Source organism: Ruegeria sp. BH8 (genome assembly GCF_056538065.1).
Genome location: NZ_JBQFSP010000012.1, coordinates 1 through 56,113, shown reverse-complemented (window position 1 = coordinate 56,113; position 56,113 = coordinate 1). Strand labels below are relative to the sequence as shown.

Genomic DNA, 56,113 nt, shown 5'->3' with positions numbered 1-56,113 from the left:
ATTTCGAAGGTAACAAACTGGCGCAGGTGGCATATCCAGATGCTCCGTTTGCGCAGGCCCGGATCGGTCAGATAACCCTTCGGACCGGTGATATTGCGGGTGAGGGCGCGTTTTGGCGCGCGCAAGGCATGTCCTTGCTGTCAATGCAGGAGGTGGCCCCACATGGCTTTGATCTGCATTTTTACGCCTTTACCGACGAAACCCCTCCAAACCCCGATTTGTGGGCCATCGAGAATCGCGAATGGTTGTGGAAGCGGCCGTATACGACATTGGAATTCCAGCATCTTGCGGGTGCGCAGTTTGCGCCCGTACCGGATTACCGGGGAATAGAAGTCGAGGGGTTGGCCGCACCTTTGAAAGACGCCTTTGGCGATCCGGTCCTGCCGGGCTGATCACCTGTTGCGTCGCTTGCCCGGAACTTTCGACCGAAATCCGGGTGGGCGTTTACGCACCCAGATCAGGAATTTCTCAAGCCTGGGATGCGCGCGCAAGGCTGCGACCGTGTTGTAACTGCGCGCCAGTTCGGCCTCGGTCAGGGTGGCATGGACCTCTTTGTGGCAAATCTGGTGCAGAAGAACGGTGGGTCCGCCCTTGCCTCCTTTGAGTTTTGGGATCAGATGATGCAGGCTGCCACCCCTGCTGGGGATTGGGCGGTCGCAGAGCGGGCAGATCGGATCGTTGTTCGTCATAATGGTTTGAAACTTGCGCCGATGGATGGCGAAGGCAAGAGGGTGCGAATGGTGCAGGCAGTGGTGATCGGAGCAGGCCCCGCAGGGTTGATGGCGGCCGAGCAACTGGCTGAGGCCGGGCATTCGGTATTGGTTGCCGAAGCCAAGCCTTCGGTTGCGCGCAAACTTCTGATGGCAGGTAAATCGGGGCTGAACCTGACAAAGGACGAACCGCCTGAGACACTGATGCGGTCGTATGCCAATGCGGCGGACTGGTTGCGCCCGATGATCACCGCCTTTGATGCGCAAGCCGTGCAGCACTGGGCGCGTGGATTGGGCCAGACATTATTCACGGGCTCCACCGGGCGGGTTTTTCCCGAGACCATGAAGGCGTCGCCCTTGTTGCGCGCATGGCTTGCGCGACTGGACGCAGCCGGGGTTGAGATCAAAACCCGTTGGCGATGGAAAGGTTGGGAAGCTGATGCGCTGGTATTTGAGACCCCGGACGGGCCGCAAAACCTGATTGCTTCTGTAACCGTTCTGGCACTGGGCGGGGCAAGCTGGGCCCGCCTTGGGTCGGATGGTCAGTGGGCGCAAATCTTGTCCAGCAGGGGCGTGGAACTGGCACGGTTCGAACCTGCGAATTCAGCCCTGTCGGTGGACTGGAGCCCTCATATGCAGCCACATTTCGGGGCGGCGCTGAAATCGGTTCGGTGGATGGCCGGTGACCAGGATAGCCGCGGCGAGGCCGCAATCTCGGCAACCGGGCTGGAGGGAGGCGGGCTTTACACCCTCACCCCTGCTTTGCGCAATGGGCAGCCACTTTATGTCGATCTGGCACCTGATCTGGACCTGCAATCCTTGCGGGCGAGATGGTCGTCCAGAAAGTCGAAAACCACGTTTTCGCAATGGATGAGAAAATCGTTGAACCTGTCACCGCAGAAGATTGCCGTGTTTCACGAGATGGCAAAACGCAGTCAGTTGCCGCTGCCCGGCGAAGTGGAGGTTCTCAAGAAACTGCCAATCCTGCACGCGGGGCTGCGACCGATGGATGAGGCCGTTTCGACGGCAGGCGGCGTGAAACGATCCGCGTTGGATGACGGGTTGATGCTGAAAACCATTCCGGGTGTATTCTGCGCAGGTGAGATGCTGGATTGGGAAGCGCCAACCGGGGGCTATCTTTTGACGGCCTGTCTTGCCACGGGTCGCTGGGCCGGTCGGGCCGCTGCCGATAGGCTGGATCAGGTCAGATAACTCAGCGCGACCGCGCAAGCATCGCCAGACGAATCATAGCACGCTCAACCAGAGCCATTGAGGGGGCTGTCTGTCCGGCGGATCGCAGGGAGAGGTCGGTATCCGTCAGAACGGTCAGCGCAGTTTGCAGCTTGGGCGCCCCCCAGCCCTGTGCCTGACGCAGAATACGGTCACGGCGTTTGCCGTAAACCGGCGGACGCAACTTACCGATACCCTGCGCAGCACCACCCGGATCCGAGGCGCAGGCATAAAGTGTGCGGAAATGCCGGGTTGCCCCAATACACAGGGTTACCCCGTTGGTGCCTTGTGCCTGCAACCGCCGGATCAGCGGCCCGATCTCACCGGCGCGGCCTTCGGCAACCACGTTCAGCACGTCGTCAAGCGCCGCCTCGGTCGAACGCGGGGCGCAGACTTCGAGGTCTTCCATGGTCAGCTCAGAGTTGTCACCGCGCTTGTAAAGCGACAGTTTCTCAACGGTTTGGGTGAAGTCACCGGGGCTGAGACTGTTGGCCAGTTCGCTAATAGCAGACATGACATCGTGGGGGATGTTTTTCAGATGCGCTTCGGTCAGAACCCGCTCGACCTCTGCGCGCGATGGCGGGTCGTCATAAATGCCTATCGCATAGGCCGCAGAATGCCCTTCGAACGCTTTGCGGATTTTCGAGTTTGGTTTCAGCTGACCAGCCGTCACGATGATCTGAGCGTCGCCGGGGACCCAATCTTCAAGCGCGGCCAGAATCGCAGGCGCGGCTGTTTCCGTGGCGTCTTCCACAAACACCGCGCGCGGGCCAGGGAAAAACCCAACCGCCTTGACCGCGTCCAGCAGCGACGCCGGATCGCCGCGCAAATCACCGCCCGGCAGGCGGGTCAGGCGCATTTCCTCTTCCGCACCGGGACCAAGCAGTGCGGCCAGAACCTGTTGCCGCTTAAGCGCCACCCGCATTGCATCCGCACCATAGATCAGCAGCCCGGTCTTGTCCGCATCCGGCTTGGCGAAATACCCGTCAGCCTCGCGCGGGCTCAACTTCATTTGGACAAGCCCGGCGTAGAATACAGGCGGTTCACGATATGCCCGGACAGGATTACCATCAGGCGTTCTTTCGCATCGCGTTCGTCAGCCAGCGTCGACACGGTAGAGCCCGAAGCAGAATAGCCCACAAAATCGGTTACGGTGCCGGACGCCGCGACTTGCCCGGTTTCGTTGGATTTCAACGCGTATTGCGCCCGTCCATCAATCGTGTACCGCGTTGTCTCGTTCGTCGTGGTTATGGCCGCGCCGCGGGTTTCGGTCGAGACCTGAACATCCAGAGTGTAATCGCTGACAGATCCCGCGCTGCGGCCCAGTTGGTGTTCAAGGTTTTGAACCAGAAGATAGCTTTCGACGGTATTTGGCGCAGATACCGCCACCCGACCGAACAAGGCTGAGCCTGACCCGCCCGGAGCATAAACCGGTTGGAAGCCGCAGGCAGCCAGTACCAGCGGCATCACAAGCAATGTTCTGCGATCAAACAACGACATTCACAATCCGGCCCGGAACAACGATCACTTTTTTCGGCGCGTTGCCATCCAGCGCCTTTTGGACAGCTTCGGTGCTGAGCGCGATATTTTCAACCTCGGCTTTGTCCATATCTTTCGGAACGCTGATTTCCGCGCGACGCTTGCCGTTGATCTGGATCGGCAGGGTGACGGTGTCATCAACCAGCATCGCCTCATCCGCGACGGGCCACGGGGCGACGGCCACAAGGCCCTCACCACCCTGATGCGCCCAGATATCTTCCGCCAGATGTGGTGTCATCGGTGACATCAACTGGGCCAGTGTTTTGATCGCTTGTTTCTGAGCCGCCGCACCGGCCTTGGATTTTGCCAGCGTATTAGTGAAAGCATAAAGCTTGGCTATGGCGGCGTTGAAACCAAAGCTTTCGACACCCAATGTCACGTCGCGGATGGTTTTGTGCATCTCGCGCAACAGGTCCTCATCGCCTTCGCCCGCTGCATTGGCCTCCATGGTACCGATCCTGTCACACAGATTCCAAACGCGATTCAGATGCTTATAGGCGGCTTCGGCTCCTGCCGCCGTCCATTCCACGTCTCTCTCGGGTGGCGAATCGGACAACACGAACCAGCGGGCCGTGTCGGCGCCAAAGGCCGAAATGATGCTGACTGGATCGACCACGTTTTTCTTGGATTTCGACATCTTGGCCGAAGGGATGATTTCGACCTCAGTACCATCGGCCAGTTTGCCGTCGGTCACATCCTCGGGCAGGTGATAGACCGGGCGGCCGTTGGCGTCGCGCGTCTGGTAGATCTCATGCGTCACCATGCCTTGTGTGAACAGCGCGTCGAACGGCTCGATGGCCTTTTGGGGCAAGTGACCGGTGAGGTTCATCGCCCGCGCGAAGAAGCGTGAATACAGCAGGTGCAGAATCGCGTGTTCAATGCCGCCGATATACTGGTCGACATTCATCCAGTATTCGGCCTCGTCCAGATCGGTGGGTGTTTCCGCACGCGGAGCGGTGAAACGGGCGAAATACCACGACGAATCGACGAAGGTATCCATCGTGTCGGTCTCGCGCTTGGCCGGTGCGCCACAAGACGGGCAGGCGCAATCGCGCCAGGTCGGGTGTCGATCCAGCGGGTTGCCGGGCTTGTCGAATGTCACATCGTCGGGCAGGCGGACCGGCAGGTTTTCTTTCTTCTCGGGCACCACACCGCAGCTTTCGCAATGCACGACGGGAATCGGACACCCCCAATAGCGCTGACGGCTGAGGCCCCAGTCGCGCAGACGGTATTTGGTGACACCCTCGCCCCAACCCGCTTTTTCAGCAAAATCGACGGTGGCGTTGATCGCCTCGTCACCTGTCGCCTCGATCAAACCTGCAAAATGGTTCACCCAGCGAACTTTCTCGGTTTTCGGCGGGACGAATGCAATTTTGTCGACCGGCGTGTCGTCATCCAGCGCAAAGAAGGTATCGACCACGGGCAGGCCGTACTTACGGCAGAAGTCGAGGTCGCGCTGGTCATGTGCAGGGCAGGCAAAGATTGCGCCAGTGCCGTAATCCATCAGGATGAAATTGGCGATCCAGACCGGCAGTTCCCAGCTCGGGTCCAGCGGGTGCTTGACCTTGATGCCTGTATCAAAGCCCAGCTTTTCGCCAGTTTCGATGGCTTCTTCCGTGGTGCCACCTTTGCGACATTCGGCCACAAATTCAGCCACTTCGGGGTTTTCGGCCTCAAGCTGTTTTGCGATCGGGTGATCGGGCGAGATGCCAACGAAAGATGCGCCCAGCAGCGTGTCGGGGCGGGTTGTATAAACGGTGATCGGCTCTCCGCCATCAGTGCGTTCAAAGCCGAATTGCAGACCGCGCGACTTGCCGATCCAGTTCTCCTGCATCAGGCGCACCTTGGCGGGCCAGTTGTCCAAAGTGTCCAGCGCGTCCAGCAATTCTTCGGAATAGTCCGAGATCTTGAAGAACCACTGGGTCAGTTCGCGCCGCTCTACCAATGCGCCCGAACGCCAGCCACGACCATTTTCAACCTGCTCGTTGGCCAGAACGGTCATATCGACCGGGTCCCAGTTCACCACAGCGTTTTTGCGATAGACCAGCCCGGCATCAAGCATATCGAGGAACAGCGCCTGTTGTTGGCCGTAATACTCGGGGTCGCAGGTCGCGAACTCACGTGACCAGTCGATGGACAGGCCAAGTGGTTTCATCTGATCGCGCATGTCTGCGATGTTGCTGTAGGTCCAGTCCTTCGGATGACCCCCGATAGCCATCGCGGCATTTTCCGCAGGCATCCCGAATGCATCCCAGCCCATCGGGTGCAGCACGTTGTGACCCGTCGCCAATTTGTGCCGCGCGATGACGTCACCCATCGTGTAGTTGCGCACATGCCCCATATGGATTCGGCCAGACGGGTAGGGAAACATCTCAAGCACATAGTATTTCGGCTTGTCCGCCTTGTGGTTGGCGGTGAAGATCCCGGCCTTGTCCCAGGCCTCTTGCCATTTTGCTTCGATTTCGGTGGCCGAGTAGCGCGACATTTTGCGGTCCTTCGTGAATGAAAACGCCGGGTAGGAACCCGGCGTGGTAATATTGTGATTTTCGGCGGGTTGCTAGAACTTGTTGTCCGCTATGCGTAGCTGTCGGGCGCGCGACAGAATCGCATCCTCGACTGCGCGGGATGTTGCCGCACTCACCGGGGCCCCTCCGCTCGATTGAAGCGCTACCGACAACGAGCGCGCGGCAAGCGCCGGATCGCTGATATGAACAGTAGCCCGGTAGGATCGGCCGCCGCCCGGAGGTGTGCCGTAACCCGTTACGATTACACCGGTAAACGGATCAACCTCCTGCACGGGCAGGAAGCTCAGTACATCCAGTGAAGCCGCCCACAGATACCGGTTTACGTTTGTGGTCTGCTCGGCGGTGCTGCGGTCAAAGATATCCCAGATAGTTGCCCGATCGGGGTCATTCAGCTCTTGTTCGTCCGAATTGCCGCCAGCGATGTTCGGGGAGTATGTTGTCGAAGCGTTTCGATTCTGCCCACATGCCGAAAGAGCAGCGGTCAGCAGGATCATTCCCAAAATCGTCGGCAGGCGCATTGCAAACAGGTCCTGTTTCACTTGTTCTACAGTATTCAGGGGATACTCCTAGCCAAGGACCCCCGCTGCAACAAGCCCATTCTTCTGAAATGTAAGTGTATCAGCTGCATCGGGGCGAAAACTGACTGTGGCATCCTTGCACCAATTTGACCTCAATGACGCCGACGTCTTTATGCCAAGCTTGCGCAAAGGGGGCAAAAAGAGCGAAACGGTGTCCGTGCTGAGACATGTGCCGAGGCATATGTCGAGTAGATAACTCTTTTGAAACCGAGGGAAACAAGATGAAAAAAGTTCTCTTCGCATCGACGGCGCTGATTGCGACCGCAGGCGTTGCAGCAGCTGAAGTTAACTTCAGCGGTTATGGCCGCTTTGGTATTGGTTACGTTGAAGATCGTAGCGGTACCGTTGTAAACGTCCAGACAACCGGTACCGCGCCAGGCGTTGGTACGGCTGTTGTTCAAACTGACGACGCGATCCTGGTTTCGCGCTTCCGTCTGAACATCGACGGTTCTGCAGAAACCGACGGTGGCGTTCGTTTCGAAGGCCGCGTTCGTCTGCAAGCTGACGAAAACAGCGGCAACGGCGAAGCAAACCGCGCTGGTCTGAACGGTGCACGCTTCTCGGTCATCTACGGTGGCCTGCGTGTTGACGCCGGTAACGTTGCAGGTGCCTTCGACAACCTGGCAAACTACTACGGCAACGAAGTTGGTCTTGAGCTGTTCGCTGGTCAGTACTCGGGTGTTAACTACAACTTCCTGGGCTACACTTCGACCGGTTCGGGTTCGAACGCCGTGTTCTTCCAGTACTCGGTTGGTGACTTCTCGTTTGGTGCATCGTACGACCAAGCGACTGTAGCTCTGAACGGCGTGCCTATGGACGCAGACCGTTGGGACATCAGCGCAACCTACACCTTCAACAACATCACAGCTGCTTTGGCCTACGGCCAGACCGACGCTGGTGTTGCTGGTGTAAGCGATCCGAGCCTGACCGTTCTGACCCTGGGTGGTGAATGGGGTGACTTCGGCGGTACTCTGTTTGTTGCAGACGACGCAACTCAGGTTGCAGCAACTGACGGCACCGCATGGGGTCTGTCGGCAACCTACAACGTTGGCGCTGCAACAACCCTGATCTTCGCTTACGGCGACGGTAACGCATCTGCTGATACTCAGCAGGTTGCTCTTGGCGCGATCTACGACCTGGGCGGCGGTGCATCGCTGCGCGGTGGTATCGGTGTCAACGACTGTGACAGCTGCACAGACTCGACCTTCGTTGCTGACTTCGGTGCTCAGTTCAACTTCTAAGCTGATCTGAACCGCAAGGTTTAAGGGCGGGTCTTCGGACTCGCCCTTTTCTTTTGTGCCGACTTGGTGTTTTTCTGCGCAAAACAGGATGAGGGTCCCATGTCGTTGCAAGACGTCACCGCACGTATCGCCAAAGCCGAAGCCAAGTCGAACCGACCGGCAGGTTCCGTCAAACTGATTGCTGTGTCCAAAGTGCAGCCGAATGACAGGGTGCAGGCAGTTCTAGAGCAAGGGCACAGATGTTTTGGCGAGAATCGCGTGCAGGAGGCGGCAAGCAAGTGGCCCGCTTTCAAAGAACAGTTCGAGGGTATTGATCTGCACCTCATTGGCCCGTTGCAGACCAACAAGGCCCGTCACGCAATGGAACTGTGCGACGCGATCCATTCGGTAGATCGACCCAAACTGGCCAAGACACTGGCGCGTTTGGCACAGGAAATGGGAAACTGCCCGAACCTGTTCATTCAGGTCAACACCGGCGAGGAAGACCAAAAGGCCGGTATCCTTCCTGTGGACGCGGACAGTTTCATTGCCGAGTGCAGGTCGTTGGATCTGCCCGTGCGTGGATTGATGTGCATTCCTCCGGTCGATGAGGAGCCTACTTTGCACTTTGCGCTATTGGCCAAAATCGCTGCACGTAACGGGCTTGATGGATTGTCTATGGGGATGAGTCACGATTTCGAACAGGCCATCGCTTTGGGCGCAACCCACGTCCGTGTTGGCTCGGCCATCTTTGGCGAACGGGTTAAACCTCAGGAATGATCAGCCATGATCCGGGGGCAATGCGCTGTGATATCCAGTGCAGATGGTCCCGGCGAAAGGCAACGCAGCCTTCGGTTGGATAGCCGGGTCTGCGCCATTGGTGCAGAAAAATTGCCGATCCCCTGCCCGGAACGGCGTTTGGCCAGTTCCAGTCGGTTAACAGAATCAGGTCGTATAAGGGGTCGGCGCGGCGCAACTTTTCATGGCTGAATGCATAGGGTGCGCTGACCATGTGGTTGTATCTGCTTTCAGACACGTCGTCAGACCACAAGTCCCGCGGGCCAATGGCGCGGGCCCATTTGCTGGGGGCGGCCATTCGGTCGGCCCGGTATAGCATGCCGACGATTCGATGATGTCCAGTTGGGGTCGCGCCATCGCCTTCGCGTTTTGCGTTGCTCAACCCGCCTTTGCCCACGGAACAGGGGAACACCCTGCCAAGAAACCGGATGCCTCGTGGAGTTAGAACAAGATCGTTTGGGGTCAAAGCAGATGCCCTGACTTCTTGGCCTTGGTCGCCAGGTATCCCCGGTTGTGAGAGGTTTCGCCAACCTTCAGAGGGACACGCTCGGTTACTGCGATACCTGTCCGTTCCATCATGGCGATTTTGGCCGGGTTGTTGGTCAGCAAGCGGACAGAGTTGAAACCCAGCGATTTCAATATGTCCGACCCAAGCCGAAAATCACGCTCATCATCCTCAAAACCCAGCCTGTGGTTCGCCTCAACGGTGTCAAAACCCTGATCCTGAAGGAAATAAGCGCGCATCTTGTTCGCCAGACCGATACCGCGCCCTTCCTGATTCAGATACAGAAGAACGCCTGCACCTTCTGCCCCCATCTGTGCCAGGGCACCGCGGAGTTGCGGGCCGCAGTCACATTTCAGGCTTCCCATCAGATCGCCGGTGAAACAGGCAGAATGCAATCGGGCCAGCACAGGCTTGTCGCGGTCCGGGCGACCGATCTCGACGGCATAGTGCTCTTCACCACCGTCTTCAGGTCGGAAGACGTGTAACCGACCGGCTTCGGACACCTCCATCGGAAGGCGGGCCGCGACGACTTCGTGCAAAGTACTGCGATCCGCCAGATGAGGCGTGGCGCGCGTGTGATCAATGCAGGTCAAACCGTGCAAAGCGGCAAATGCCCTGCCGTCCTCGACAGGTACCACGACCACAGCGGGAAGGATGCGCGCGGATTTGGCCAATGCTATTGCGATACGGTGCAGATTGGCATTGCCGTGCCGCTCGGTCATCAACGGGCCCTTCATGGGCGCGTTCAGATCGTCGGAAGGATCAGCAACCGCCTGTACCCACGCGATATCTGCATCCGCCGGGATCGAAACCCGCGCCAGATCCCCGTCGTACGCCCGCGCTTTCAGGGTTTCAGCGCGTCGCCCAGTTATGGCCACCACCGGATTCCCTAGTTTTTTCAGGTCGGCCAGACGCTGCGGGCTGAGCGTTTCGGCAGAAACCGCAAGCACGCTGAAGCCAATGTCATCGGTCAGCGCAACGGGAACGCCCATGCGCAGATCGGCCCGGGCCCGGGCGAGAAGTTCCGTGATATCGGGGATGAGACTCATCAATGTTACCCTATAACGCTCAATCTTTCTCCTAGCCCTTTCGAAAGGAAATGTGAAACATTTCCGCGAACTCTGACACGAAGGCGTGAAACGGTTGCAGCAAATCTTGTTGATTGCATATTCCACGCGCAAGTGATGGAAAAGCGTTTGGAGGACCGGGAAATGGCTCAACTCAAGAAAATCCTGCTGGTGGACGATGACGAGGACCTGCGCGAGGCGCTCAGCGAGCAACTTGTCATGACCGAAGACTTTGACGTGTTTGAGGCGTCAGACGGTCACTCTGCCATGGAGCGCGCGCGCGAAGCGATCTATGACCTGGTCATTCTTGATGTGGGTCTGCCGGATACCGACGGGCGCGAACTGTGCCGCCTCATGCGCAAACAGGGTGTCAAAAGCCCGATCCTGATGCTGACCGGTCATGACAGCGATGCCGATACGATCCTGGGCTTGGATGCCGGCGCGAATGACTATGTTTCGAAACCATTCAAGTTCCCGGTGCTTCTGGCACGTATCCGTGCGCAGCTTCGCCAGCATGAACAATCCGAGGACGCAGTATTTGTACTTGGCCCCTATACGTTCAAACCGGCGATGAAGATGCTGATCACGGAAGAGGACAGAAAAATCCGCCTGACCGAGAAGGAAACCAACATCCTCAAATTCCTGTACCGCTCGACCGACGGCGTGGTGGCGCGGGATGTGCTGCTTCACGAAGTTTGGGGATATAATGCTGGTGTTACAACGCACACGCTGGAAACCCACATCTACCGCCTGCGTCAGAAGATTGAGCCCGATCCGTCAAATGCGCGCCTTTTGGTCACAGAATCCGGTGGATATAGGCTGGTGTCTTAACTGGGTGTGGATTGACTTGGATCAAAGTGATACCCTGTACTCATAATTAGGTTACTCCCAACCCGCGCATGTCCGGGTTATGACATGCACCTCCCTGTTGGACTGCCGGGCCGAATGGCCCGGCTTTTTTCTTTTCCGAAGGACGAAATCATGTGCCGCCTGTACCGTCACAGGCGTTGCGAAACCCTGAATGTTCCTGTAATGTTCTATTTCTCGCGAAAGGTTGGAGGAGCGCGTGATGATTGAAGGAAGCTGTTTGTGCGGGGCGGTGAAGTTTAACCTGAAGTCTCAACCATCCGTGATGGGAACCTGCCACTGCTCAAGATGCAGAAAAGCCGGGGCCAGCACAGTCGTATTTGTCAACAAAGAAGACTTGGTGTGGGTTCGGGGCAGGGAAAACGTAACGCTGCACCAGCCCGATCCGCCCTACAAATACGGCAGGTGTTTCTGCACGAAATGCGGGACATCTTTGGGCGAAATCATTTCAGAAGCAGATAGTTTTCCAATCGCAGCAAATGCACTGGATACCGGGTTAGAGCAGAAAGTTCAGTTTCACGAATTTGTTTCGGAAAAACCGGACTGGTACGAGATTTGCGATGATGCCCCCCAAAATGAAAGCCACCCGTCCTAGATTTTCTTTTCTGATGGTACCCCATCCCCCACCGCGTTAACCTCCGCCCAACCGCGACAGAGGATTCCCTGACCATGCCCTTCACCCTTGCCACCTGGAACATCAACTCGGTCCGACTGCGCGAACCAATCGTGCTGAAACTGTTGGAAGAAGAGGCGCCGGATGTTCTGTGTTTGCAGGAATGCAAGTCTCCGGTTGAAAAGATTCCGACCGAAGGGTTCGCGGCGCTGGGCTATACCCACATGATTGCCCGTGGCCAGAAAGGATATAATGGCGTCGCCATCCTGTCCCGCCTGCCGATAGAAGAGGTGGGCGACAAGGATTTCGCTGATCTCGGCCACGCGCGCCACATAGCCGGGCGGCTGGAGAATGGTGTCACGATCCACAACTTCTATGTCCCCGCGGGCGGTGATGTGCCGGATCGTGAAGTGAATGAGAAATTTGGCCAAAAGCTCGACTATCTGACGGACATGCGCGATTGGTTCCACGCGGAAAAGCCGGGAAAATCCATCCTCGTCGGCGATCTGAACATTGCCCCGCGTGAGGATGACGTCTGGTCGCACAAACAATTGCTCAAGGTCGTCTCGCACACTCCGATCGAAGTGGAACAACTGGCCGAGACCCAGGACGCAGGTGGTTGGGTCGATATCACCCGGCAGGATATTCCCGAAGGGCAGCTTTTCAGCTGGTGGTCCTACCGGGCCCGCGACTGGGATGCGGCAGACAAGGGGCGGCGGCTGGATCATGTCTGGGCCACGCCCGATATTTCGAATGCGGGCCATTCCAGTCGCATTCTGCGGGATGCGCGTGGGTGGGAAAAGCCCAGCGATCATGCGCCGGTCTTTGCGACTTTCGACATTTGAACTGAAACTCTGCCCTTGGTTTCTGCGACAAGCGATTGCATATAGGGCGCAAGTTCGAACGAAAGAGTGATTGCCATGGACATCCTGAACGGCGCAGCCGCCCCAGCCACCGATCTGATCAAGGACGGGACCGAGGCCACTTTCATGGTCGATGTGATCGAAGCCTCGCAGGAAACGCCTGTTATCGTTGACTTCTGGGCACCCTGGTGCGGCCCGTGCAAGACGCTGGGCCCAATGCTGGAAGACGCGGTTACCGCCGCCAAAGGCGCGGTGAAGATGGTCAAGATCAACGTGGACGAGGCACAGATGATCGCCTCGCAGATGCGCATCCAGTCGATTCCAACGGTCTACGCGTTTTTTAAAGGGCAACCCGTGGACGGTTTTCAGGGCGCGCTGCCGGGGTCCGAGATCAAGGCTTTCGTGGATCGCGTGATCGAGGCGTCAGGTGGGGAAAGCCCGGGCGGCCAATTGGATGACGCCGTAGTTGCCGCCGAAGAAATGCTGAGCGACGGCGCCGCGGCAGATGCTGCGCAGACTTTTGCCGCCATTCTTGGCGAAGACCCGAACCACGCGGCAGCATATGGCGGGCTGGTGCGGGCACATATCGCCACTGGCGATCTGGAACATGCCGAGGCCATCCTGAACGGTGCACCCGCCGAAATATCCAACTCGGCCGAGGTCGAGGCTGCGCATGCGCAATTGCAGCTGGCCAAGCAGGCGGCTGATGCAGGTCCGGTGGCGGATCTGACAGCGGCCGTTGATGCTGATCCCGATAATCTTCAGGCCCGGTTTGACCTGGCGCAGGCCTTGCACGCGAACGGCGAAGTGGAAGAAGCCGTGGCGCAATTGCTGGAATTGTTCCGCCGGGATCGTGAGTGGGATGACGGGGCCGCCAAGACCCAGCTTTTCACGATCTTTGACGCGCTCAAGCCCAATGACCCGATCGTTCTGAATGGTCGCCGCAAACTCAGCTCGATGATATTTGCCTAATTTCTGATCAGAGCTAGAATTGGGACATGATGCATCCCGCCGATCTGCCGGACACCGTATCCGTTTTCCCCTTGCCCGGGGCGCTGTTGTTGCCCCGCTCGCGCTTGCCGCTTCACATCTTCGAGCCCCGCTATTTGCAGATGCTGGACGATGCGCTCAAGACCAAGGAACGGCTGATTGCGATGGTCCAGCCAAATCCTTCGGCCCATGATGAGAACAAACTGCACCGCATCGGATGCGTCGGACGTGTGACCCAGTTTTCCGAAACGGAAGATGGTCGTTATCTGATCACGCTGACCGGTGTGTCCCGGTTCCGCGTGGTGTCAGAGTTGGACGCTTTCACGCCATACCGGCGATGCGAAGTCTCGTGGGACGGCTTTGACAGGGATCTGGGCAAGGCCGAAAACGACGACAGATTCAACCGCACCAAGTTCCTGGCTTTGCTGGAACGCTTCTTTTCGTCCCGGCAATTGTCCACCGATTGGGATTCGCTGAAAGATGCCGAGGATGAATTGCTGGTGAACTCGCTGTCCATGTTGTTGGACTTCGATCCGGAAGATAAACAGGCCCTGTTAGAGGCCCCTTGCCTGCGCACACGGCGCGAGACGCTGATGACATTGATAGAATTCGCAATGCGAGGCGGATCGAATGAGGAAAAACTGCAATGACTGACCCTGAACACGCCTTTGATCGCCGCATGCTCGAAGCTCTTGTCTGCCCGCAGACGCAAACGACCCTGCGCTATGACGCCGAAAGGCAGGAACTTGTGTCACAGGCCGCAGGTCTGGCATTTCCCATCCGCAACGGCATTCCGGTCATGCTGGTCGACGAGGCACGGCAGCTGGACTAAATTGGCTGCCCTTGCAGCAGCTTGGGCAAATCTCCGGTCAAACCGGCGGCTTCGCGGACGAAACCGCGCCGCAACCCCGGCAGTGCGCCGACAATTCCCATACCAACGTCTCGCCCAATGCGCAGCAACGGGTTGTCGTTCGAGAACAGTTTGTTGAAAACATCCGTTGCCATCGCAAGAGCAGCGGTGTCGAACCTGCGCCATTCCTGATAGCGTTCCAGCACCATAAGCGACCCGATGTCTTCGCCGCGCCGCCCTGCCAAGGTCAGAACCTCTGCCAGCGCGCCGACATCACGCAGACCGGCGTTAAGGCCCTGACCGGCAATCGGGTGCATCCCGTGGGCGGCATCCCCGACCAGTGCCAGACGATCAGCGACAAAGGAATTGGCGATGGTCAGGTTCAAAGGATAGGTGAAACGATCACCAGCCAGGTGGATGTCACCGAGGAAATCGCCAAACCGCGGGCGTAGCACTTGCAGATACTCATCCTCAGGCAGGGCGTTGATCTGTTGCGCGGCCTTGGTGCGTTCGCTCCATACAATGGAACTGCGATTGCCGGTCAGCGGCAGAATCGCCAAGGGGCCTGGCGGCATAAAGAACTGATGGGCAATGCCGTTATGCGGCAGCTCGTGTTCAATGGCGCAGACCAGTGCGGTCTGGCCATACTCCCAACCTGTGCGCTTGATACCTGCGCGGCGCGCGGTGCCGCTGTGGCGGCCGTCACACCCAACCAGCAGGCTGCTGTTCACAGTCGAACCATCGTCCAGCGTCACGGTCACTCCAGTGGTGTCGGCTTGTTGCGACACAACAGTCTTGCCACTCAGCTGAGTGATGCGGGGCTCATCAGCCATAGCGTCCAGAAAGGCGCGGCGCAGGTGACGGTCTTCGACCATATACCCCATCGGGCCTTCTTCTATTTCGGCGTGGTCGAAATGCATGAAAAACGGTGACGGGCCTGTACCGGCGTGGCCGTCCGTGACCTTGATCTCCAGCATCGGTTGGGCGTGTTCCGCAACGCGGTCCCAGACACCGATGGCAGCCAGCAAGCGCTGTGACGCCAAGGCCAGCGCATAGGCTCGCCCGTCGAACGCCGCATTCTTGCGGATCTTCTCTTCCAGCGCATCAATCACTGTGACCGAATGTCCGGTTTGTGCCAGAGCCAATGCCAAAGCCGGGCCGTTCAACCCGCCGCCCACGATCAGAATGTCAGATGCCTGTGTCATGCCCTGCAATATGCGCGCCCTTTCGGGATTGTCCATGTGCAGTCCTGTCGCTACCGTTCTTTCAAGCCAAAAAGCAGGAGGGGCGGGATGCAGGATTGGTTGACCATGACGGCGTGTGATTTGGGCCGTGGCATCGGGATGGGCCAGATCGATCCGGTTGAATTGACAGAAACTTACCTGTCCGCAATAGACGCCCATCCGCACCGCGACCGCATCTATGCCCGTGTCACCCATGACCGCGCCCGCGCCGAGGCTGAAGACGCGCAGCAACGCGCGAAAATGGGATTGCGGCGATCGTTGCTGGATGGGGTTCCGATCAGCTGGAAAGACCTGTTCGACACCGCTGGTACCGCGACCGAGGCCGGGTCGGCGCTTCTGAAAGACCGTGTGCCGGATGCGGATGCGCTTGTGGTACGCAACGCAACCCAGATGGGAACGGTCTGTCTGGGTAAGACGCATATGAGCGAGCTGGCCTTTTCCGGCCTTGGATTGAACCCGATCACCGAAACGCCCCCTTGTATCCATGATGAAACGGCGGTGCCGGGTGGGTCTTCATCTGGCGCGGGTGCGTCGGTTGCCTGGGGGCTGGCGGCCTGCGGGATCGGTTCCGATACCGGCGGTTCGGTGCGAATTCCAGCGGCATGGAATGATCTGGTGGGGTTGAAAACCACGGCCGGGCGGCTGAGCCTTGAAGGTGTGGTGCCGCTCTGCCTGCGGTTTGACACTGTTGGGCCACTGACTCGATCTGTTGAAGATGCAGCACATATGCTGGCCCTGTTGGAAGGCGGGGCACCTGCGGACCTGAGGGGTGCTTCGCTGAAAGGCCGTCGCTTTGCCGATTTGCAGAATATTGCCAAGGACGACCTGCGCGATGCACCGCGACAAGCTTATGACGAGGCCATCGAGAAACTTGCAGATGCAGGCGCTGAGATTGTTCCCTTGGACGTGCCCGAACTGAACGAGGCGATGCCACTGTCCAGCGTCGTCTACACGACCGAGGCCTACGGGTTGTGGCGCGATGTGATCGAGGCCAACCCAGAGGCAATGTATCCCGAAATCCTGGAACGGTTCCGCATTGGTATGGGATATTCCGGCCCCGATTATGTCGCGGCCTGGGCCAAGCTCAAGGCGTGCCGCAGTGCCTGGGATGCGGCAACTGCCGGGTTCGATGCGGTTCTGGCACCCACAGCACCGATTTTGCCGCCCAATCTGGACCGGTTGATGACCGATCACGACTATTACGTGACAGAAAACCTGCTGGCCCTTCGCAATACGCGGATCGGCAACCTGATGGGGCTTGCGGCGCTGACCCTGCCCACCGGAACGCCCGGTTGCGGGCTGATGATGATGGGGTATCCGAACTCGGAAGAGGCCCTGTTGCGGTTGGGGTCAGCGGCAGAATCGGCATTGGCCTGAATGCCACAATCCACTGATTCGGAACCTCTTTGTCTGGACGAAGAGGTATGCGGACTGTAATCTGCCAAAAAAACGGGGCGCAAATGACCCCGATATTGAGGCAGTAACATGGATTTTCCCGAGCGGTTTTCGAACCTACCGGAATATGCATTCCCGCGTTTGCGCGCCCTGTTGGATCACCATCAACCGGGTGGTGACGTCGTTCATATGACGATTGGCGCGCCCACGCATGATTTTCCGGCCTGGGTGACGGATGTCATCATGGAAAACGCGGCCGGGTTTCAGGGCTATCCGCCGAACGAAGGCTCGGAAGACCTGCGCGGTGCAATCTCGGGCTGGATCAAGCGGCGCTATGGGGTCGAAATGGACCCTGACGCCAACGTCATGGCGCTGAACGGCACACGTGAGGGGCTGTATAATGCGGCCATGGCACTGTGCCCGGAACAAAAGAACGGCAAACAACCGATCATCCTGTGCCCGAACCCGTTTTATCAGGTCTACATGGTCGCGTCGATTTCTGTGGGTGCGCAACCCTATTTTGTCCCTGCAACCGCCGCGACGGGTCATCTGCCGGATTATTCCGGCCTGCCCGAAGATGTGCTGAACCGAACAGCGGTGGCTTATATCTGTTCCCCGGCCAACCCGCAGGGCGCGGTTGCGTCGCGCGACTATTGGGCTGACCTGATCCGTCTGGCCGAGGCATATGATTTCCGCATCTTCGCCGACGAATGCTATTCCGAGATTTACCGTAACCAAGCCCCGACGGGGGCTCTGACCGTCGCGCAGGAACTGGGGGCCGATCCCGAACGGATCACGCTGTTTAATTCCCTGTCCAAACGCTCGAATCTGGCCGGTTTGCGCTCGGGCCTGATTGCAGGTGGACCAAAGTCCATCAGCCAGGTGAAAAAGCTGCGCACCTATGCCGGATCCCCACTGCCTTTGCCCTTGCAAGCCGCCGCCGCGCGCGTCTGGGCGGATGAGACACATGTCGAGCAAAACCGCGCGCTCTATCAGGAGAAATACGCCATTGCCGATAAGGTGTTTGCGGGCGTGCAAGGTTACATGTCGCCAGTGGCCGGGTTCTTTCTGTGGTTGCCGGTCGAGAACGGCGAGGACGCAGCATTGAAGGTTTGGAAGGATACCGGGGTTCGGGTTCTTCCGGGCGCATATCTTTCACAAGGTGATCCGGGAAATAACCCGGGCGAAAGCTTTATCCGGGTTGCATTGGTAGCCCCAAAAACAGAGTTGCAGCGTGGTTTGATCACACTCCGCGACTGCATCTATACGTGAGGTACGAGGGCAAAATGGCATCATATAACGCGCGAAACCGCGACCCATTGCTGGACAGCACAACACAGGCAGCCCTGGAGCGACGCAGTAAGGAACTGATCGGTATCGCGCTGATCCTGTTGGGCTTGGCCGCGGCTGCGATGATCTGGTCCTATACGCCCGATGATCCTAATTGGATGGTTTCGACCGACGCGCCGGTGCAAAACTGGATGGGACGGGTCGGCGCGTCTATTGCAGCCCCCTTGTTCATGATCGTGGGCTGGGGAAGCTGGGGCATCGCGCTTGTTGTGGTTGGATGGGGGCTGCGTTTTGCTGGCCATTTCGGTGAAGACCGGGCCATTGCCCGCCTGATCTTTGCCCCGATCTGGATCGCTGTAGCCTCGGTCTATGCCGCTACCCTTGTTCCCGGTGCCGAGTGGCGTGCAACGCATAGCTACGGTTTGGGCGGTTTGTTCGGCGACACGGTCATGGGCGCGTTGCTGACGCTGGTGCCGATCTCTTCGCATTTTCTGGTCAAACTGATGTCGCTGGCCATGGCCGTCGGGATGACCACGCTGGGTGTTTTTGTGCTGGGCTTCACCAAGGCCGACGTGAAACGCGGCTTCCGCGCCTTCCTACTGGGTCTTGTTATGTCTTATGACATGCTGATGACGCTGATGGGGCGTGGTGCGGCCTCGGCCGCGCAAGCCGCGCGGGATCGCCGAGCACAGTGGGAAGAACGCAAGCTTGCCCGCGCTGAAGCGGCTGAGGCGATGTTTGACGACGAACTGGTCTATGCCGATCCTGTTTTTGAAGAACCTGAATTGGGACGTCCTGAACCTCCGGTCAAATCAGGCCTGTTGGCGCGAATGCCGTCACTTATCCGGCGCCCCGATCCAATGCCCGAGCCTGAGTTGGTGGATCCTGAACCGATCGCCGGCTTTGACGACATGCCCGGAGAAGATCGCATCCGCTCCAAAATCTCGGCCGCCGTGCGAAATCGCAAGGTTGCCGTGGGCGAAATGACACCCGAGCCGGATCCCGACCTGCCGCTGACCAAGGGTCGTGGACGCCGTCCCGATCCACTGATCCTGAACCAGCATCCCTCGTCCGAACTGCCACCCGAACCGCCGATGACGGCGTATGGTCTGCGCCCCGAGCCGCAGGTGTCCGCTGGTGACACTCCAGAGGCGCAAGAGCCTGCTTTGATGGGTTATGAGGCCGGGACAGAACAGTACGACTACGCGTCCGAGTTGGATATCGATGATGAGTCGGTTTTCGAGGATGTCACCGACGCCGCGCCGCAACCGCGTCAGGCGATGAAGATCCCCGTGGCTGAACCGCGCAAGCCTGTGGTGGCGCAGCCCGTGCGCCGGACACCGTTGCCGTCTCGTCGTGCGCAGGCCGAAGCGCAACCAGCATTGTCCTTCGAGGAACGGCACTCTGACTTCGAACTTCCGCCTCTGGGCTTGTTGTCCAACCCCGCCAGTATCCAGCGCCATCACCTGAGCGATGAGGCCTTGGAAGAAAACGCACGGATGTTGGAAAACGTTCTGGACGATTACGGCGTCAAGGGTGAGATCGTCAGCGTACGCCCCGGTCCGGTCGTGACCATGTACGAGCTGGAGCCCGCCCCGGGCCTGAAAGCCAGCCGTGTGATCGGTCTGGCGGACGATATTGCGCGTTCGATGTCGGCGCTGTCGGCGCGGGTTTCGACCCTACCGGGCCGCTCGGTGATCGGGATCGAACTGCCGAACGAAAACCGCGAGATGGTGGTTCTGCGGGAAATCCTGGCCAGCCGCGATTTTGGCGATGGCAATCAGGCGCTGCCGCTGGCGCTGGGCAAAGATATCGGCGGTGAATCCGTTGTGGCGAACCTGGCCAAGATGCCTCACCTGTTGATTGCCGGGACCACGGGTTCGGGTAAATCGGTGGCGATCAACACGATGATCCTGTCGCTGCTCTACAAGCTGACGCCGGATGAATGCCGCCTGATCATGATCGACCCCAAGATGCTGGAACTGTCGGTTTACGATGGCATCCCGCATCTGCTGTCACCCGTTGTGACCGATCCAAAGAAGGCGGTTGTCGCCCTGAAATGGGTCGTGGGCGAAATGGAAGACCGCTATCGCAAGATGTCCAAGATGGGTGTGCGCAACATCGCGGGCTACAACGGCCGGGTGAAAGATGCGCTGGCCAAGGGCGAGTTGTTCAGCCGCACGGTGCAGACCGGGTTTGACGATGAAACCGGTGAACCAACGTTCGAGACGGAACAATTCGCGCCCGAAGCGATGCCCTATATCGTCGTCATCGTCGATGAGATGGCCGATCTGATGATGGTCGCGGGCAAGGAAATCGAAGCCTGTATCCAGCGTCTGGCGCAAATGGCACGGGCCTCGGGCATTCACCTGATCATGGCCACGCAGCGCCCCTCGGTTGACGTGATTACCGGCACGATCAAGGCCAACTTCCCTACGCGGATTTCGTTCCAAGTGACGTCGAAAGTCGACAGCCGCACCATTCTGGGCGAGATGGGCGCCGAACAACTGCTGGGGCAGGGCGACATGCTTTACATGGCCGGTGGCGCCAAAATCACCCGTTGCCACGGACCGTTTGTGTCGGATGAAGAGGTAGAGGAGATCGTCAACCACCTCAAACAATACGGTCCGCCCGATTACGTGGGCAGCGTTCTGGATGGCCCGGCCGAGGACAAGGTCGACAACATTGACGCCGTTCTGGGGCTGAATACTGGCGGCAACACGAACGGAGAGGACGCGCTGTACGATCAGGCGGTGGCAATTGTGATCAAGGATCGCAAATGCTCGACCTCTTATATTCAGCGAAAACTCGCCATCGGGTACAACAAGGCGGCGCGTCTTGTTGAGCAAATGGAAGACGAAGGTGTTGTTTCGTCAGCAAATCATGTCGGGAAACGCGAAATCCTCGTTCCCGAGCAATAGGATATTTAATAACAAGGGCAGACAGCCTATCTGTACAGCATGAAACAGATTGCTTTTGCCCTTGCTTTGACACTGGCCGCACCCGCCGCATGGGCGGCGGAAAAACTGCCGCTTTCGCAGATTTCCAATTACCTGAACGGATTGAAAACGGTTCAGACAACGTTCACGCAGGTGAACGATGATGGCTCGTTGAGCACCGGACAGCTGTGGATGCAGCGCCCGGGCAAGATGCGGTTCGAATATGACCCGCCCAACAGCGCTGTGGTGCTGGCGCGATCAGGCAGTGTTCAGATCTTCGATCCGAAATCGAACCAGCCACCCGAGCAATACCCGCTGAAGCGCACGCCTCTATCCATTGTGCTGGCACGCAACGTGAATCTTGATCAGGCCAATATGGTTGTCGGCCACAGCTTTGACGGCACGGCCACAGTGGTCACCGCGCAAGACCCCAAGAACCCTGAAGCAGGCCGGATTGAACTGATGTTCACCGATAATCCGGTTGAGCTGCGCAAATGGGTGATCCATGACAACGCCGGCAGCCAGACCACCGTTCTTTTGGGTGCGTTGACCGTAAGCAATGGTCTTGATCAGGGTCTTTTCTCGAACAAGGAAAGACGCGGGTCAGTCAATCGCTGACCCGCTTTTTGCTGGTCAATACCGGCAGTTCGCCAACTGTGCCTGATACAGTTGCGCGCGCGCGTCCACGTCATTGGCCACGCTCAACAACCACGACTTGCTGTTGTGGGTGCCGCGAGCGTACCCCGTGTGACCTTCGTGATAGGCCAAGTATTGATTGCGTGTGTCGCCGGGGTGGATGCCGTTGCGCTCATAGCTTTTGTTCATATACCAGCCGATGAAGTCCGAGGCATCGCGGATGCGATCCCGCTTGGCCCGGCGCTTGCCGGTTTCGCGCTGATATTGATCCCAGGTGCCGTCCAGTGCCTGGCTGAACCCATAGGCGCTGCTTTGCCGCCCCATCGGGATCACGCCCAGCACGTAACGGTGCGGGGTACGCGCGTCGTGGCGATATCGGCTTTCCTGATAAATCGTGGCCATCTGAACGTGAACCGGAACACCCCATTTCTGCTCGGTGCTTTTGAAAGCCTTGATAAAATCCGGTCGTTCGTGCGCAATGCTGCACGCGTCGTTCAGCTTGCTGGGCGGTTGTTTTGACCCGCCGCCACAGGATGCCAAAAGCAGCACCCCGAAGAGTACGATAAGAATTCTGCTCATGTGCCTCATGCCTTTTTTGTTTATTCTAGCGCAGATTGAGCTCTGAGGAAATCACAATCGCTATAAAACAATGGCAAGAATTATGGGTAACGCCGCCACGGAAAGTACGGTGGACACCATGACCATGCCGGCAACGGCATCGGAATCGGCTTCAAATCGTTCTGCCAACAAATATGAGGTCACAGCGACCGGTGTACAAATTTGCAATATCAGAACGCCAAAGGCGACAGTGTCCAGATCAAACAACACCCCAATCCCCCAGCCCAACGCAAAGCAGACGATAAGTTTCAGGACTGACAGCCAGAGCGCTTGCCCCAGACTACGCGAGGTCAGGCGGGCGATTGCAACACCCACCGTGACTAACATCAGCGGAACAGCCATTTGCCCCAAAAGCTCTAACGTGTTGGTTAGAAATGTCGGAGTTTGCCACCCCTGCCACAAAAACACCGCACCCAGAATGGTCGCCCATGCCATCGGCTGGCGTAAGACCTGTCCCCATGCGCCTTTTCCGGCGACTAGGTAGATCCCATAGGTGAAAGAAAACAGCGCGGTTACAGACAGAAAGATGACCGCGTAACCCAAACCAATCTGCCCGAACGCAAAGATACATAGCGGCAGGCCAAGATTGCCGGTATTGCCGAAAATCAGCGGTGACAGGTACGTGCGCTGATCCAGTTTCAATCCGCGAACAATCAACCAGAACACCCCAGCCAGCAGAAGATTTGCGACCAGAGTTGCCGACGTGAAACGCGACAAATCTCCGCCCGGAATGTCGGTTTGCATGAGTGCAACAAAGATCAGACTGGGCATTGCCAGCGTCGTTGCAAAGCGTGTCACAAATTGCAGCCGGTATTCGAACCCCAGTTTGACCCACGTAAAGCCAATGGCCGCCAAGAGAAAAACCGGGGCCACGATTTCGAACACTGTCAGTATTAGGTTCACAGACTGTTTCCCTGAATTTCACATCAATGATTGGCATTTCGGGCCAAAAACCGTTAGTAAATGCGGTGGGGGCCGAAACAATGTTAAAGACACGCGCGAAATACGGATTGGGCCAGGTGGTCCGTCACAAGAAACACCCTTTTCGAGGGGTGATTTTTGACGTGGACCCGGAATTTTCGAACACAGAAGAATGGTACCAGGCCATTCCGGAAGACAGCCGTCCACGGAAAGAACAGCCGTTCTACCACCTGCTGGCAGAGAACGACCAATCCTTCTATGTTGCTTATGTTTCAGAACAAAATCTGGTTGCAGACTATTCTGGAGAGCCGGTCGAGCACCCGGATATCTCCAACATGTTCGGCCCGTTTGAAGACGGTGCTTACCCTCTGCATTTCCACCTGAACTAGGTTTGGCGAACCGGTCGGCATTGCACTGCCGCTGATCAGTATCCAAGGGCGCACCCATCTTTGCGCGGGTCGCTGGCACCTTCCAAAACACCGTCTTTTCGGATTCGGATCGCTTGCGCTCCTCCAAGCGGCGTTTCTGGAATTTCAATATTGTGTCCAATTTCAGACAATTGTTTCGCTACCTCTTCGGAATAGCCCCGCTCCAGCTTCAGGACATTCCCATCGAAAAAGGCACGCGGCGCGTTGATGCTTTCCTGTAGCTCCAGCCCAAAGTCCCTAAGGTTCGAAACGAAACGCGCGTGCCCGGTCGGTTGATAAGCACCGCCCATGACGCCGAATGGCATCGTGACACGGTCATTCTCGGTCAACATCCCCGGTATGATCGTGTGCATCGGGCGCTTGCCGCCAGCCAGTTCATTGGGGTGACCCGGCTGAAGCGTGAACCCCGCGCCCCTGTTCTGAAGCAAGATACCGTATTTCTCGGATGCGATCCCTGATCCAAAGCTATGAAAGATCGAATAGATCAGCGACACAGCCATAAGGTCGCGATCGACCACCGTGATATAGACCGTGTCCCTGTGAATGGCTTCCGTCAAAGGTGCTGCTGCGGGCATTGCGCCTTTTGGGTCAATCAATGCAGCCAGCCGGACCGCAACATCCAAATCAAGAAACCGCTCGGCCCGTGCGACATGATCGGGATCCGCAATGAACCGGTTGCGCGCGTCATAAGCCAGCTTGGTGGCTTCAGCCTCGATATGAACCCGTTCTGCTCCAAATGGATCCATACTGGCCAGATCGAATTGTTTTAGAATGTTCAGCAACAGGATCGCGGTCGCGCCTTGGCCGTTTGGCGGGTGTTCGACCAGATCAACACCCTTGTAGGCTCCGCGCATGGGCTGCGTTTCAGTGCACTTGGTGCAGTGAAAGTCTTCGGCGGTGTGGACACCTCCGCGTGCAGACAGGGCCCGGATCATATCCTCGGCAATGTCTCCTGAATAAAATGCGTCGCGTCCCTGACTGGCGATCCTGCGCAAGACCTCAGCCTGACCGGGGGCGCGAAAGATCTGACCGATAGCTGGTATCTGCCCTTTGATCAGATAATGGTCACGCGCAGCACCCTGTAATGTGGCCGCCCCGGTTTTCCAGTCAAACGCAACCCGGGGGGCCACCGGAACGCCAGCCTCGGCATAGTGGATTGCGGGTTCCAGAATCGCGTCCAGCCCCAATCGCCCTTCGGTTTCTGCAAGGTGACAGAAGGCGTCCACGGCACCGGGAACAGTCACCGCATCCGGACCGCTCAACGGTACAGACGACAGGCCTTTGTCCCGCAAGGGCTGCGCCCGCGCGGCGGCCGGTGCGCGACCCGATCCGTTCAATGCGCGTATCCGGTTTTCGCCCGCACGGCTGAACAAAACGAAACAATCGCCCCCCAACCCGGTCATCTGCGGTTCGCAGATGCCAAGCAGAACCGCACCTGCTATCGCGGCGTCCATGGCGTTGCCGCCGCGCTCAAGAATATCGATTGCCACTTTGGCGGCTAGCGGGTGCGACGTTGCGCACATCCCCCGCGTTGCAAAAACTTCCGACCGGCCAGGTTTGTGCAGATCACGCATGGTGGGTTCTTTCTCCTTCAAACAGGGGAAAGCTATTCTCTGATTGCCGGTTGTCCAGTCAATTCAAGTTTGGGGGGAGATCCTCGGCGCCGTTCACTGGGTGGGGGCTGTGATAATTGGCGCCGAGGGAAGCTATCTGAGCTACGAGTCACTGTATGGCGGCGATTTGCGGCGCGACAATGTTTCGAAAATGGCGTTATTGTGGCCAATTGCGGCTGATTACCCGTTCTTGTCAAAGTTAAATCGCAGGGATAGCCGATTGCACCCGTCGCGACGCTCATAACAGATATCGCTGGTCAGTTGATGAATCAGGAACCAGCCGAACCCGCCTTCGGGCAAATCCTGAATGCGGGTTCCCAGTGGTGCCGGCGTTCCGTCTGGTGGTTCGTAGCCGGGCAATGGATGGCCCGTGTCCGAAATCAGAATGTCCAGCCGGTTTCTGTCCAATCGGCATGTCACCTGAACCCCGGCCGGGGCCACGTCCATATAGGCATGTTCCACAACGTTGTTGATTGCTTCTGCCAGTGCGATCTTGACATCGTCCGCCTTGTGCGGCGGCAACCCTCGTTTCGCCAGTCCGGCGCTGAGTTTCGCAATCCCCGCACTGGCTTCTGTTTCCGTTGCGGGAAAGCTCAATTCCAGGCAGGTCGCGTTACAAATGGGCTCCACGTTGTCGCACTCCTGCTGTTGTCACCTGTCTGGTTCCGACAGGGCGTCATCCAGTGTTGCAAACAACCTGAACACGGTATCCATGCGCGTCAGGCGAAAGACCTTTTCCACCACGGGCTGCGGGCCTGCCAGATCAAGCCTTCGGTTCAGCCCCAGTTGTTTCATGGACGCTACGATTGCGCCCAGTCCGCTTGAATCGATGAACTCGACGCCTGAAAGGTCCAGGACAACCCGATCGGCGCAGGCCTCGGTCTCTGCGCGCATGTCTTCTTTGAACTGAATGGCCATCGCAGCGTCGATCCGGTCAGAGTGAACCGTGATAATCTGTGTCGTTCCGTCTGATGTGCTGGTCAGCCCCATGGTCCGGCTGCCTCCAATCTGAAAATGAGTCGTAGAAATACGCTAGACGCGAATTCTTACCATTCGGTATTCAAGGGCCGGACGACAGGAGGATTATCCGGATGAGAGATGTTGTTATTGCAGGCGCTGCCAGAACACCAATGGGTGGTTTTCAGGGCATGTTCGACGGTGTCGCAGCATCCGAGCTTGGCGGCGCAGCGATTCGTGCCGCGTTAAAGCAGGCAGGGGCGCAGACGGTTGACGAGGTGTTGATGGGATGTGTCCTGCCCGCAGGTCAGGGGCAGGCACCGGCGCGCCAGGCGGGTTTCGCGGCGGGTTTAGGCGAGGAGGTTCCTGCCACCACGCTGAACAAGATGTGTGGTTCCGGGATGAAGGCGGCGATGATGGCCTTCGACCAGATCGCATTGGGTCTTGCGGACACAATGGTCGCCGGAGGGATGGAGAGCATGACCAACGCGCCCTACCTGCTGCCGAAAATGCGGGGCGGTGCGCGCATCGGTCATGGTCAGGTGATCGACCACATGTTCCTTGACGGGCTGGAAGACGCCTATGACAAGGGCCGCCTGATGGGAACCTTTGCCGAAGACTGCGCCGAGGCGTATCAGTTCACCCGCGAAGCGCAGGATGAATATGCCTTGAAATCCTTGTCCAACGCACTTTCCGCGCAAGAAAGCGGTGCTTTCGAGGGCGAGATCGTCCCCGTCACAGTGCGCACGCGTAAGGGTGAGGTCGTACAGGTCGCTGATGAGCAACCCAAATCCGCCCGTCCCGAGAAAATTCCGACACTGAAACCGGCTTTCCGCAAGGACGGGACAGTGACCGCCGCCAATTCCTCGTCAATATCCGACGGCGCGGCGGCGCTTGTTCTGGCATCGGCTGAGGCGGCAGAAGCGCAAGGACTGACAGTTCGGGCCCGGATTTTGGGACATGCCAGCCATGCTCAAGCGCCCGGACTTTTCACGACTGCACCGGTTCCGGCGACGCAAAAGCTTCTGTCCCGCATCGGTTGGAACAAGGATGATGTCGACCTGTGGGAGGTCAACGAAGCCTTCGCAGTTGTGCCGATGGCTTTCATGCACGAAATGGGATTGCCGCGCGACAGGGTAAACGTAAATGGCGGGGCCTGCGCCTTGGGCCATCCTATTGGCGCATCTGGCGCCCGTATTCTGGTCACTTTGTTGAACGCGCTCGAGAAACGAAATCTCAAGCGGGGGGTTGCTGCAATCTGTATCGGCGGCGGTGAAGGAACAGCTATCGCGATCGAACGCATTTGACCCTTCATCTTTTTCGAAATACTCCGGGGGTTCGGGGGCGGCGCCCCCGAGTTTTCCAAGGGGTTTGGAACCTATGACCGTCGATTACAGCGCGCTGGCTAGTACAATTGCAGCATTGACCGAAGGCGAAAACGATCAGGTTGCCCTGATGGCTACCGTTGCTTGCGAGGTCCACCATTCCGACGATCGTTTCGACTGGACCGGGTTTTACCGGGTGACAGAACCGGGCTTGCTTAAAATTGGCCCGTATCAAGGTGGCCATGGCTGCCTCGTCATCCCGTTCGAACGCGGCGTCTGCGGGGCGGCAGCGCGCACCGGCGAAGTGCAACTGGTGCCCGACGTGGACGCGTTTCCGGGTCACATCGCCTGCGCCTCGTCCACCCGATCCGAACTGGTTCTGCCGGTCCGGAACGCATCGGGCGAGCTGATTGCAGTTTTCGACATCGACAGCAATCAACCCGACGCGTTCTCAACCGAAGACGCGGATAACCTGTCCGCGATCCTGTCAAAGACCTTCGCGCAAGCCTGATTGATTTTCGGTCTGTACAAGGTGCGTCTACCGGTTTCCTCTTTTCGATTTCGCTCGGGGTTTGATAAAACAGGAAAGCCCGAACCGTATTGGATTAACCATGGTCCCAGGCCATTTCCGAACTCCGCGCCTCTCGGTTCGCAACTGGAAGGTTGAACTCGCCGATCCGCGATTGCGGGTTCGGCTTGAAGATGATCTTGTCACGCTTCTGACCCCTGAGGTCCTGAAACACCTGCCGCCCCCGATGCAGTTGCAGGGCCGGGAGATTTCGAACTGGATTGATGAAAGACGTGCTGAAAGCGATATTCTGCTTGCGCGCCAAAGCCGCGGTAACCACCTGATCGGCCTCATGGTGTTGGCCATGAGTTCTGACACCGAGGCAATTCCAAGCCTTCACATCGGCTATTTGATTGCTCAAACCGCTTGGGGGAATGGTTACGCCCCCGAGTTGCTGCAAGGCTTGCAGGACGCATTGACGCCTGGGCCTGCCGTGCGTCTCATTGCCGGGGTCGGGCGTGACAATCCAGGTTCAGCCCGCGTTCTGGAAAAAACAGGCTTTACGCTTTGGCCGGAGCGCGCCTCGGACACCGCCGATATTTATGTTTACCATATTAGCTGAGTGACCGAGCCGTCAGGGCATAGCCAATCCGGAATATGGATCCACGTGAAAAAATGCTTGGAAATTTCATGGAATCGAGTCATCGTGAAAAAAGAGGTGAAATTTTCACGAGCGTTGGAGCTATCCTTGAACAGTCAGGCCCCGCAAAGTGCGACACTCGGTGCTGATATCCGCGCGCTGCGCAAGGCGCGAGGATTGACGCTGAGTGATATCGCGATCCGGTTGGACAGGTCTGTGGGCTGGCTCAGCCAGGTTGAGCGTGACATGTCCGAGCCGTCGATCTCGGACCTGAGGCAGATCGCCGAATGCCTTGGCGTCCCCATGTCGATGTTGTTTGCGCATTCGGCGGCACCGGCGGACGAGCAGGGATATGTCGTGCGTGCCGGCTCGCGCCGCCCCATGGGGTCGGGCGAGGAAGGGTTGATCGAAGAGCTGCTCTCGCCGGATCTGACCGATGATTTTGAAATGGTGCATTCCACCTTCAAACCCAACTCGCAGATGCAGACACCGGCCAATCGCCCGACACAGGAAGTCGGATACATGATCTCGGGCAAGCTGGACCTGACAATCGGGGGACGCGCGTTCACGGTTGGGCCGGGTGACAGCTTTCGATTCCGACATGAACCCTATCAATGGGCCAACCCTTATGATGAGCCCGCTGTAGCCATCTGGGTTATCGCCCCGCCGGTTTATTGATGTCGTTCGAGGCCTGGACCATATTCGCGTTGTTCTGGGTGGTTTTCGTGACCACCCCGGGTCCGAACGCGGTCAATTGCATCTCGAACGGGATGAGCCTTCCGTTTCCAAGGGCAATGCTAGGCGTATTGGCTATTCTCACGCAGGCCAGCGCCTTTCTGATCCTGTCTGCGCTGGGTGTGACCGCCCTGATCGCTGCATCGCCGACCGGGTTCTTTGTCGCCAAGTTGATTGGCGCGGGATTTTTAATCTGGTTGGGGATTCGCGGCTGGATGAATGCGACAAGACCCGCACCAGCCTCCGAGCGTCCGGCGCGACATGTCTATCTGCACGCGCTTGCGGTGGCCACGATCAATCCCAAAAGCGTCGCCGGATACCTGGCCGCGTTTTCGCAGTTCGTTCAGCCCGAGGTTCCGATCTGGCAGCAGATGGGGGTTATCATGCCGACCGCGCTGGTCATCACCACACTCAGCTACACCGGCTTTACGGCGCTGGGTGCCTTGATGGGCAAGGCAGCGTTGGGCGCGGTGTTCAATATCTGGGTGCGCCGGATCACGGCGGCCTGTTTTGTCATCTACGGTGTGTTGTTGGGAACCAGCACCACACCCGCAACAAAGGGGTAGTCAGATGCATAAGGGATCCTGCCTTTGCGGCTCGGTCGCGTTCACGATCGACGGAGACCTGTCGCCGCCGTCGGTCTGCCATTGCGGACAGTGCCGCAGACAGTCGGGCCATGTCTGGGCTTCGACTTCGACCCATAAGGACAACCTGAGTTTCTCGGCCAGTGACACACTCAGCTGGTATTGCGCGTCTGACATCGCCCGGCGCGGATTTTGCAGCAAATGTGGCTCGTTCCTCTTCTGGCATCACAACCAGGAAGACACGATTTCGATTTCCATGGGCGCGCTGGACGCACCCACAGGTCTTTCGCTCTCGAAGCACATCTTTGTGGCTGACAAGGGCGACTACTATGACATCACGGACGATCTGCCTCAAGAGGCACAGTAACAAGGATCAAAAACGCATGAGTGATTTTCCAACAAAAGCCCGCGTGGTCATAATCGGTGGCGGTGTGGTGGGGGCTTCCTCGCTGTATCACCTTGCCAAGAAAGGCTGGACCGATTGTGTTCTGCTGGAAAAGAACGAACTGACTGCCGGGTCGACCTGGCATGCGGCAGGGAACGTTCCGACCTTTTCGACCTCATGGGCGATCATGAACATGCAGCGCTATTCGACCGAGCTGTATGCGCGTCTGGGCGAGGAAGTCGATTACCCGATGAACTACCACCAGACCGGTTCGATCCGACTGGCGCATTCGAAAGAACGTGTGCAGGAGTTCGAGCGCGCCATGGCGATGGGCCGCTATCAGGGTATCCCGATGGAAATGTGGACCCCGGAAGAGGCGAAAGAGCGCTATCCCTTCCTGGAAACGCACGATCTTGAAGGTGTTCTCTACGACCCGACGGATGGTGATATCGATCCGGCGCAGCTGACCCAGGCGCTGGCCAAGGGCGCACGCGATATGGGGCAGAAGATCATCCGTTTCTGCCCGGCGACTGGCGTGACGCAGCATGGCGACGGCACCTGGACCGTGCACACGGACAAAGGCGATATAGCCTGTGACTATGTTGTGAACGCAGCCGGGTATTATGCGCAGCGTGTGGGTGAATGGTTCAAGCCCTTCGGTGGCCGCACCGTTCCGGCAATGGTCATGAGTCACCAGTACCTGCTGACCGATGAAATCCCCGAGATCGAAGCATGGACCAAGCAAAGCGGTGCCAAGCTGCCGCTGCTGCGTGATGTGGATGTCTCTTACTACCTGCGGCAGGAAAAGAACGGCTTCAACCTTGGTCCTTACGAGCCCAACTGCAAGGGCCACTGGATGACCGAAGACGATCCGATGCCGGATGATTTCAGCTTTCAGCTGTGGAATGACGATCTGGACCGCATCGAAGATATCGTCACCGATGCGATGGAGCGGGTGCCGCTGATGGCAACCTCGGGCGTTGGACGCGTCATCAACGGGCCGATCCCTTATGCGCCGGACGGGCTGCCGCTGATCGGCCCGATGCCGGGTGTGAAAAACGCGTTCGAGGCGCATACTTTCACCTTCGGCATCGCGCAGGGCGGTGGCGCAGGCAAGGTTCTGGCCGAGTGGGTCGTTGATGGCGCGACCGAATGGGATATGTGGGCCGTCGATCCGCGCCGCTATACCGATTACACCGATCAGGATTATTGCAACCAGAAAGGCATGGAAGTTTATGGCAACGAATATGCCATGCACTTCCCGCACCATGAATGGCCTGCCGCACGAAACAAGAAGCTGTCGCCCGTGCATGACAAGGTGATCGCGCACGGCGGTGTCATGGGGGCCTATAACGGCTGGGAACGCGCCAACTGGTTTGCACAGCCCGGTGATGACACCTCGCTCGACGCGACCCACACCTGGGGACGGTCCGGTCCGTGGGAACAGCGGATCAAGGAAGAATGTGAGGCCGTGCGCGATCATTGTGGCGTGTTGGACCTGCCGGGCTTCTCGCGGTTCAAAATACAGGGGCCGGGTGCTGATGAATGGCTGCGCGGTCTGGTTGCCGGGGCATTGCCCAAGATTGGTCGGGTTGGGCTGGTTTACTTCGCAGATGACCGCGGGCGTATCCTGACCGAAATGTCGGTCACGCGCGAGGCCGAAGACCTGTTCGTTCTGGTCACTGCAGCGACCGCGCAATGGCATGACCGTGAATGGCTTGAGCGTCACATACCTGCCGATGCCGAGTTCACGCTGGAAGACTGGACAACGCGGATGAGCACGCTGATCGTTACCGGGCCTCGATCTCGGGACATTCTCAGCAAAGTTACCGAGGCCGATCTGACCTTGCCGTGGCTCAGCTTTCAGGAAAGCGAAATCAAAGGCGGATGGGTCGCTCTGCTGCGTGTCTCATTCGCTGGTGAGCTGGGCTGGGAAGTTCACGCTGAAAATGCGGATATGCCTGCGATCTACGACGCGATCATCGATGCCGGTGCCAAGCCGTTCGGGATGTATGCGCTGAACTCGCTGCGGATCGAAAAGGGGTACCGCGCCTGGAAGGGCGATCTGTCGACCGACTATTCCCTGCTTGAAGGCGGGTTGGAGCGGTTCGTCAAGCTGGACAAACCGCAGGACTTCCCGGGCAAGGCCGCAATCCTGAACGAAAAGCAGCAAGGCGTGAAAAAGTCCTTCGTCACCCTGACCGTTGATGCGGGCGATTGTGACGCGCCGTATATGTCCTGCATCTGGCATGGCGATGAGATCGTGGGCGAAACCACATCCGGCGCATGGGGCTACCGTGTTGGTAAATCCATCGCGCTGGGCATGATCCGGGCCGAGCTTGCCAATCCCGGAACTGAGCTTGAGGTCGAAATCTACGGTCAGAAATGCCACGCTGTTGTAGAACTGGATCAACCGCTCTGGGATCCCGAGAACGAGCGGTTGCGCGCGTGACGCTTCCGGCGACCATGTCCGGCGTCTATCTGACCGGCCATGGCGGGCCAGAGGCGCTTGAATGGCGCGACGATATCCCAGTCCCGGCCCCTGGGCCGGGGCAGGTACTTGTTCGGGTCGCTGCAGCAGGCGTGAATAACACGGACATCAATACGCGGATCGGCTGGTATTCATCGGATGTCACCGGCGGGACGGATGCCGTCGATCAGGATGTTGAAGCCGGAGGGTGGGGCGGTGCACTGAACTTTCCCCGCATTCAGGGCGGCGATCTGTGCGGGATCGTTGTAGAGGTCGGGTCAAACACGGGGTTCAAAAAAGGCCAGCGTGTGACTTGTCCGATCAACCTGCCGCGTCCGAGCCCAAGAAACCCTCAGGGCTTTATTGCGCTCGGGTCTGAGATTGATGGCGCTTTTGCCCAATACTGTCTGGTTGAAGCAAATGACCTTTATGACGTAAGTGCATCGCCCCTGTCAGACGTGGAAATTGCGGCCATTCCATGTGCCTTTGGTACTGCCGAAAACCTGCTGACGCGCGCGGGCGTGACGGCAGGGCAAAAGGTTCTGATCACCGGCGCGTCAGGCGGCGTTGGTCTGGCGGCGGTGCAGCTTGCTGCGCTGCGCGGAGCGTCGGTTTGGGGTGTGACGGCGGCAGCGAAGGCAGAGGTCGTCAAATCCCAAGGCGCGTTGGGCACATTTGGCCGGGATGAGCTGCCGCCGCAGGATATGTTCGACGCGGTCATCGATGTGGTGGGCGGGCCCGCATGGGCATCGCTGATCCTTGCCCTGAAACCCGGCGGGCACTACGCCGTTTCGGGGGCAATTGCCGGCCCGATTGTCGAGGCTGATCTGCGAGACATCTATTTGCGCGATATCACCATCCACGGCTGCACGCATCAGGCGCCCGAAGTCTTTGGCCGCCTTGTGGAGTTGATGAATACCGGACGGATCAAACCACTGGTTTCCCGAACCTACCCGTTGAAGGATATCGCCCGCGCACAGGCTGATTTTCAGGCAAAGACCCTTCCGGGTAAACTCGTGCTGCTGCCTTAAGGAGCAAGGACATGACAAAGATCACTCTGTTGGACGGTTCAATCGGACAGGAACTGGTCAAACGCAGCGGAGACCGGGCGACGCCGCTATGGTCCACACGTGTGATGATCGACCACCCTGATCTGGTCGGCGCGGTGCATGGCGACTACTTCCGCAGTGGTGCCACGGTTGCGACCACCAATACCTACGCCGTCCACCGCTCACGCCTGGTGCGGGTGGGGATGGAGGACCAGATGCCCGCCCTTATCGACAGTGCCCTGACGCAGGCCGAACGTGCCCGTACTGAGACTGGGGGGCGGATTGCCGGGTCTCTGGGGCCGCTTCTGGCATCTTACCGACCCGACCTGAATCCCGACCCGGCAGAAGCGGCGGAAAAGTTCGCTGAACTTGTGGCCTTGATGGCTGCACGCGTCGATCTGTTTCTGATCGAGACAGTATCTTCGGTGCAGGAGGCCGAGGGCGCGCTGCGTGGAACGACCGGATGTGGCAAACCAGTCTGGCTGTCATTCACGGTCAATGACGACGATGGCCGTCGCCTCAGGTCCGGCGAACCACTCAGGGATGTCGCGCCTTTGGTAGAAGAGTTTTCGCCTGACGCGCTGCTGATCAATTGTTCGCGCCCCGAAGCGATCCCGGCTGCTCTGGAAATCCTGTCCACTATGAACAAGCCCTATGGTGCTTACGCCAACGGCTTTACACATATTTCAGATGAGTTTCTAAAGGACGCGCCGACAGTGGATGCATTGGATCAACGCCATGATCTTGATCCCGATGCCTATGCGGATCACGTCATGCGTTGGGTCGATCAGGGGGCCACGATTGTCGGCGGGTGCTGCGAAATTGGCCCGGACCACATCGAAGCGCTGGCCAAGCGGTTGCGTGCTGCCGGGCACGAGATCGTCTAAGGTGACAGCGATGAGGAAAGTTGCTTCTGAATCACCGCAGGCGATACAGCAACATTTCGATATTCTGGTCGCACCCGGATTTGTGCTGCTTGAACTGGCCTCATTGGTCGAGGTTCTTAGGCTGGCAAATCGTGTGTGTCCGAAGCCGCCGTTCACTTTTGCCTATCGGTCGCTCAGAGGTGGCCCGATCTCCAGCAGCAGCGACGCGGTGGTGCAAACGGAACCCGTGCAGAACCAGCCCAAGGCGAATTATCTTTTTGTGATCGGCAATTCTGACCCGGATCACCCGGACTTGTCTTTGGGGCGGGTGGTGTCGGACTATACTTTCCGCGATGCCAAGGTGTTTCTGCTGGCGGAAGCGGCCAGCCGGTATATCGACGAACAGGGTTCAGATGATTTGGCAACTCACTGGGAAAACGCCTCGTTCCTGCGGGAACGCGGGGCCCGGTTTGAAGCCAAACTGTCGATTGCAACCGAACAGGGCGCAGTTGTGACCTGTGCCGGAATGGAGGCGACAACAGACGTCGCGCTGGCAGTAATCGGTCGCCATATCTCGGGGCCTGCAAAGATGACCGTGGCGGACATCATGTTACATGAAAACATCCGGGATTTCGCCTCGATGCAGCCTTTCTCGGGGGTAAAGTTGACGGCGACCGGAGATGTGAAGCTGGATCAGTGCATCAAGCTCATGCAGGCCAATATCGAAGACCCTCTGCCGATCAATCAGATCGTCGATTCGCTGCAACTGTCGAACCGCTCGCTTGAGCGTAAGTTCAAAACCTTCTTTGGCACCACACCCAACGGATTCTATCGCGAAATGCGGCTGGCCAAGGCCAATAACCTGCTTTTGAACACCACTATGAGCGTTCGCGAAATCGGGTTGGCCTGCGGTTTTCCGAACGGGTTTTCCTCTGTTTACAAAAGCTTCTTCGGAGTCACTCCCTTTGTCGTTCGGCGGGAAAAGCGGGCCGCGACACATCGGTGAAAAATGCGGATCTTGTGACGTTTTTGGTGCATTTATTGTCGATCTTCCGTGGCAGTTTACGCCAAACCTGACACAGCGGAGATTTCAGGATGGTTGATCTTCCCAGCAAGGCCCGAGTGGTCATCATCGGTGGCGGCGTCATCGGATGTTCGGTCGCGTATCATCTGACCAAGAAGGGCTGGACCGATGTTGTTCTGCTTGAGCGCAAGCAACTGACCAGCGGCACCACCTGGCACGCGGCGGGCCTGATCGGGCAACTGCGTGCGTCTTCCAACATGACCAAACTGGCGCGCTATTCCGCAGAGCTCTATCTGGGCCTTGAGGAAGAGACCGGTGTCGCCACCGGCCTGCGTCAGGTCGGGTCCGTTTCGGTCGCCCTGACCAGTGAGCGGTTGGAGGAGCTTCACCGAAATGCGGCAATGGCCCGCGCCTTTGGCGTGCCGGTCGAAGAGCTTTCTCCGACCGAAGTCAAAGAGCGATATGAGCATATCAACCTCGACGGCGTGGCAGGTGGCGTTTGGTTGCCAACCGATGGCCAGGCGGATCCTGCTAATATTGCCTTGGCGTTGGCCAAGGGTGCGCGTCAACGCGGTGGGGTGATCAAGGAACGGGTGAAGGTGACCGGGATTTCCCGGCACGGACGGCGCGCGACCGGTGTCGACTGGGTCAGTGATGACGGGCAATCCCAAGGGCATATCGCCTGTGATATGGTTGTCAATTGCGCGGGAATGTGGGGGCGCGAGGTAGGCAAGATGGCCGGCGTGAATGTGCCGCTGCACGCCTGCGAACATTTCTATATCGTCTCTGAACCCATTGAAGGGTTGAGCCAGATGCCGGTTCTGCGGGTGCCAGATGAATGCGCCTACTACAAGGAAGACGCGGGCAAAATGATGTTGGGCGCATTCGAGCCCAATGCCAAACCCTGGGCCATGAACGGTATTCCCGACAACTTCGAGTTCGACCAACTGCCCGAGGATTTCGATCACTTCGAACCGATCCTCGAAGCGGCGTGCAACCGGATGCCAATGCTGTCCGAGGCGGGTATTCACACCTTCTTCAACGGCCCCGAATCCTTTACTCCCGACGACGCCTATCACCTGGGTCTGGCGCCCGAGATGGACAATTTTTGGGTCGCCGCCGGGTTCAACTCGATCGGTATCCAGTCCGCCGGTGGCGCGGGCATGTCGCTGGCCGAGTGGATGGATACCGGTGAAAAGCCCTTTGATCTGGGCGACGTGGATATCGGCCGGATGCAGCCGTTTCAGGGTAATAAGAAGTACCTATTTGAACGCTCAAAAGAAACGTTGGGATTGCTTTACGCCGATCACTACCCCTATCGCCAGAAAGCCACTGCACGCGGTGTGCGCCGAACCCCGTTCCACCATCACCTGAAAGAACAGGGCGCCGTTTTTGGAGAAATCGCAGGCTGGGAACGGGCCAATTGGTACGCGAATGAAGGGCAGGAGCGCGAATACCGGTACAGCTGGAAGCGCCAGAACTGGTTCGAGAATTCCGCTGCCGAGCACCGAGCCGTGCGCGAGAATGTGGGCATGTATGACATGTCTTCCTTCGGCAAGATTCGTGTGGAAGGCCCTGATGCCGAAAAGTTCATGAACTATATTGGCGGGGGTGACTACTCGGTCCCTGTCGGCAAGATCGTCTATACGCAGTTTTTGAACCGCACAGGCGGGATCGAAGCGGATGTCACCGCAACCCGCCTGACCGAAACCGCCTATCTGGTCGTGACCCCTGCAGCCACGCGCTTGGCGGATCAGACATGGATGATGCGCCATGTCGGGGACTTCAACGTGGTCATTACAGATGTCACAGCGGGTGAAGGCGTTCTCGCTGTCATGGGGCCAAACGCCCGGGCTCTGCTGGAAAAGGTCTCGCCCAACGATTTCACAAACGCGACCAACCCCTTTGGTACTGCCCAGCAGATCGAGATCGGAATGGGCCTGGCCCGTGCACATCGCGTGACCTATGTGGGTGAGCTTGGGTGGGAAATCTATATTTCCTCAGACATGGCGGGCCACGTCTTTGAGACCCTGCATGAGGCTGGTCAGGACATGGGGCTGAAGCTGTGTGGTATGCACATGATGGACAGCTGCCGGATCGAAAAGGGTTTCCGGCACTTCGGCCACGATATCACCTGTGAGGATCACGTGGTTGATGCTGGTCTTGGCTTTGCCGTCAAGGTGGACAAAGGCTGTGATTTCATCGGGCGTGAGGCGGTGATTGCACGAAAAGAAAGCGGCCCGAAAAGCCGTCTGGTACAGTTCCGTCTGACCGACCCTGAACCGCTGTTGTTCCACAACGAGCCGATCGTGCGTGATGGCGAATATGTCGGCTACCTGAGTTCCGGCAATTACGGTCATAGCCTCGGTGGTGCCATCGGAATGGGCTATGTCCCGTGCGAAGGTGAAAAGGCCGCAGACGTTCTGGGTTCAACCTATGAGATCGATGTTTGCGGCGTGAAGGTCAAAGCCGAAGCATCGCTTAAACCGATGTATGACCCGAAATCCGAACGGGTGAAGGTCTGACAGACAAGGGAGGGGGCGCTGCCCCCGCCGCCCGTGCCGGGCGACTCCCCCGGGATATTTTGGGCCAGATGAAGTGCGGATCCCTTGCTTCACCTGGCTCTAAATATCCCGGAGCGCGAGGCAGAGCCTCGCAATTTTGGCGGCAGCAGCTGCGGTCAGCAAACTTATCACAAATCGTTATGTGACACTTCACTGTTTTCAGAGTTTTCAATCCGTTCAGTTCTGCCGTAAACGGAACCGGTATAAACCGGAGAGCCTTCGTGACACCCACGCCATTACCACCTCAGAATGTGGATACTCCCAAAGGTTTGGCTTTGGCTGTCACAGCGTACGTCATGTGGGGATTCCTGCCGCTTTATATGAAGGCGATGGATCACATTGGACCTGTCGAGGTGGTGGCGCATCGGGTTATCTGGTCTGTTCCGGTTGCAGGTTTGCTGCTGGTCGCGCTGGGGCGCACCCGGGACTTGAAAGCTGCACTGGGCAATCCCCGGATGCTGGCCATGGCGGCTTTGACGGCGGCGCTGATTTCCGTGAACTGGGCGATTTATGTTTGGGCGATCTCGACAGGGCACGCGCTGGACGCGGCGCTGGGGTATTACATAAACCCGCTGTTCAGTATTGCGTTGGGGGCGATTTTGCTGCGTGAGCCCCTGACGCGGACCCAGCTGTTCGCGGTGGGGCTTGCCGCGCTGGGCGTTCTTGTGCTTGTGCTTGAGGCTGGGCGACTTCCCTGGGCGGCGCTGGGTTTGATGGTCAGTTGGGGTTTCTATGCATTTTTCAAGAGATCCCTTCCAATTGGTCCCAACCAGGGCTTTCTGCTTGAGGTCCTGATCCTTTTGATCCCGGCCCTGGCCTATGTCACCTGGCTGGGTGTGCAAGGCACAGGCCATTTCGGCGCAGCGATGTCCGATACCGCATTGTTGTCCTGCGCCGGTATCGTCACGGCGGTGCCATTGCTGGTCTATGCGAACGGAGCCAAGCTGGTGCGCCTGTCGACCATGGGCATCCTGCAATACATTGCGCCGACTATGATTTTCATTACAGCCATCACTCTGTTCGGTGAGAAGATCGACACCGGACGTATGATCGCATTCCCCCTGATCTGGGTGGCTTTGGTCATTTACTCGATCCCATTGATCCGGCAGGCGCGGGCTCAGGCCTGAAGCAACAGGCGTGCTGCGGCATCTGCCCACAGCGCAAAGGCCCGGGGGCTTGGGTGATAGCCGTCCGGTGCCGCCAGGGCCGGGTCGTCGGGCAGATCAAGCCTCAGGTGCTGCACATGGGGATGGACGGACACAACCTGTTGCAACGCATTATCCAGCCGTGCAGCCTGACGGCCAAGCACCCAGGCCAATGGATGTGGCAGGGCCGGAAACCTGTTCATTTGCGGAACGCCGGTGATGATTATACGCCGCGCCCCCAGTTCGTTTGACAGGATGTTGATAAGCTGCGCCTGGCGATCCGCAAATGTGCGGCAAGAGACGGCGCGGGTGACGTCATTCACCCCCAAAGCCGTGACCACCGCATCGAATTCGCCCTTTATGCCCCTCAGGTGGTCGATCGTATCCAGCGTCGTGTACCCTGTGGTGGCCGCAAGTTGCCACTCGACCGTGTGATGTCTGGCCAGCCGGTCCACAAGCTGCCCCGACAAGGCCTGCGCCTGAGTTCCCGCGCCCACTCCGGCCGCCGAGCTATCGCCGGTGATCAGCAGACGCAGGCGGGGGCCACGCCCTGATCGGCCCTCTCGCGGGCCAGTGGGCTCCGGCAAAAGCCGGGCGTTACGGCGCACCAAAAGGGCTTGCGTGGCCAGAACGGGCAACAAGGGCACACGTAGAACCTGGTCGGGTGCTATCAGGGTGCGCATCATCAGGTCACGTCAGGGCGTTTTTGAATTCCAGAAAACGAGCGTCAGTCATCACGCGCGCCATCATCGCCTCGCGCAAAGCGCCGACTGTTTTGTAAGGGCGCATGGCGACTTCGAAGATTTTGATCAAACCGTCCTCGTTCAGCGTAATGAGGTCAACGCCAATGCCGTCCAGATCTCCAATCTTGCATTGAAACTCCAGCGCCCAATCGTTGCCAGCGCCCATAATCCGGCGATACCGGAAGTCGGAAAAGACCTGCCCGACATGGCCAAGAACGGCAGCCACAGGTGCGCGCCCGGTCCAGGTGCTGAAATAGGTTGGTGGCAGGAACTGCACATCTTCGGCCAGCAGATCGTGGATCAGCGCCTCATCGCCCTTGGCGACAACCTCTTGCAGTCGTTCAATTGTCGGGTGCATGTCCTGTCCTCCTGCGCAGAAGTTCACCGATCATGACCGGGCGCGCAAGGACGACGTTGCGGGAAGAAGCGCGCTGAGATAGGCAGGCCCGCATGAGCGAAACCTATGCCCCCCCACAAACCGCGCTGGACGTGCTGCACGAAGATGCGCAGCTGATTGTGGTGAACAAACCGTCGGGTCTGCTTTCCGTGCCGGGGCGGGGCGATCATCTGGCTGATTGCCTTCTGACACGCGTGCAGGCGGCTTTCCCTCAGGCGTTGCTTGTGCATCGACTGGACCGGGACACATCAGGTGTCATGGTTTTTGCCCAAACACCCCATGCGCAAAGGCATCTGAGTATGCAGTTCGAGAAGCGGCAGACCCGGAAAACCTATATTGCCCGTGTCTGGGGGCGGATGGAGCCAAAGACCGGCACGGTTGACCTGCCGTTGATCGTGGACTGGCCCAACCGGCCCAGACAAATGGTGTGTCATGATACGGGCAAACCTGCGGTCACCGATTGGCGCGTTGTGAAACATGAGGGCGAGACCTCTCGCTTGCGTATGTTTCCCAAAACCGGGCGGTCTCATCAGCTGCGCGTTCATATGCAGGCATTGGGTCACCCGATCCTGGGCGATCCGTTCTATGCAACAGGTGCGGCGAGGGAGTTCCCCAGATTGATGCTGCATTCCGAAGAATTGCGCCTGAAGCATCCTGAGGGCGGGCATTCGTTGAAGTTTCGCGCCCAGCCCGATTTCTAATCTCAGGCAATTCTGGCCCACAGCATCTTCAGGTTGCCCAGCGAAATGCGTCTTGTTCGTTTCGTCGAAACCGATTGGCGGCGATGGCTCTCCTGCGCGATCTCACGTTCAATCTCGAAAGCCCGCAGTGTGTGGTCCTGTGACCATTGGCCAAGTTTCAGTGTCATCATGACGTGGTTGTCGAGGTGCGGCATTTCTTGGCTCCTTGTGTGATATCCACCCATTATCGCGCTTCACTACTGACAGCATGTTGTCAGTGGGGTGTGCTAGGGTGTCAGCAGAGTGTCAGGAGAATGCGATGCGCCGTTCGACCCGTTTGTTTGAAATCATCCAGATCTTGCGGGCCGCAAGTGCGCCGGTCACGGCAGAAGCACTGGCCACCCGGCTAGAGGTGTCCATCCGCACCGTCTATCGTGACATTGCCGAATTGCAGGCCCAGCGAACACCCATCGAAGGTGAGGCCGGTGTCGGTTACATGATGCGGCGCGGTTACGATCTGCCGCCTCTGAATTTCGACGCGGAAGAGGTTGAAGCCCTGTGGGTTGGCCTGTCTCTTCTGGCGCGCACCGGCGACAGCCACCTGCAGCGCGCCGCCAGTCGGATCTGTCAGAAGATCGATGCGCTGCATAGCCCGACTGATTGGTTGCAGGTTTCACCCTGGGGGGCTCCGGCGGATGATCCCGAGAAGGGGTGTGTTTCTGTTTCGCATTACCGCGAAGCTATTCGGGCAGAACGGAAAATCCGCATCACTTACGTAGATGGTGAAGGCGAACAAACCATCCGCGTGGTGCGCCCACTGGCGCTGATCTATCACGTCGAATGTACGTTGCTGGCAGGGTGGTGCGAGATGCGAAACGGCTTTCGCCATTTCAGAACCGATCGCATCTGGTCCAGTGAATTCACTGACGAAGGATTTCTGGGGCAAGGTAAATCTTTGCGCGATCTCTGGCAGGAGCAACAGCTCGCGGGCACCTTTGCGGAACCGGTATGAATGGCCTTTGGCGGGTATTCGCCGATTTCACCGCATTGTTGCTTGAGCCTGTGAGCAAGCGCAGTGATATACTGGGTGAAATGGATCAAGCCCGAAGAACGGGTACCGGAGCAGAAGGTGATATCATGACGATTTCAAAGTTTTTCCTGGCGACAGGCTTGTGTTCAATCATGGCCGTGACGGCCTGTACCGATCCGGGCACCCTGACCGTTCAGAACGACCCCAACAAAAACACCAAGCAGGGTGCGGTTCTAGGCGGCCTTATCGGTGCGGGTGTCGGCGCGATTGCCAATAATTCGAACCCGGGTCTTGGGGCGCTGGCCGGTGCCGCCATTGGTGCCACAGGTGGCGGTCTGATCGGCAACCAGTTGGACAAGCAGGCTGCGGAATTGCGTCAGCAACTGGCAAATGACGGGATTACCATCGTCAATGCGGGTGACCGGCTGATCGTGACTGTTCCGAATGACATTACGTTTGACACGGACAGCTCGACCGTGCGCCCGGCGCTGCGGGCGGATCTGGTGAAAGTGGGCCAAAACCTTGTCAACTATCCCAACTCGAACGTGCAGATCATCGGTCATACCGACAGCGATGGTGACGCGTCTTATAATCAGGGATTGTCCGAGCGTCGCGCAAACGCGGTCGCGGATATCCTGCAAGCCAATGGTGTCAGCTACAGCCGTATCAGAACCTACGGTCAGGGTGAAAACAACCCGGTCGCGTCCAACCTGACGCCGCAAGGAAAAGCGCAAAACCGTCGGGTTGAGATTGTTGTGGTCCCCAGCGGAAACGCGTGATCCTGAAACGCAGGCCCGTTCGGGCCCGGCCCCTGTTGCGCAATGACTGTGCGTCAATGGGGGTTTGGTCAGGGCCAATCTCGGTCTAACTATTGGGAAACACTGAAACGGAGTTGTCCCTGATGTCTCAACCGACCCTGCTTGGCCTGTCCGGCTCCCTGCGCAAGGGCGCGACGAACCGCAAACTGCTGCGCGAAGCGGCCCGGTTGTTCGACCCTGTCAGCTATACCGAAGCAGACCTGAACCTGCCGCTTTATGATGGCGATCTGGAGGATGCCGAAGGGATACCGGCACCTGTTCAGATGCTGGCCGACCAGATCGGGCAGGCGGATGCGGTGATCATCTCGACGCCCGAGTACAACAAAGGGCCTTCGGGAGTTCTGAAAAACGCACTGGACTGGGTCAGCCGGACGAAAGGCAATCCATGGGCGAGCAAGCCGGTTGCTGTAATGTCGGCTGCGGGTGGCCGCGCGGGTGGGGAAAGGGCACAGATGATCCTGCGCGCCTGCATGGTGCCCTTTCAGCCCCGCATCTTGCAGGGTCCGGAAATCCACCTCGCCGACAGTTCGAATGAGTTCGACGATCAGGGAAGGTTGTTATCCGAGCGATACGAAAACTCGCTGCACATGCTGATGCAGAAACTCAGGGCCGAGGCCGGTTTCTGAGCTTGGACTGCCCATATGTTGGAACAGCGTCAAAGCGATATCCTTGACCCGGCCCGTGCAGCGTCGTTTCAGGTTGCGTTGGGCTCTGAGCCAACAATTGCCAAAGGCTCAGCTCTGCCGCCATTCTTCCATCAGCTCTATTTCTGGGCGCCGCAACCGCCTGCCGAGCTGGGGCGGGATGGGCATCCCAAGGTGGGTGGCCTGATCCCGGATATGGGATTGCCCCGCAGAATGTGGGCCGGTGGGCAATTGGAATATCATGCACCGCTGATCGCGGGTGTCCCTGCTGACAGGACATCGGTTCTTGAAAACCAAAGCGCAAAAGCGGGCCGGTCCGGCCCGTTGGGTTTTGTCACGTTGCGGCACGAGATACGGCAAGGCGGCCAACTTTGTCTGACAGAATGGCAGGATCTTGTTTATCGTGAAGACCCCGCACCGGGTGTGATGACTCCGGCGCCGCCCCAATCGCGCACGGATGAAACGGATATCCGCGCGGTCGAGTTTAATTCCACCCTGCTGTTTCGCTATTCGGCGCTGACCTTCAACGGCCATCGCATTCACTACGATCTGGACTATGCGCGTGATGTGGAAGGATATGCAGGGCTGGTTGTGCACGGGCCACTTCTGGCGCAGCTTCTGATGCTGTTTGCAGTTGATCTTGGCGGACCACTCAAGTCGTTTTCTTTCCGTGCGACCTCACCGTTGATGCATTTCGAGACTGCCCAGCTGTGCCGGAAAGGTCAGGACATGTGGGTGCGCGGCCCGGACGGGCGGCAATGCATGAAGGCTGTGGCCCTATTACAGTGAGACTTCGGGGCGGAAGTCATCGGGGATCGAATCCCGGTCCTCCAGCATCAGATCGGCCATAACCTCGGCAACTTTCGGAGCCATGCCAAAGCCGATCTTGAAGCCGCCATTGGCGATGAACTGGCCCTGGTGCAATGGATGCAGGCCCAACATCGGGGCGCGGCTTTTGCTGCGGGGACGCACCCCGGCCCAACGTTCGATCACCTCGGCCCCGTGCAAAAGCGGCAGCGCGCGCGTGGCGCGGTCTATGACATCGTCCAAAGCACTGTCTGTGCTGGTCGGGTCGTCATAATCCCGTTCAGACGTTGATCCGATTGCAAGCGTTCCGTCCGCATGTGGCACGATATGGACCGCATCTGCGAATAGCTGTGGCATCTCTCCTGCATCAAAGCGCAACAGGGCGGCCTGGCCTTTGACACCGTTTCCGACGGTTTTTCCGTAGGCGTCGTTCAGTTCCAGTAATCCTGCTAGGCCCGTGGCGTGGACAACCTGTCCTTTATCATCAGCGTTACTGACAACGTGAACGCCCATCACCTCAAGGGCTGCAACCAGAGCGGCGCAGGCCCGCCGGGGATGCATGCGCGCTGTCAGTGTATCGCGGATGACAAAGCCGGTGGGGCTGGGCGGGCACCACGATCCGGCCTGCGATGTGCTGATCACCCGCCACTCTGCCAGCCCCTGCCAAAGTTGATCGGCTGAACCTTCGCGTTGCCGGGCCAGATCAAGGCTGCGGGTGTCAGGAATGGGTTGAAGACGGCCCAGACGGCCATAGCCGGGGGAAACGCCGCCGGTACCCTCGACCTGCTGCCAAAAGGGTTCGGCCATGATCAGGCTGTCGAATTGAAAAGCTTTCTTGGCATTCCAGTTTTCGGGCACATGCGGGGCCAAGGCCCCCACCAGACCGCCACTGGACCCGGAGCCCGGCCCAAAAGGGTCGACAACCTGTACCTTCGCGCCCCGCCGGGCGCAGGTCCAGGCGATGGACAGGCCGAAAATTCCTGCCCCGCGAACCGTCACATCGACCATTGCCAATTCCCTTTTCCTTGTTCAGTGTCGCGCCGCTTAGCTACAGGATTCCCCGATGGCAGACCAGCATGCCGAATTGACGTGGACCGAGGATCATATACCGGTCTCGGACCGTTTCGACGATCCCTATTACTCGTTGCAGAACGGGCTGGAAGAGACGCGCCATGTGTTTCTGGCAGGCAATGGTCTGCCAGAACGCTTTGCGCCGGGGTTTCATATTGCCGAGATGGGCTTTGGCACCGGTCTGAACCTGCTGACGGTTTGGTCTGAATGGGAGAAATCCGGCCAAACAGGCCCGCTTCGGTTCACCAGTTTCGAAGCCTTTCCCATGGCCACGGATGATATGCGTCGCGCGCTTGAGGCCTTCCCCGAGTTACACCCGTGGAGCAGCCGGTTTCTGGCCCATTGGACAGGTCACGCCTGCAATCTTGAAACCCTTCAATGCGAAGTGATCATCGGCGATGCGCGCAACAGCCTGCCGCAATGGGCAGGCATGGCCAACGCCTGGTTCCTTGACGGGTTCTCTCCGGCTAAGAACCCTGAATTGTGGGGGGCAGAGCTGATGCAGCAAGTGGCGGCGCATACTGCCACCGATGGCACGGCAGCCACATATACGGCCGCCGGGTTTGTTCGCCGCGGGCTTCAGGATGCCGGTTTCACCGTCACCCGTACATCCGGCTATGGCCGCAAGCGGCACATGACGCGGGCGCTCAAGGCATGACGCAGAAAAACAATGCAGGTGCGGGTATCGCCCTGATGGTGGGCGCGACGATTGTCTTTGCCTTGCAGGACGGTATCTCACGCCATTTGGCCGGAACCTATAACACCTACATGGTGGTGATGATCCGCTATTGGTTCTTTGCGGCCTTTGTCATTGCACTGGCGGCGCGATCTTCCGGCGGGTTAAGGGCGGCGATGCAGACGAACCAGATGGGGCTTCAGATACTGCGGGGCCTGCTGCTGGCCACCGAGATCTGCGTCGCCGTGTTCGGTTTCACAGTGCTCGGTCTGATCGACAGTATGGCCGTTTTCATAAGCTATCCCCTGCTTGTCGCCGCGCTGAGCGGTCCGGTTCTGGGTGAAAAGGTTGGATGGCGGCGCTGGGTTGCGATCGGTGTCGGTTGCATTGGTGTTCTGATCATTCTGCAGCCGGGCGTTGGTGTTTTTGATCCTTGGGCCGTCATACCGCTGATCTCGGCGTTTTTGTTTGCGATTTACGGCCTGCTGACGCGCTACGTCGCACGTCAGGACAGCACGGCCACCAGCTTTTTCTGGACCGGCGTTGTTGGTGCCATCGCCATGACCCTTTTTGGAATGTGGTTCTGGGAGCCAATGGCCCGCAGCGACTGGCTGTGGATGGCGTTGCTGTGCGTCAGCGGGGCAACGGGGCACTGGCTGCTGATCAAATGTTATGAGATGGCCGAAGCCAGCGCCGTCCAACCCTTCGCCTATTTCCACCTTGTCTGGAGCGCGATTCTGGGGATTTCGATCTTTGGTGAAAAACTGCGCCCCGAAGTTGTCACGGGCGCAGCGATTGTTGTGGCCGCAGGTCTGTTTACCTTATGGCGCGAACGCCGCCAGCGATGATCCGATCAGTTCCTGCGAAAACGGAACCGGCAGGGCGGGCTGCCCCAGACGGGCGCGGTAGACCGGCAGGCTTTCGGTCACGCGCATCACATAATTGCGCGTCTCATTGAACGGAATGGTCTCAATCCAGTCTACGATATCCACCTCACCGGTGCGCGGATCACCATAGCGTTCCATCCACGAGATCGGGCGCTTTGGACCGGCATTGTATCCAGCCGCCATCATGACGACATTCCCGTTGAACTCGGTTGCAAGGCCCGAAAGATAGTTGGCGCCAAGCTTGGCATTGTATTGCCAGTCCGACGTCAACCGACCGGTCTGATGGCCGCTGAGTATCCCCAGTTCTCCAGCCACCAGCTTGGCTGTTGCAGGCATCACTTGCATCAGGCCGCGCGCCCCCGCGCCGCTGACGACAACCGGATCAAATTCGCTTTCGCGCCGCGCGATGGCCAGCGTCATTTCCTTGGCCATTGGCAGGCGCATGTCGGCCACCGGATGAACCGGGTAATAGGCCGCAGGCAAAACGGTGCCCGTGGTCGCTGCCCGCTTGGCGATCATCACGGCCAGATGTGGCTGTTTCAGCTCAATCGCAAGGTCGCCCAACTGATTGGCCTGCACAGGGTCAAGACCTTCGACAAGATGGGTCAGGAACCTCTCGGACAAGTTGTCTTCGCCGGCCTTGAGCAACAGCAGCCCGGCTTCCAGAACGCTGGAATCGGCGAAATCTGACTGACGCCAATGCGGGGCGCGACGCGGATTGGCCAGTTCCTTGTCAAATGGTCGTCCGATCCGTTCCGCCGCCAGAAGACCATAAAAAGAGGTCTGATGGTCCGCGCCCATGGCGTAGGCCTCATAGGCTTTGTCTGCGTCCCCAAGCTCGGCGTAAGCCCGCCCCAGCCAATAGCCGCCGCGCCCTTTCGAGATTGGCGATTGCACGGCATCCGAAAAATTCTGGAAGTGTCGCACGGCTGTGGCGGGGTCATTCAGTTTGCGCAGGGCCAAAAACCCGGCCAGCCACTCCAGATCCGCATAGGAATATCCCATTTCCGGGGTCATATGGTGCTTGGCCGCTACGTCATAAGCACGCGCCGCCCGCCCCGATCGCATCTCGAGCCGGGCCAGACGGCGACGACCCTCGGCCCATTTGTCAGGCTCGCCCAGGGCTTCCGGTCCGCTTGACCGTGCCAGCATCAGGTCGACGGCGCTGTCATCCAGTTCTTTCTTGTCCCGCCAGACAAAACGGTCGAATGCCAGCCCCGGCGTATCTGCCAGCGACTTCGGCACCGCCGCCACCTTGCCGTCAACGCCTGGCTGGCGTTTCTGCAATGCGATCCGCGCTTCGGCCAACTTGCGCTCGTCGGTGCTGACTAAGGGCAGCATCTGTTCTGCGCTGACCAAATGGCCATCCCACAGCATCCGGTCCAGCCGCGCGGCATTGTGCGGCTTCAGCAGTTTGGCAAAATTCTCCAGATAGTCCTTTTGCAACCCCGACCCCATCGGCATGGTACGCCAGGCTGTCACGATATCGGCTTCCGCCTCGCCAATGCGCCCTTTGGCCTTAAGGGCCACCGCATAGTTCAGCGCGCCTTCAGCAGTCTGAGGGGGCAAGCCAGCGTAAAACTTCAGAACTCTGTCGGGATCGGCCCCGGTAAAGACCGGCTCGCTCTTGCGGCGCAGCCAGTCCAGCCCGGGCCAGTCCGGGCGGCGTTCGAGAAACACCAGCACATCGCCCGAGCTGCCAAATCCCTCACGTAACCAGTGCCAGACGATGACATCGCGCGAGACCGAGCCGCGCTGGCCCGATACGCGCAGCGCCGCATTCCAGTCGCCCTTGCGCATTTCATACAGCCCGGAGCGCAAATCATCGGCCGCATCCGCGCGTGCGGCTTGCGGTGTCGTCACTGCGTATAGAATCAAACCGGTCAACAGTGCCAGAAAGCGTGTCATCCCTTGCATTTCCCAACCAACCGAGGATAGAGCCTGTGAGGATAAACCCTGCGCCGGCGGGATCAACTCACAAAGCTGGAAACGTGAGTGACCAGGGCGCAAAAACCGCAATATGCACCTTAAGGAGCGTGTCATGTTCAAAGGCTCGATGCCAGCCCTCGTCACTCCGTTCAACAACGGCGAGTTGGACCTGAAGACGCTTAAACATCTGGTTGAATGGCAGATCTCCGAAGGCTCGACCGGGCTGGTGCCTGTTGGAACCACCGGCGAAAGCCCGACGCTCAGCCACGACGAACACGAAACGGTCATCGAAGAAGTGGTCAAAACGGCTGCTGGCCGTGTTCCGGTTATTGCCGGTGCCGGGTCGAACAACACGGTCGAAGCCGTCCGGTTCGTTCAGTTCGCCGAAAAAGTTGGTGCCGATGCGGCGCTGGTTGTCACGCCTTACTACAACAAACCGACTCAACGCGGCCTGATCGCGCATTTCCAAGCCCTGCACGAGGCTGCGGATATTCCGATCATCATCTACAACATTCCCGGGCGATCGGTCATCGACATGACCCCGGCCACCATGGGCGAACTGGCCCGGTTGCCGTGTATTGTCGGTGTCAAGGATGCGACGGGCGATCTGGCGCGCGTCAGCCAGCAGCGCGCGATCTGTGGCAAGGACTTCTGCCAGCTATCCGGTGAAGACGCCACTGCACTGGGTTTTAACGCCCATGGCGGTGTCGGATGCATTTCAGTCACCGCAAACGTGGCTCCCAGGCTATGCGCCGAATTCCAGCAGGCCACATTGTCGGGCGATTATGCAAAGGCACTGGAATACCAGGACAAGCTGATGCCGCTGCACGAAGCGATCTTTATAGAACCCGGGTTGGTCGGCGCCAAATACGCGCTCAGCAAACTGGGCCTTTGCAGCACCGAAGTCCGCTCACCTCTGACTGAGCTGGAAGACAACACAAAAGCCGCGATTGATGCGGCAATGGCACACGCGGGCCTCATCTAACCCGGCCTTCAGAAACCGGAAAAGGCGGCCTCGACTACCGAGTGCCGCCTTTTTGGTTTTCAGGATCCAAACTTCATCTGGCCAAAAATATCCCGGGGGAGTCGCGGCTTGCCGCGGCGGGGGCAGAGCCCCCTCAACGCTTACCGTAGTAAAGCCCAACGACATGTTCAGCCTGCGCAAAGAACAACCAGCGCGAGGTCGCGACACCTGCCAGATGCGATGCCACGGCTAGCAGGGCCAGGAAATGATTGAATGGCAGGACCAGCAACAGAACCGGCAGGGCAAAGGCGAATACAAACGAGATCACCCGTAGCTTTTCGGCATGTTTGCGCCCGACCACATGAACAAACTCGCGCAGCAGATAGTTGGTACCGGTATGCGGTGGCTCGAAGGCTCTGACTGTGCCCCGGTTACCCAAACCTGTCGCCGTGCCCAGATCCGTTCCGGATGCCTCCAGCGCTTTGTCGCCATTCTTCCAATACAAGAATTGAACCAAAGCGGCGATCAGCAGAAGCGGAATAGCAACACGTGTCTGGCCCGCCAGCAACGCACCACCCGCCAGGCTGAAGCTCAGGAACATGGCGGGGGTCAGGTTCATATTCCAGCGCGGGATGGTCTTGAGTTGCGTGTAGATCATCGATGTCGTGAACACGGTCGCCAGTGACATCAACGCTCCGACCCAACCCAGCAGGCTCCAATGCCGATCCAGAAACACTACGCCAATCGCATAAAGTCCCATGACGACCAGGGCGAGCACGGCACACCAGCCCTCACGGCTAAGCCAGCTGGTTTTCCATTGGGTAAAAGCCTTCCAGGCCCGTTCCGGGTGGCCGAGGTGGAAGGTCGAGGCCATCAGCCCTCCGACGGCCAGACCGTAAGCAATGGCGAAGAACACAAAGGCCACCCAACCCGAGACAGCCGGAAACCCCAGGCCAAGAAAGAACAGCAGTCCAAATCCCAGACCGGACAGGGTGGTGAACAGAATGACGGAGGGTGCGGGATGCATCAGAGTTTCTCCAACGTCTTGTCGAGCCAGCCAAGGAACCCTTTGGGTTCTTCAGCGACAGGTGCCAACAGGGGGGCCAGGATGTCGATCTGGTCTTCCACCGTGTCTTTCGGGCGCGGCGGCAGATATTTATTGACGGGTTTGGTGCCCATTTCGGGCATCAGGTCCATTCCGCCGCGTTCCGCAACAAGCTTGCTGACGTCGCTGTCCGGATCACCCAGATCGCCAAAGTGCCGCGCGCCCGCCGGGCAGGTTCTGACACAGGAGGGGATCCGGTCCACCTCGGGCAGGTTCTCGTTATAGATCCGGTCGACGCAGAGGGTGCATTTCTTCATCACCCCCTCGGCCTTATCCAGTTCACGCGCGCCATAGGGGCAGGACCAGGCACACAGGCCGCACCCGATGCAGTCGCTTTCATTGACCAGCACGATGCCATCCTCGGTTCGCTTGTAGCTGGCCCCGGTCGGGCAGACGGTGACGCAGGGCGCGTCTTCGCAATGCAGGCAGGATTTCGGGAAATGGATCAGTTGCGCGTGCCCTTCCGCCGGTTGCACCTCGTAGGAATGCACGCGGTTCAGGAAAGTGCCCGACGGGTTGGCACCATAGGCGTCCTGATCGGACAGTGGCGCGCCATAATTTTCCGTGTTCCAGCCCTTGCAGGAAATCACGCAGGCATGGCATCCAACGCAGGTGTCCAGGTCGATCACCAGACCTATCTTGCGCTCGGTTGAGTTCGGTAGCTGGGTCATGTCAGGATACCTGTGCTGTTGAGGACGGGTGAGGGGGCCAGCCCCCTCTTGAGCCTGCGGCTCAATTCACCCCCGGGATATTTGTGGCCAGATGAAGCGCGGATCCGGGTCATTTGCCCACCTTCCAAGCCAGATTGTCGGGGCCAGTTCCGACCGGTGATTTGATCGGGTCAAAATGAGGTTGGCTTTGGGCATCGGCGGGCGCGTCGGCCTTTTCGATTTTCACCTTCAGGTCAAACCATGCGGCCTGACCAGTTATGGGGTCAGAATTGGCCCAGCGTAGCCCGTCGCCTTTTGGCGGCAGCAGTTCGTGGATCAGGTGGTTCAGCAGGAAACCCTTTGTGGCCTCCGGCGCGTCATGCTGCAGGGCCCAGGCGCCTTTGCGCTTGCCGATGGCGTTCCATGTCCAGACGGTGTTGTCGTTCAGCGCGGCCATTTCCATCACAGGGACGGTGATCTCACCATGAGGGGATGTGATTTTAGCCCAATCTCCGTCGCTCAGCCCATGCTTGCGCATCAGCCTAGTCGGAACATAGAGCGGGTTTCGCCCGTGCAACTGCCGCAGCCAGGCGTTTTGCGTGCCCCAGCTGTGATACATCGCCATCGGGCGCTGGGTCAGCGCGTTGACAGTGAAGCCGTCGTTGCCCTGCTGGTCTGTTTCGTACCAGATTGGAAGTGGGTCCATCGTGTCTTTGATCCGCTGGCGCAGATGATCCGGCGGCTGTCGGTCGCCGTGGCCTTCGGCTGCCAGCTGAAACTTGCGCATCGGCTCGGAGTAGAGTTGGAATAGGTATGGCTGCGGGCTGTCATAGAGCCCCATGCCCACGGCCCAGTCCTGATAGGCCGCATTCCATGGTTTGTAGTAATCCGCGCCTTGCGGGATATGCGCCACGTAGAAGCCGCCGTTCTCGATATAGCGGTTCAACTGATCCGGGTTGACCTCTCCGCGCCCTTCCTTGTCGGCATTTTCGCCACGGAATCCAGCCAGTGGGCCAATACCCGGCTTGCGTTCGTGATTGACGATATAGTCGGCGTAATCGACCCATTTTGCGCTGCCGTCTTCATGGGTGAAGCCCGGAAGTTTCATACGGTTTGCGAGATCGATCAATACTGACTGAAACCCGCGCACGTCACGGTCCGGTTCGATCACAGGCCAGCGGATTGCGTCAGCGGCCGCATCCGCCTCGCAAATCGGGCGATCCAGCAGCGAGATACAGTCGTGGCGTTCGAGGTAGGTTGTATCCGGAAGGATGAGGTCCGCGTAAGCCACCATCTCGGAAGAATAGGCGTCCGAATAGATGATGCGCGGGATCACGTAATCGCCGTTTTCACCCTTGTCCGTCAGCATCTCGATGACACCCTTGGTGTTCATGGTCGAGTTCCACGACATGTTTGCCATGTACATGAACAGCGTATCGATCTTGTACGGGTCGCCCGCATGTGCGTTCGAGATCACCATATGCATCAGCCCGTGGCTGGACATCGGGTTTTCCCAGGTGAACGCCTTGTCGATCCGAGCGGGGCTGCCATCTTTCTTCAGCGCAAGGTGTTCCGGGCCGCGGACGAAACCCAGATGCGGGCCATCCAGGGGCGAGTTGGGCGTCACCTTGCAATGCGGTGTCGGGTGCGCCTCGATCGGTTTGGGGTAGGGGGGCTTGAAGCGGAAGCCGCCGGGAACCTCGACCGTGCCAAGGATGATCTGCAGCACATGCAGCGCGCGGCAGGTCTGGAAACCATTGGCATGAGCCGAAACGCCGCGCATCGAGTGCATCGCAACAGGGCGGCCAATCATCTTGGTGTGTTTCTCGCCCCGGAAATCGGTCCATTCGTGATCCAGCTCGAACGCCTCGTCAAAGGCGACGCGCGCCAGTTCCGCAGCAATCGCGCGAATGCGCTTGGCGGGAATACCGCATTTTTCGGCAACAGCTTCGGGCGCGTGCTCCTCGGACAGGTATTTTTCCGCCATCAAGTGAAACACAGGGCGATGAACGACACCGTCGTTTTCGTAGATCGCTGACAAATCCGGGCGAACGCCAGGCGTGTCGAAGGCCGTCAGCTTGCCTGTATTCCGGTCGATGACCAGGGGCTTTCCGTCATCGTCGCGCAGGAACAGGCCGTTTCCGGCGCCTTCGGACGCGTCCACCAAAACCGGGGCATTGGTGTAGCGGCTCAGATAGTCGAGATCGATCTTTCCGGCTTTCATCAGCACATGGATCAATGACAGGATGAACAGCCCGTCAGTTCCCGGTGTGATGCCGACCCAATCATCGGCGACGGCATTGTATCCGCTGCGGATGGGGTTGACGCCGATTACACGTGCGCCGCGCGCTTTGATCTTGCCAATACCCATTTTGATCGGGTTGGAGTCGTGGTCTTCGGCCACGCCAAACAACATGAACAGCTTGGTATGGTCCCAATCAGGCTGGCCGAATTCCCAGAACGCGCCGCCCATCGTATAGATGCCGCCCGCGGCCATGTTGACCGAACAGAAGCCGCCATGCGCCGCATAGTTGCAGGTTCCGAAATTTTGAGCCCAGAAGCTGGTAAAACTCTGACTTTGGTCCCGGCCGGTGAAAAAGGCCAGCTTTTCCGGGTTATCTTTACGGATTGGTTCCAGCCAGCTGACAGCCAGTTCCAGCGCTTCGTCCCAGCTGATCTCCTCAAATTCACCCGAGCCACGCGGGCCGACCCGTTTCAGTGGCTTGCGCAGGCGCGAAGGGGCGTTGACCTGCATGATCCCGGCGGACCCCTTGGCACACAAGACGCCCTTGTTCACCGGGTGGTCGCGATTGCCTTCGATATAAGCAACCTTGCCGTCTTTCATGTGAACGTTGATGCCGCATCGACAGGCGCACATGTAGCAGGTGGTCCTGCGGATTTCGTCCGAGACTTTCGGTGACGTATCAAGGATCGGCTGCTGATGGGTCATTTGCGGGTCCAGTTGGTTATGTCAGGAGGATTTTGTCAGTTTCCTCGGTACTTTAGAACATCGTTCCGGGAGCGGTGCGAAAATTAAGTGTTACAGTCCATTTGCCTGTAGCGCGGTCACGGCGATCATCTGGGTCACATCCTCGGCGCTGCATCCGCGGGACAGATCGTTGGCGGGTTTGGCCAGCCCCTGTAAGACCGGTCCGATGGCGGTGTAGCCCCCCAGTCTTTGGGTGATTTTGTAGCCGATATTTCCAGCATCAAGATTGGGAAAGATCATCACGTTGGCCTGCCCGGCGACAGACGAACCCGGTGATTTACGCTCACCAACCGAAGGTACAAAGGCGGCGTCGAATTGCAGTTCACCGTCGACGTTCAGATCTGGCGCGGCCTGGCGTAGCGACTCAGTGGCCTCGATCACCTTGTCCACATCGGGATGCTTGGCGCTGCCCTTGGTGGAAAAGCTGAGCATCGCGATCTTTGGATCGACCTGCAGCAGCGTCCGGGCCGATGCGGCGGATGCGATGGCGATCTTGCTCAGCTCGCCCGCGGTCGGATTGATGACCAGCCCGCAATCGGAATACAGCATCGCCCGCGCCCCGGGCTGAGCGTTTTCCGGCGGGTACATCAGGAAGAAAGACGACACCATTCCTGCATCGGGGGCCATGCCAATCACCTGGATGGCTGCGCGGACAATATCGCCGGTCGTGTGAACGGCCCCTCCTACAGTGCCGGTGGCGCGTCCGCTGCGCACCAGCATGGCGGCATAGACGGGGGGTGTTTCAACGGCAGCACGGGCCTTGGCCCGATCGACGCCTTTATGCCGGCGCAGTTCGAAAAAGGCCTCGGCAAACTCTTCGGTCAGGTCCGAAGTCTTGGGGTCATGGATATCAACGCCCCGAGAGGCAGCAGCCCCCTGATCTTTCAGGGCTGCTTCGACCTCGGCGTACGGGCCAACCAGAATGATATCGGCCAGATTGGCCCTCTGCGCGTTGATGGCCCCTTTTGTGATGCGGGGGTCGTTGCCTTCGCTGAGGGCGATTATGGGACGGGTGGCCGGAGCGTTTTGCCG

The 56,113-nt window shown here is 58.6% G+C and carries 57 protein-coding genes (1 of these 57 cut by a window edge); 35 read left to right on the top strand and 22 right to left on the bottom strand.

The features are described from left to right. Positions 1-392, top strand: the 3' portion of a protein-coding gene (locus ACR0AD_RS17035) for a VOC family protein (protein ID WP_480488594.1). 346 nt of this gene lie to the left of the window's left edge; only the last 392 of its 738 coding nucleotides appear in the window; its start codon lies beyond the left edge, outside the window; the stop codon is at positions 390-392. On the opposite strand, the gene ACR0AD_RS17030 is transcribed toward ACR0AD_RS17035, so the two are convergent. After that, positions 393-689, bottom strand: coding sequence for an HNH endonuclease (locus tag ACR0AD_RS17030; protein ID WP_480488595.1), 297 nt, complete (start codon positions 687-689; stop codon positions 393-395). It abuts the gene before it with no gap. A 48-nt stretch (positions 690-737) separates the two neighbouring features. Here ACR0AD_RS17030 and ACR0AD_RS17025 point away from each other — a divergent pair, with 48 nt between their 5' ends. Then, positions 738-1,922: a TIGR03862 family flavoprotein gene (locus tag ACR0AD_RS17025; RefSeq protein ID WP_480488597.1), complete on the top strand. Its 1,185-nt coding sequence runs from the start codon at positions 738-740 to the stop codon at positions 1,920-1,922. 1 nt (position 1,923) lies between these two features. Here ACR0AD_RS17025 and holA read toward each other — a convergent pair whose 3' ends face one another. From holA to ACR0AD_RS17005, 4 genes are all read right to left on the bottom strand, one after another. After that, positions 1,924-2,952, bottom strand: a complete 1,029-nt coding sequence (gene holA / locus ACR0AD_RS17020; RefSeq protein ID WP_480488599.1) for a DNA polymerase III subunit delta — start codon at positions 2,950-2,952, stop codon at positions 1,924-1,926. Further along, entirely contained in the window at positions 2,949-3,440 is a 492-nt protein-coding gene (gene lptE, locus ACR0AD_RS17015) for an LPS assembly lipoprotein LptE (protein ID WP_267364334.1), read from the bottom strand. The genes holA and lptE overlap by 4 nt, the downstream gene beginning before the upstream one ends. Beyond that, positions 3,427-5,964, bottom strand: a complete 2,538-nt coding sequence (leuS, locus tag ACR0AD_RS17010; RefSeq protein WP_480488601.1) for a leucine--tRNA ligase — start codon at positions 5,962-5,964, stop codon at positions 3,427-3,429. The genes lptE and leuS overlap by 14 nt, the downstream gene beginning before the upstream one ends. A 72-nt stretch (positions 5,965-6,036) precedes the next feature. Further along, positions 6,037-6,522, bottom strand: a complete 486-nt coding sequence (locus tag ACR0AD_RS17005; RefSeq protein WP_480484184.1) for a DUF3576 domain-containing protein — start codon at positions 6,520-6,522, stop codon at positions 6,037-6,039. A 281-nt stretch (positions 6,523-6,803) separates the two neighbouring features. Between ACR0AD_RS17005 and ACR0AD_RS17000 the strand changes: the two genes are divergently transcribed. Together ACR0AD_RS17000 and ACR0AD_RS16995 are read left to right on the top strand one after the other, a co-directional pair. Next, the gene (locus tag ACR0AD_RS17000; RefSeq protein WP_480484112.1) at positions 6,804-7,823 is read left to right on the top strand and encodes a porin; all 1,020 of its coding nucleotides are present in this window, start codon (positions 6,804-6,806) and stop codon (positions 7,821-7,823) included. A gap of 99 nt (positions 7,824-7,922) precedes the next feature. Next, positions 7,923-8,582 carry a YggS family pyridoxal phosphate-dependent enzyme gene (locus ACR0AD_RS16995; protein ID WP_480488603.1) on the top strand — a complete coding sequence of 220 codons (660 nt, stop codon included), beginning with the start codon at positions 7,923-7,925 and terminating at the stop codon, positions 8,580-8,582. Here the strand turns inward: ACR0AD_RS16995 and ACR0AD_RS16990 are convergent. Next, positions 8,566-9,066, bottom strand: a complete 501-nt coding sequence (locus ACR0AD_RS16990; RefSeq protein ID WP_480488605.1) for a L,D-transpeptidase family protein — start codon at positions 9,064-9,066, stop codon at positions 8,566-8,568. The genes ACR0AD_RS16995 and ACR0AD_RS16990 overlap by 17 nt on opposite strands. Next, entirely contained in the window at positions 9,063-10,154 is a 1,092-nt protein-coding gene (gene ribA, locus ACR0AD_RS16985) for a GTP cyclohydrolase II (RefSeq protein WP_480488607.1), read from the bottom strand. The genes ACR0AD_RS16990 and ribA overlap by 4 nt, the downstream gene beginning before the upstream one ends. A gap of 162 nt (positions 10,155-10,316) precedes the next feature. Between ribA and ACR0AD_RS16980 the strand changes: the two genes are divergently transcribed. The 6 genes from ACR0AD_RS16980 (at position 10,317) to ACR0AD_RS16955 (ending at position 14,337) form a co-directional block, all read left to right on the top strand. Continuing rightward, positions 10,317-11,003 (top strand): response regulator transcription factor, encoded by a 687-nt coding sequence (locus tag ACR0AD_RS16980; RefSeq protein ID WP_171724917.1) that lies wholly within the window; start codon positions 10,317-10,319, stop codon positions 11,001-11,003. Between the two features lie 238 nt (positions 11,004-11,241). After that, the gene (locus ACR0AD_RS16975; protein ID WP_267364337.1) at positions 11,242-11,634 is read left to right on the top strand and encodes a GFA family protein; all 393 of its coding nucleotides are present in this window, start codon (positions 11,242-11,244) and stop codon (positions 11,632-11,634) included. Positions 11,635-11,708: 74 nt separating this feature from the next. Further along, positions 11,709-12,497 carry an exodeoxyribonuclease III gene (locus ACR0AD_RS16970; protein ID WP_480488609.1) on the top strand — a complete coding sequence of 263 codons (789 nt, stop codon included), beginning with the start codon at positions 11,709-11,711 and terminating at the stop codon, positions 12,495-12,497. Positions 12,498-12,572: 75 nt separating this feature from the next. After that, positions 12,573-13,487 (top strand): thioredoxin, encoded by a 915-nt coding sequence (trxA, locus tag ACR0AD_RS16965; RefSeq protein ID WP_267364326.1) that lies wholly within the window; start codon positions 12,573-12,575, stop codon positions 13,485-13,487. A gap of 26 nt (positions 13,488-13,513) precedes the next feature. Continuing rightward, positions 13,514-14,155 carry an LON peptidase substrate-binding domain-containing protein gene (locus ACR0AD_RS16960; protein ID WP_480484107.1) on the top strand — a complete coding sequence of 214 codons (642 nt, stop codon included), beginning with the start codon at positions 13,514-13,516 and terminating at the stop codon, positions 14,153-14,155. Beyond that, positions 14,152-14,337 carry a Trm112 family protein gene (locus ACR0AD_RS16955; RefSeq protein WP_209504973.1) on the top strand — a complete coding sequence of 62 codons (186 nt, stop codon included), beginning with the start codon at positions 14,152-14,154 and terminating at the stop codon, positions 14,335-14,337. Before ACR0AD_RS16960 ends, ACR0AD_RS16955 begins: the two co-directional genes overlap by 4 nt. Here the strand turns inward: ACR0AD_RS16955 and ACR0AD_RS16950 are convergent. Beyond that, positions 14,334-15,596, bottom strand: a complete 1,263-nt coding sequence (locus tag ACR0AD_RS16950) for an FAD-dependent monooxygenase (RefSeq protein WP_480488611.1) — start codon at positions 15,594-15,596, stop codon at positions 14,334-14,336. The genes ACR0AD_RS16955 and ACR0AD_RS16950 overlap by 4 nt on opposite strands. A 51-nt stretch (positions 15,597-15,647) precedes the next feature. Between ACR0AD_RS16950 and ACR0AD_RS16945 the strand changes: the two genes are divergently transcribed. From ACR0AD_RS16945 to ACR0AD_RS16930, 4 genes are all read left to right on the top strand, one after another. Continuing rightward, positions 15,648-16,976, top strand: coding sequence for an amidase (locus ACR0AD_RS16945; protein ID WP_480488613.1), 1,329 nt, complete (start codon positions 15,648-15,650; stop codon positions 16,974-16,976). A gap of 108 nt (positions 16,977-17,084) precedes the next feature. Continuing rightward, positions 17,085-18,266, top strand: a complete 1,182-nt coding sequence (locus tag ACR0AD_RS16940) for an aminotransferase class I/II-fold pyridoxal phosphate-dependent enzyme (protein WP_480488615.1) — start codon at positions 17,085-17,087, stop codon at positions 18,264-18,266. A 14-nt stretch (positions 18,267-18,280) separates the two neighbouring features. Beyond that, entirely contained in the window at positions 18,281-21,205 is a 2,925-nt protein-coding gene (locus tag ACR0AD_RS16935; RefSeq protein ID WP_480488617.1) for a DNA translocase FtsK, read from the top strand. A 39-nt stretch (positions 21,206-21,244) separates the two neighbouring features. Beyond that, positions 21,245-21,841, top strand: coding sequence for a LolA family protein (locus ACR0AD_RS16930; protein ID WP_480488619.1), 597 nt, complete (start codon positions 21,245-21,247; stop codon positions 21,839-21,841). Between the two features lie 15 nt (positions 21,842-21,856). On the opposite strand, the gene ACR0AD_RS16925 is transcribed toward ACR0AD_RS16930, so the two are convergent. Both ACR0AD_RS16925 and ACR0AD_RS16920 read right to left on the bottom strand, forming a co-directional pair. Further along, a complete protein-coding gene (locus tag ACR0AD_RS16925; RefSeq protein WP_209504968.1) occupies positions 21,857-22,438 on the bottom strand; it encodes a transglycosylase SLT domain-containing protein in 582 nt (193 codons plus the stop codon). A gap of 60 nt (positions 22,439-22,498) precedes the next feature. Beyond that, positions 22,499-23,380 carry an AEC family transporter gene (locus ACR0AD_RS16920; protein ID WP_480488621.1) on the bottom strand — a complete coding sequence of 294 codons (882 nt, stop codon included), beginning with the start codon at positions 23,378-23,380 and terminating at the stop codon, positions 22,499-22,501. A gap of 80 nt (positions 23,381-23,460) precedes the next feature. Here ACR0AD_RS16920 and hspQ point away from each other — a divergent pair, with 80 nt between their 5' ends. Continuing rightward, on the top strand, positions 23,461-23,787 hold the full coding sequence (gene hspQ, locus ACR0AD_RS16915; protein WP_209504966.1) for a heat shock protein HspQ: 327 nt from the start codon (positions 23,461-23,463) through the stop codon (positions 23,785-23,787). A gap of 35 nt (positions 23,788-23,822) precedes the next feature. Here hspQ and ACR0AD_RS16910 read toward each other — a convergent pair whose 3' ends face one another. The 3 genes from ACR0AD_RS16910 to ACR0AD_RS16900 all read right to left on the bottom strand — a co-directional run bounded on the left by ACR0AD_RS16910 (position 23,823) and on the right by ACR0AD_RS16900 (position 26,429). Next, positions 23,823-25,400 carry a gamma-glutamyltransferase family protein gene (locus ACR0AD_RS16910; protein WP_480484100.1) on the bottom strand — a complete coding sequence of 526 codons (1,578 nt, stop codon included), beginning with the start codon at positions 25,398-25,400 and terminating at the stop codon, positions 23,823-23,825. Between the two features lie 219 nt (positions 25,401-25,619). After that, a complete protein-coding gene (locus tag ACR0AD_RS16905) occupies positions 25,620-26,069 on the bottom strand; it encodes an ATP-binding protein (RefSeq protein ID WP_267365664.1) in 450 nt (149 codons plus the stop codon). A gap of 21 nt (positions 26,070-26,090) precedes the next feature. Then, the gene (locus tag ACR0AD_RS16900; RefSeq protein WP_480484099.1) at positions 26,091-26,429 is read right to left on the bottom strand and encodes an STAS domain-containing protein; all 339 of its coding nucleotides are present in this window, start codon (positions 26,427-26,429) and stop codon (positions 26,091-26,093) included. A gap of 101 nt (positions 26,430-26,530) precedes the next feature. Here ACR0AD_RS16900 and ACR0AD_RS16895 point away from each other — a divergent pair, with 101 nt between their 5' ends. The 12 genes from ACR0AD_RS16895 (at position 26,531) to rarD (ending at position 39,673) form a co-directional block, all read left to right on the top strand. Next, positions 26,531-27,703: a thiolase family protein gene (locus ACR0AD_RS16895; protein ID WP_480488623.1), complete on the top strand. Its 1,173-nt coding sequence runs from the start codon at positions 26,531-26,533 to the stop codon at positions 27,701-27,703. 73 nt (positions 27,704-27,776) lie between these two features. Then, the gene (locus ACR0AD_RS16890) at positions 27,777-28,232 is read left to right on the top strand and encodes a GAF domain-containing protein (protein ID WP_480488625.1); all 456 of its coding nucleotides are present in this window, start codon (positions 27,777-27,779) and stop codon (positions 28,230-28,232) included. Positions 28,233-28,332: 100 nt separating this feature from the next. Then, complete coding sequence (locus ACR0AD_RS16885) at positions 28,333-28,851, top strand: GNAT family N-acetyltransferase (protein ID WP_480484097.1); 519 nt, start codon at positions 28,333-28,335, stop codon at positions 28,849-28,851. Positions 28,852-28,977: 126 nt separating this feature from the next. Then, positions 28,978-29,547: a helix-turn-helix domain-containing protein gene (locus ACR0AD_RS16880; protein WP_267365885.1), complete on the top strand. Its 570-nt coding sequence runs from the start codon at positions 28,978-28,980 to the stop codon at positions 29,545-29,547. Then, positions 29,547-30,170, top strand: a complete 624-nt coding sequence (locus ACR0AD_RS16875) for a LysE family translocator (RefSeq protein WP_480484096.1) — start codon at positions 29,547-29,549, stop codon at positions 30,168-30,170. Before ACR0AD_RS16880 ends, ACR0AD_RS16875 begins: the two co-directional genes overlap by 1 nt. Before the next feature lie 4 nt (positions 30,171-30,174). Beyond that, positions 30,175-30,555 (top strand): GFA family protein, encoded by a 381-nt coding sequence (locus ACR0AD_RS16870; protein WP_480484095.1) that lies wholly within the window; start codon positions 30,175-30,177, stop codon positions 30,553-30,555. Between the two features lie 16 nt (positions 30,556-30,571). Beyond that, entirely contained in the window at positions 30,572-33,025 is a 2,454-nt protein-coding gene (locus ACR0AD_RS16865; protein WP_480488627.1) for a GcvT family protein, read from the top strand. A 14-nt stretch (positions 33,026-33,039) separates the two neighbouring features. Next, positions 33,040-34,074 carry an alcohol dehydrogenase family protein gene (locus ACR0AD_RS16860; protein WP_480488660.1) on the top strand — a complete coding sequence of 345 codons (1,035 nt, stop codon included), beginning with the start codon at positions 33,040-33,042 and terminating at the stop codon, positions 34,072-34,074. 11 nt (positions 34,075-34,085) lie between these two features. Continuing rightward, positions 34,086-34,979: a homocysteine S-methyltransferase family protein gene (locus ACR0AD_RS16855; protein WP_480488629.1), complete on the top strand. Its 894-nt coding sequence runs from the start codon at positions 34,086-34,088 to the stop codon at positions 34,977-34,979. 10 nt (positions 34,980-34,989) lie between these two features. Beyond that, on the top strand, positions 34,990-35,964 hold the full coding sequence (locus ACR0AD_RS16850) for a GlxA family transcriptional regulator (RefSeq protein WP_480488631.1): 975 nt from the start codon (positions 34,990-34,992) through the stop codon (positions 35,962-35,964). 89 nt (positions 35,965-36,053) lie between these two features. Then, complete coding sequence (locus tag ACR0AD_RS16845) at positions 36,054-38,507, top strand: GcvT family protein (protein ID WP_480488633.1); 2,454 nt, start codon at positions 36,054-36,056, stop codon at positions 38,505-38,507. Between the two features lie 260 nt (positions 38,508-38,767). Further along, a complete protein-coding gene (gene rarD, locus ACR0AD_RS16840) occupies positions 38,768-39,673 on the top strand; it encodes an EamA family transporter RarD (RefSeq protein ID WP_267363579.1) in 906 nt (301 codons plus the stop codon). Here the strand turns inward: rarD and ACR0AD_RS16835 are convergent. Together ACR0AD_RS16835 and ACR0AD_RS16830 are read right to left on the bottom strand one after the other, a co-directional pair. Continuing rightward, positions 39,664-40,377, bottom strand: a complete 714-nt coding sequence (locus ACR0AD_RS16835) for an SGNH/GDSL hydrolase family protein (protein WP_480488635.1) — start codon at positions 40,375-40,377, stop codon at positions 39,664-39,666. The genes rarD and ACR0AD_RS16835 overlap by 10 nt on opposite strands. Positions 40,378-40,381: 4 nt before the next feature. Continuing rightward, a complete protein-coding gene (locus ACR0AD_RS16830) occupies positions 40,382-40,792 on the bottom strand; it encodes a nuclear transport factor 2 family protein (protein ID WP_480488637.1) in 411 nt (136 codons plus the stop codon). Positions 40,793-40,884: 92 nt separating this feature from the next. On the opposite strand from ACR0AD_RS16830, the gene ACR0AD_RS16825 reads away from it, so the two are divergent. Continuing rightward, on the top strand, positions 40,885-41,532 hold the full coding sequence (locus tag ACR0AD_RS16825) for an RluA family pseudouridine synthase (protein WP_480488639.1): 648 nt from the start codon (positions 40,885-40,887) through the stop codon (positions 41,530-41,532). Between the two features lie 2 nt (positions 41,533-41,534). Here ACR0AD_RS16825 and ACR0AD_RS16820 read toward each other — a convergent pair whose 3' ends face one another. Further along, positions 41,535-41,726, bottom strand: a complete 192-nt coding sequence (locus ACR0AD_RS16820; RefSeq protein ID WP_480488640.1) for a hypothetical protein — start codon at positions 41,724-41,726, stop codon at positions 41,535-41,537. Positions 41,727-41,830: 104 nt separating this feature from the next. Between ACR0AD_RS16820 and ACR0AD_RS16815 the strand changes: the two genes are divergently transcribed. The 4 genes from ACR0AD_RS16815 (at position 41,831) to ACR0AD_RS16800 (ending at position 44,792) form a co-directional block, all read left to right on the top strand. After that, positions 41,831-42,523 carry a helix-turn-helix transcriptional regulator gene (locus ACR0AD_RS16815; RefSeq protein ID WP_480488642.1) on the top strand — a complete coding sequence of 231 codons (693 nt, stop codon included), beginning with the start codon at positions 41,831-41,833 and terminating at the stop codon, positions 42,521-42,523. A 125-nt stretch (positions 42,524-42,648) separates the two neighbouring features. Continuing rightward, positions 42,649-43,320: a YiaD family glycine zipper/OmpA-like lipoprotein gene (locus tag ACR0AD_RS16810; RefSeq protein ID WP_209505259.1), complete on the top strand. Its 672-nt coding sequence runs from the start codon at positions 42,649-42,651 to the stop codon at positions 43,318-43,320. Between the two features lie 122 nt (positions 43,321-43,442). Beyond that, on the top strand, positions 43,443-43,985 hold the full coding sequence (locus ACR0AD_RS16805) for an NADPH-dependent FMN reductase (RefSeq protein ID WP_480488644.1): 543 nt from the start codon (positions 43,443-43,445) through the stop codon (positions 43,983-43,985). A gap of 15 nt (positions 43,986-44,000) precedes the next feature. Continuing rightward, complete coding sequence (locus ACR0AD_RS16800; RefSeq protein WP_480484085.1) at positions 44,001-44,792, top strand: HTD2 family dehydratase; 792 nt, start codon at positions 44,001-44,003, stop codon at positions 44,790-44,792. Here ACR0AD_RS16800 and ACR0AD_RS16795 read toward each other — a convergent pair. Next, on the bottom strand, positions 44,784-45,818 hold the full coding sequence (locus ACR0AD_RS16795) for an NAD(P)/FAD-dependent oxidoreductase (RefSeq protein WP_480484084.1): 1,035 nt from the start codon (positions 45,816-45,818) through the stop codon (positions 44,784-44,786). The two genes, ACR0AD_RS16800 and ACR0AD_RS16795, sit on opposite strands and share 9 nt — an antisense overlap. 55 nt (positions 45,819-45,873) lie before the next feature. Here ACR0AD_RS16795 and mnmC2 point away from each other — a divergent pair, with 55 nt between their 5' ends. Continuing rightward, the gene (gene mnmC2 / locus ACR0AD_RS16790) at positions 45,874-46,539 is read left to right on the top strand and encodes a tRNA (5-methylaminomethyl-2-thiouridine)(34)-methyltransferase MnmC2 (RefSeq protein WP_480484083.1); all 666 of its coding nucleotides are present in this window, start codon (positions 45,874-45,876) and stop codon (positions 46,537-46,539) included. Then, a complete protein-coding gene (locus tag ACR0AD_RS16785; protein WP_480484082.1) occupies positions 46,536-47,405 on the top strand; it encodes a DMT family transporter in 870 nt (289 codons plus the stop codon). The genes mnmC2 and ACR0AD_RS16785 overlap by 4 nt, the downstream gene beginning before the upstream one ends. On the opposite strand, the gene ACR0AD_RS16780 is transcribed toward ACR0AD_RS16785, so the two are convergent. Continuing rightward, entirely contained in the window at positions 47,379-49,352 is a 1,974-nt protein-coding gene (locus tag ACR0AD_RS16780) for a lytic transglycosylase domain-containing protein (protein ID WP_480488646.1), read from the bottom strand. The genes ACR0AD_RS16785 and ACR0AD_RS16780 overlap by 27 nt on opposite strands. Before the next feature lie 133 nt (positions 49,353-49,485). Between ACR0AD_RS16780 and dapA the strand changes: the two genes are divergently transcribed. After that, the gene (dapA, locus tag ACR0AD_RS16775) at positions 49,486-50,358 is read left to right on the top strand and encodes a 4-hydroxy-tetrahydrodipicolinate synthase (protein ID WP_480488648.1); all 873 of its coding nucleotides are present in this window, start codon (positions 49,486-49,488) and stop codon (positions 50,356-50,358) included. 133 nt (positions 50,359-50,491) lie between these two features. Here the strand turns inward: dapA and ACR0AD_RS16770 are convergent, their stop codons facing one another. The 4 genes from ACR0AD_RS16770 to pta form a co-directional block, all read right to left on the bottom strand. Further along, a complete protein-coding gene (locus tag ACR0AD_RS16770; protein WP_480488650.1) occupies positions 50,492-51,364 on the bottom strand; it encodes a dimethyl sulfoxide reductase anchor subunit family protein in 873 nt (290 codons plus the stop codon). Beyond that, the gene (locus tag ACR0AD_RS16765; protein ID WP_480488652.1) at positions 51,364-52,113 is read right to left on the bottom strand and encodes a 4Fe-4S dicluster domain-containing protein; all 750 of its coding nucleotides are present in this window, start codon (positions 52,111-52,113) and stop codon (positions 51,364-51,366) included. The genes ACR0AD_RS16770 and ACR0AD_RS16765 overlap by 1 nt, the downstream gene beginning before the upstream one ends. Before the next feature lie 109 nt (positions 52,114-52,222). Further along, positions 52,223-55,042: a molybdopterin oxidoreductase family protein gene (locus ACR0AD_RS16760; protein WP_480488654.1), complete on the bottom strand. Its 2,820-nt coding sequence runs from the start codon at positions 55,040-55,042 to the stop codon at positions 52,223-52,225. A 90-nt stretch (positions 55,043-55,132) separates the two neighbouring features. Beyond that, on the bottom strand, positions 55,133-56,113 hold a 981-nt coding region (pta, locus tag ACR0AD_RS16755), incomplete at its 5' end, for a phosphate acetyltransferase (protein WP_480488656.1).

Coding starts and splice junctions, on each gene's coding strand:
- ACR0AD_RS16765 (WP_480488652.1), bottom strand. CDS start 52,113: ATGACCCAGCTACCGAACTCAACCGAGCGCAAGATAGGTCTGGTGATC.
- ACR0AD_RS16795 (WP_480484084.1), bottom strand. CDS start 45,818: ATGGTCGATGTGACGGTTCGCGGGGCAGGAATTTTCGGCCTGTCCATC.
- ACR0AD_RS16760 (WP_480488654.1), bottom strand. CDS start 55,042: ATGACCCATCAGCAGCCGATCCTTGATACGTCACCGAAAGTCTCGGAC.
- ACR0AD_RS17000 (WP_480484112.1), top strand. CDS start 6,804: ATGAAAAAAGTTCTCTTCGCATCGACGGCGCTGATTGCGACCGCAGGC.
- ACR0AD_RS16955 (WP_209504973.1), top strand. CDS start 14,152: ATGACTGACCCTGAACACGCCTTTGATCGCCGCATGCTCGAAGCTCTT.
- ACR0AD_RS17025 (WP_480488597.1), top strand. CDS start 738: ATGGTGCAGGCAGTGGTGATCGGAGCAGGCCCCGCAGGGTTGATGGCG.
- ACR0AD_RS16960 (WP_480484107.1), top strand. CDS start 13,514: ATGATGCATCCCGCCGATCTGCCGGACACCGTATCCGTTTTCCCCTTG.
- ACR0AD_RS16770 (WP_480488650.1), bottom strand. CDS start 51,364: ATGCATCCCGCACCCTCCGTCATTCTGTTCACCACCCTGTCCGGTCTG.
- ribA (WP_480488607.1), bottom strand. CDS start 10,154: ATGAGTCTCATCCCCGATATCACGGAACTTCTCGCCCGGGCCCGGGCC.
- ACR0AD_RS16970 (WP_480488609.1), top strand. CDS start 11,709: ATGCCCTTCACCCTTGCCACCTGGAACATCAACTCGGTCCGACTGCGC.
- ACR0AD_RS16900 (WP_480484099.1), bottom strand. CDS start 26,429: ATGGGGCTGACCAGCACATCAGACGGAACGACACAGATTATCACGGTT.
- ACR0AD_RS16805 (WP_480488644.1), top strand. CDS start 43,443: ATGTCTCAACCGACCCTGCTTGGCCTGTCCGGCTCCCTGCGCAAGGGC.
- ACR0AD_RS16860 (WP_480488660.1), top strand. CDS start 33,040: ATGTCCGGCGTCTATCTGACCGGCCATGGCGGGCCAGAGGCGCTTGAA.
- ACR0AD_RS16980 (WP_171724917.1), top strand. CDS start 10,317: ATGGCTCAACTCAAGAAAATCCTGCTGGTGGACGATGACGAGGACCTG.
- ACR0AD_RS16850 (WP_480488631.1), top strand. CDS start 34,990: ATGAGGAAAGTTGCTTCTGAATCACCGCAGGCGATACAGCAACATTTC.
- ACR0AD_RS16975 (WP_267364337.1), top strand. CDS start 11,242: ATGATTGAAGGAAGCTGTTTGTGCGGGGCGGTGAAGTTTAACCTGAAG.
- ACR0AD_RS16930 (WP_480488619.1), top strand. CDS start 21,245: ATGAAACAGATTGCTTTTGCCCTTGCTTTGACACTGGCCGCACCCGCC.
- ACR0AD_RS16885 (WP_480484097.1), top strand. CDS start 28,333: ATGGTCCCAGGCCATTTCCGAACTCCGCGCCTCTCGGTTCGCAACTGG.
- leuS (WP_480488601.1), bottom strand. CDS start 5,964: ATGTCGCGCTACTCGGCCACCGAAATCGAAGCAAAATGGCAAGAGGCC.
- trxA (WP_267364326.1), top strand. CDS start 12,573: ATGGACATCCTGAACGGCGCAGCCGCCCCAGCCACCGATCTGATCAAG.
- mnmC2 (WP_480484083.1), top strand. CDS start 45,874: ATGGCAGACCAGCATGCCGAATTGACGTGGACCGAGGATCATATACCG.
- ACR0AD_RS16895 (WP_480488623.1), top strand. CDS start 26,531: ATGAGAGATGTTGTTATTGCAGGCGCTGCCAGAACACCAATGGGTGGT.
- ACR0AD_RS16870 (WP_480484095.1), top strand. CDS start 30,175: ATGCATAAGGGATCCTGCCTTTGCGGCTCGGTCGCGTTCACGATCGAC.
- ACR0AD_RS16820 (WP_480488640.1), bottom strand. CDS start 41,726: ATGCCGCACCTCGACAACCACGTCATGATGACACTGAAACTTGGCCAA.
- lptE (WP_267364334.1), bottom strand. CDS start 3,440: ATGTCGTTGTTTGATCGCAGAACATTGCTTGTGATGCCGCTGGTACTG.
- ACR0AD_RS17005 (WP_480484184.1), bottom strand. CDS start 6,522: ATGCGCCTGCCGACGATTTTGGGAATGATCCTGCTGACCGCTGCTCTT.
- ACR0AD_RS16865 (WP_480488627.1), top strand. CDS start 30,572: ATGAGTGATTTTCCAACAAAAGCCCGCGTGGTCATAATCGGTGGCGGT.
- ACR0AD_RS16825 (WP_480488639.1), top strand. CDS start 40,885: ATGAGCGAAACCTATGCCCCCCCACAAACCGCGCTGGACGTGCTGCAC.
- ACR0AD_RS16845 (WP_480488633.1), top strand. CDS start 36,054: ATGGTTGATCTTCCCAGCAAGGCCCGAGTGGTCATCATCGGTGGCGGC.
- ACR0AD_RS16855 (WP_480488629.1), top strand. CDS start 34,086: ATGACAAAGATCACTCTGTTGGACGGTTCAATCGGACAGGAACTGGTC.
- ACR0AD_RS16810 (WP_209505259.1), top strand. CDS start 42,649: ATGACGATTTCAAAGTTTTTCCTGGCGACAGGCTTGTGTTCAATCATG.
- ACR0AD_RS16940 (WP_480488615.1), top strand. CDS start 17,085: ATGGATTTTCCCGAGCGGTTTTCGAACCTACCGGAATATGCATTCCCG.
- ACR0AD_RS16945 (WP_480488613.1), top strand. CDS start 15,648: ATGCAGGATTGGTTGACCATGACGGCGTGTGATTTGGGCCGTGGCATC.
- ACR0AD_RS16925 (WP_209504968.1), bottom strand. CDS start 22,438: ATGAGCAGAATTCTTATCGTACTCTTCGGGGTGCTGCTTTTGGCATCC.
- ACR0AD_RS17030 (WP_480488595.1), bottom strand. CDS start 689: ATGACGAACAACGATCCGATCTGCCCGCTCTGCGACCGCCCAATCCCC.
- hspQ (WP_209504966.1), top strand. CDS start 23,461: ATGTTAAAGACACGCGCGAAATACGGATTGGGCCAGGTGGTCCGTCAC.
- ACR0AD_RS16830 (WP_480488637.1), bottom strand. CDS start 40,792: ATGCACCCGACAATTGAACGACTGCAAGAGGTTGTCGCCAAGGGCGAT.
- ACR0AD_RS16785 (WP_480484082.1), top strand. CDS start 46,536: ATGACGCAGAAAAACAATGCAGGTGCGGGTATCGCCCTGATGGTGGGC.
- ACR0AD_RS16835 (WP_480488635.1), bottom strand. CDS start 40,377: ATGATGCGCACCCTGATAGCACCCGACCAGGTTCTACGTGTGCCCTTG.
- holA (WP_480488599.1), bottom strand. CDS start 2,952: ATGAAGTTGAGCCCGCGCGAGGCTGACGGGTATTTCGCCAAGCCGGAT.
- ACR0AD_RS16995 (WP_480488603.1), top strand. CDS start 7,923: ATGTCGTTGCAAGACGTCACCGCACGTATCGCCAAAGCCGAAGCCAAG.
- ACR0AD_RS16780 (WP_480488646.1), bottom strand. CDS start 49,352: ATGACACGCTTTCTGGCACTGTTGACCGGTTTGATTCTATACGCAGTG.
- ACR0AD_RS16910 (WP_480484100.1), bottom strand. CDS start 25,400: ATGCGTGATCTGCACAAACCTGGCCGGTCGGAAGTTTTTGCAACGCGG.
- ACR0AD_RS16935 (WP_480488617.1), top strand. CDS start 18,281: ATGGCATCATATAACGCGCGAAACCGCGACCCATTGCTGGACAGCACA.
- dapA (WP_480488648.1), top strand. CDS start 49,486: ATGTTCAAAGGCTCGATGCCAGCCCTCGTCACTCCGTTCAACAACGGC.
- ACR0AD_RS16875 (WP_480484096.1), top strand. CDS start 29,547: ATGTCGTTCGAGGCCTGGACCATATTCGCGTTGTTCTGGGTGGTTTTC.
- ACR0AD_RS16890 (WP_480488625.1), top strand. CDS start 27,777: ATGACCGTCGATTACAGCGCGCTGGCTAGTACAATTGCAGCATTGACC.
- ACR0AD_RS16815 (WP_480488642.1), top strand. CDS start 41,831: ATGCGCCGTTCGACCCGTTTGTTTGAAATCATCCAGATCTTGCGGGCC.
- ACR0AD_RS16800 (WP_480484085.1), top strand. CDS start 44,001: ATGTTGGAACAGCGTCAAAGCGATATCCTTGACCCGGCCCGTGCAGCG.
- ACR0AD_RS16950 (WP_480488611.1), bottom strand. CDS start 15,596: ATGGACAATCCCGAAAGGGCGCGCATATTGCAGGGCATGACACAGGCA.